Annotated in this window: 51 protein-coding genes, 2 tRNA genes and 1 pseudogene (2 of these 54 only partly in view); 40 read left to right on the top strand and 14 right to left on the bottom strand. The window is 61.5% G+C overall.

Annotated features, from left to right (window positions below; all coding sequences use genetic code 11):
* Window positions 1-103, top strand: the end of a protein-coding gene (orn, locus tag FBX99_RS05325) for an oligoribonuclease (protein ID WP_047227302.1). Its footprint begins 440 nt before the window's first position; 103 of the gene's 543 nt are visible here — the last part of the coding sequence; its start codon lies off the left edge, out of view; it ends in the stop codon at window positions 101-103.
* 143 nt (window positions 104-246) lie between these two features.
* The gene (locus FBX99_RS05320; protein ID WP_178111847.1) at window positions 247-861 is read left to right on the top strand and encodes a trimeric intracellular cation channel family protein; all 615 of its coding nucleotides are present in this window, start codon (window positions 247-249) and stop codon (window positions 859-861) included.
* Here FBX99_RS05320 and queG read toward each other — a convergent pair.
* Entirely contained in the window at window positions 843-1,922 is a 1,080-nt protein-coding gene (gene queG / locus FBX99_RS05315; RefSeq protein ID WP_144928391.1) for a tRNA epoxyqueuosine(34) reductase QueG, read from the bottom strand. The genes FBX99_RS05320 and queG overlap by 19 nt on opposite strands.
* Before the next feature lie 63 nt (window positions 1,923-1,985).
* On the opposite strand from queG, the gene FBX99_RS05310 reads away from it, so the two are divergent.
* From FBX99_RS05310 to FBX99_RS29495, 13 genes and pseudogenes are all read left to right on the top strand, one after another.
* Window positions 1,986-3,485, top strand: coding sequence for an NAD(P)H-hydrate dehydratase (locus tag FBX99_RS05310; RefSeq protein ID WP_145130841.1), 1,500 nt, complete (start codon window positions 1,986-1,988; stop codon window positions 3,483-3,485).
* Entirely contained in the window at window positions 3,473-3,940 is a 468-nt protein-coding gene (tsaE, locus tag FBX99_RS05305) for a tRNA (adenosine(37)-N6)-threonylcarbamoyltransferase complex ATPase subunit type 1 TsaE (RefSeq protein ID WP_047700359.1), read from the top strand. The genes FBX99_RS05310 and tsaE overlap by 13 nt, the downstream gene beginning before the upstream one ends.
* Before the next feature lie 3 nt (window positions 3,941-3,943).
* Window positions 3,944-5,374 carry an N-acetylmuramoyl-L-alanine amidase gene (locus tag FBX99_RS05300; RefSeq protein ID WP_144928395.1) on the top strand — a complete coding sequence of 477 codons (1,431 nt, stop codon included), beginning with the start codon at window positions 3,944-3,946 and terminating at the stop codon, window positions 5,372-5,374.
* Window positions 5,371-7,284, top strand: coding sequence for a DNA mismatch repair endonuclease MutL (gene mutL, locus FBX99_RS05295; protein WP_145130839.1), 1,914 nt, complete (start codon window positions 5,371-5,373; stop codon window positions 7,282-7,284). Before FBX99_RS05300 ends, mutL begins: the two co-directional genes overlap by 4 nt.
* On the top strand, window positions 7,284-8,255 hold the full coding sequence (miaA, locus tag FBX99_RS05290; RefSeq protein WP_144928399.1) for a tRNA (adenosine(37)-N6)-dimethylallyltransferase MiaA: 972 nt from the start codon (window positions 7,284-7,286) through the stop codon (window positions 8,253-8,255). The genes mutL and miaA overlap by 1 nt, the downstream gene beginning before the upstream one ends.
* Before the next feature lie 91 nt (window positions 8,256-8,346).
* Complete coding sequence (gene hfq / locus FBX99_RS05285; protein ID WP_144928401.1) at window positions 8,347-8,607, top strand: RNA chaperone Hfq; 261 nt, start codon at window positions 8,347-8,349, stop codon at window positions 8,605-8,607.
* Window positions 8,608-8,619: 12 nt separating this feature from the next.
* Complete coding sequence (gene hflX, locus FBX99_RS05280) at window positions 8,620-9,921, top strand: ribosome rescue GTPase HflX (RefSeq protein WP_144928403.1); 1,302 nt, start codon at window positions 8,620-8,622, stop codon at window positions 9,919-9,921.
* An 85-nt stretch (window positions 9,922-10,006) separates the two neighbouring features.
* A complete protein-coding gene (hflK, locus tag FBX99_RS05275) occupies window positions 10,007-11,176 on the top strand; it encodes an FtsH protease activity modulator HflK (protein WP_144928405.1) in 1,170 nt (389 codons plus the stop codon).
* Window positions 11,176-12,045 (top strand): protease modulator HflC, encoded by an 870-nt coding sequence (gene hflC, locus FBX99_RS05270; protein WP_144928407.1) that lies wholly within the window; start codon window positions 11,176-11,178, stop codon window positions 12,043-12,045. Before hflK ends, hflC begins: the two co-directional genes overlap by 1 nt.
* 313 nt (window positions 12,046-12,358) lie before the next feature.
* Complete coding sequence (locus FBX99_RS05265; RefSeq protein WP_144928409.1) at window positions 12,359-13,546, top strand: ATP phosphoribosyltransferase regulatory subunit; 1,188 nt, start codon at window positions 12,359-12,361, stop codon at window positions 13,544-13,546.
* A 54-nt stretch (window positions 13,547-13,600) separates the two neighbouring features.
* Window positions 13,601-14,893, top strand: a complete 1,293-nt coding sequence (locus FBX99_RS05260; protein ID WP_047700344.1) for an adenylosuccinate synthase — start codon at window positions 13,601-13,603, stop codon at window positions 14,891-14,893.
* A 34-nt stretch (window positions 14,894-14,927) separates the two neighbouring features.
* Window positions 14,928-16,070: pseudogene (locus FBX99_RS29500) on the top strand (methyl-accepting chemotaxis protein); the annotation flags it as partial.
* A gap of 21 nt (window positions 16,071-16,091) precedes the next feature.
* Window positions 16,092-16,976, top strand: coding sequence for a methyl-accepting chemotaxis protein (locus FBX99_RS29495; protein WP_371914581.1), 885 nt, complete (start codon window positions 16,092-16,094; stop codon window positions 16,974-16,976).
* A 168-nt stretch (window positions 16,977-17,144) separates the two neighbouring features.
* Here FBX99_RS29495 and FBX99_RS05250 read toward each other — a convergent pair.
* Together FBX99_RS05250 and FBX99_RS05245 are read right to left on the bottom strand one after the other, a co-directional pair.
* Window positions 17,145-17,231, bottom strand: a tRNA-Leu gene (locus tag FBX99_RS05250).
* A gap of 177 nt (window positions 17,232-17,408) precedes the next feature.
* A tRNA-Leu gene (locus tag FBX99_RS05245) sits at window positions 17,409-17,495 on the bottom strand.
* Window positions 17,496-17,721: 226 nt separating this feature from the next.
* Here FBX99_RS05245 and rnr point away from each other — a divergent pair.
* The 14 genes from rnr (at window position 17,722) to FBX99_RS05175 (ending at window position 36,541) form a co-directional block, all read left to right on the top strand.
* Window positions 17,722-20,340, top strand: coding sequence for a ribonuclease R (gene rnr, locus FBX99_RS05240; protein ID WP_144928413.1), 2,619 nt, complete (start codon window positions 17,722-17,724; stop codon window positions 20,338-20,340).
* On the top strand, window positions 20,337-21,101 hold the full coding sequence (gene rlmB, locus FBX99_RS05235) for a 23S rRNA (guanosine(2251)-2'-O)-methyltransferase RlmB (protein ID WP_144928415.1): 765 nt from the start codon (window positions 20,337-20,339) through the stop codon (window positions 21,099-21,101). Before rnr ends, rlmB begins: the two co-directional genes overlap by 4 nt.
* A 259-nt stretch (window positions 21,102-21,360) precedes the next feature.
* Window positions 21,361-21,789, top strand: a complete 429-nt coding sequence (rpsF, locus tag FBX99_RS05230) for a 30S ribosomal protein S6 (protein WP_144928417.1) — start codon at window positions 21,361-21,363, stop codon at window positions 21,787-21,789.
* Between the two features lie 28 nt (window positions 21,790-21,817).
* Window positions 21,818-22,048 (top strand): 30S ribosomal protein S18, encoded by a 231-nt coding sequence (gene rpsR / locus FBX99_RS05225; RefSeq protein WP_002551829.1) that lies wholly within the window; start codon window positions 21,818-21,820, stop codon window positions 22,046-22,048.
* A 36-nt stretch (window positions 22,049-22,084) separates the two neighbouring features.
* Window positions 22,085-22,978, top strand: coding sequence for a hypothetical protein (locus tag FBX99_RS05220; RefSeq protein ID WP_144928419.1), 894 nt, complete (start codon window positions 22,085-22,087; stop codon window positions 22,976-22,978).
* Window positions 22,979-22,996: 18 nt separating this feature from the next.
* Window positions 22,997-23,443, top strand: coding sequence for a 50S ribosomal protein L9 (gene rplI / locus FBX99_RS05215; protein WP_003186385.1), 447 nt, complete (start codon window positions 22,997-22,999; stop codon window positions 23,441-23,443).
* Window positions 23,444-23,579: 136 nt separating this feature from the next.
* Window positions 23,580-24,977: a replicative DNA helicase gene (gene dnaB / locus FBX99_RS05210; RefSeq protein ID WP_047700335.1), complete on the top strand. Its 1,398-nt coding sequence runs from the start codon at window positions 23,580-23,582 to the stop codon at window positions 24,975-24,977.
* 189 nt (window positions 24,978-25,166) lie between these two features.
* The gene (locus tag FBX99_RS05205) at window positions 25,167-27,467 is read left to right on the top strand and encodes a YgiQ family radical SAM protein (protein WP_145130837.1); all 2,301 of its coding nucleotides are present in this window, start codon (window positions 25,167-25,169) and stop codon (window positions 27,465-27,467) included.
* Between the two features lie 191 nt (window positions 27,468-27,658).
* Window positions 27,659-28,579: an NAD synthetase gene (locus FBX99_RS05200; RefSeq protein ID WP_144928423.1), complete on the top strand. Its 921-nt coding sequence runs from the start codon at window positions 27,659-27,661 to the stop codon at window positions 28,577-28,579.
* The gene (locus FBX99_RS05195) at window positions 28,576-29,037 is read left to right on the top strand and encodes a hypothetical protein (RefSeq protein WP_145130835.1); all 462 of its coding nucleotides are present in this window, start codon (window positions 28,576-28,578) and stop codon (window positions 29,035-29,037) included. The genes FBX99_RS05200 and FBX99_RS05195 overlap by 4 nt, the downstream gene beginning before the upstream one ends.
* Before the next feature lie 175 nt (window positions 29,038-29,212).
* Complete coding sequence (locus FBX99_RS05190) at window positions 29,213-32,506, top strand: DUF2126 domain-containing protein (protein ID WP_145130833.1); 3,294 nt, start codon at window positions 29,213-29,215, stop codon at window positions 32,504-32,506.
* 217 nt (window positions 32,507-32,723) lie between these two features.
* Complete coding sequence (locus tag FBX99_RS05185) at window positions 32,724-35,210, top strand: circularly permuted type 2 ATP-grasp protein (RefSeq protein ID WP_144928429.1); 2,487 nt, start codon at window positions 32,724-32,726, stop codon at window positions 35,208-35,210.
* Entirely contained in the window at window positions 35,210-36,100 is an 891-nt protein-coding gene (locus FBX99_RS05180) for a transglutaminase family protein (protein WP_144928431.1), read from the top strand. The genes FBX99_RS05185 and FBX99_RS05180 overlap by 1 nt, the downstream gene beginning before the upstream one ends.
* Before the next feature lie 63 nt (window positions 36,101-36,163).
* On the top strand, window positions 36,164-36,541 hold the full coding sequence (locus tag FBX99_RS05175) for an NUDIX domain-containing protein (RefSeq protein WP_144928434.1): 378 nt from the start codon (window positions 36,164-36,166) through the stop codon (window positions 36,539-36,541).
* 25 nt (window positions 36,542-36,566) lie between these two features.
* Here FBX99_RS05175 and FBX99_RS05170 read toward each other — a convergent pair whose 3' ends face one another.
* Complete coding sequence (locus FBX99_RS05170) at window positions 36,567-37,154, bottom strand: TIGR00730 family Rossman fold protein (protein WP_145130831.1); 588 nt, start codon at window positions 37,152-37,154, stop codon at window positions 36,567-36,569.
* 352 nt (window positions 37,155-37,506) lie between these two features.
* On the opposite strand from FBX99_RS05170, the gene azu reads away from it, so the two are divergent.
* Window positions 37,507-37,953: an azurin gene (gene azu, locus FBX99_RS05165; protein ID WP_144928567.1), complete on the top strand. Its 447-nt coding sequence runs from the start codon at window positions 37,507-37,509 to the stop codon at window positions 37,951-37,953.
* A gap of 164 nt (window positions 37,954-38,117) precedes the next feature.
* On the opposite strand, the gene nadE is transcribed toward azu, so the two are convergent.
* From nadE to FBX99_RS05150, 3 genes are all read right to left on the bottom strand, one after another.
* Window positions 38,118-38,945 carry an ammonia-dependent NAD(+) synthetase gene (gene nadE / locus FBX99_RS05160; RefSeq protein WP_144928438.1) on the bottom strand — a complete coding sequence of 276 codons (828 nt, stop codon included), beginning with the start codon at window positions 38,943-38,945 and terminating at the stop codon, window positions 38,118-38,120.
* 4 nt (window positions 38,946-38,949) lie between these two features.
* Window positions 38,950-40,176, bottom strand: a complete 1,227-nt coding sequence (gene pncB / locus FBX99_RS05155) for a nicotinate phosphoribosyltransferase (protein WP_144928440.1) — start codon at window positions 40,174-40,176, stop codon at window positions 38,950-38,952.
* 165 nt (window positions 40,177-40,341) lie between these two features.
* Entirely contained in the window at window positions 40,342-41,250 is a 909-nt protein-coding gene (locus tag FBX99_RS05150; protein ID WP_144928442.1) for a LysR family transcriptional regulator, read from the bottom strand.
* Between the two features lie 176 nt (window positions 41,251-41,426).
* On the opposite strand from FBX99_RS05150, the gene FBX99_RS05145 reads away from it, so the two are divergent.
* The 9 genes from FBX99_RS05145 to FBX99_RS05105 all read left to right on the top strand — a co-directional run bounded on the left by FBX99_RS05145 (window position 41,427) and on the right by FBX99_RS05105 (window position 51,463).
* Window positions 41,427-42,917, top strand: coding sequence for an aldehyde dehydrogenase family protein (locus FBX99_RS05145; RefSeq protein ID WP_145130829.1), 1,491 nt, complete (start codon window positions 41,427-41,429; stop codon window positions 42,915-42,917).
* A gap of 92 nt (window positions 42,918-43,009) precedes the next feature.
* Window positions 43,010-44,293, top strand: coding sequence for an FAD-binding oxidoreductase (locus FBX99_RS05140; RefSeq protein WP_145130828.1), 1,284 nt, complete (start codon window positions 43,010-43,012; stop codon window positions 44,291-44,293).
* 365 nt (window positions 44,294-44,658) lie between these two features.
* Complete coding sequence (locus tag FBX99_RS05135; RefSeq protein ID WP_047700307.1) at window positions 44,659-45,795, top strand: ABC transporter substrate-binding protein; 1,137 nt, start codon at window positions 44,659-44,661, stop codon at window positions 45,793-45,795.
* 252 nt (window positions 45,796-46,047) lie between these two features.
* Entirely contained in the window at window positions 46,048-46,962 is a 915-nt protein-coding gene (locus FBX99_RS05130) for a branched-chain amino acid ABC transporter permease LivH (protein WP_145130826.1), read from the top strand.
* Between the two features lie 2 nt (window positions 46,963-46,964).
* Window positions 46,965-48,269 (top strand): high-affinity branched-chain amino acid ABC transporter permease LivM, encoded by a 1,305-nt coding sequence (gene livM, locus FBX99_RS05125; protein ID WP_144928450.1) that lies wholly within the window; start codon window positions 46,965-46,967, stop codon window positions 48,267-48,269.
* The gene (locus tag FBX99_RS05120) at window positions 48,262-49,134 is read left to right on the top strand and encodes an ABC transporter ATP-binding protein (RefSeq protein ID WP_144928452.1); all 873 of its coding nucleotides are present in this window, start codon (window positions 48,262-48,264) and stop codon (window positions 49,132-49,134) included. Before livM ends, FBX99_RS05120 begins: the two co-directional genes overlap by 8 nt.
* On the top strand, window positions 49,131-49,847 hold the full coding sequence (locus tag FBX99_RS05115) for an ABC transporter ATP-binding protein (protein ID WP_041023532.1): 717 nt from the start codon (window positions 49,131-49,133) through the stop codon (window positions 49,845-49,847). Before FBX99_RS05120 ends, FBX99_RS05115 begins: the two co-directional genes overlap by 4 nt.
* A 678-nt stretch (window positions 49,848-50,525) precedes the next feature.
* Window positions 50,526-50,699, top strand: coding sequence for a hypothetical protein (locus tag FBX99_RS28850; RefSeq protein ID WP_178111839.1), 174 nt, complete (start codon window positions 50,526-50,528; stop codon window positions 50,697-50,699).
* On the top strand, window positions 50,699-51,463 hold the full coding sequence (locus FBX99_RS05105; protein WP_144928454.1) for an SDR family oxidoreductase: 765 nt from the start codon (window positions 50,699-50,701) through the stop codon (window positions 51,461-51,463). Before FBX99_RS28850 ends, FBX99_RS05105 begins: the two co-directional genes overlap by 1 nt.
* A gap of 26 nt (window positions 51,464-51,489) precedes the next feature.
* On the opposite strand, the gene FBX99_RS05100 is transcribed toward FBX99_RS05105, so the two are convergent.
* The 7 genes from FBX99_RS05100 to FBX99_RS05070 form a co-directional block, all read right to left on the bottom strand.
* The gene (locus FBX99_RS05100) at window positions 51,490-52,623 is read right to left on the bottom strand and encodes an AGE family epimerase/isomerase (protein WP_144928456.1); all 1,134 of its coding nucleotides are present in this window, start codon (window positions 52,621-52,623) and stop codon (window positions 51,490-51,492) included.
* Between the two features lie 180 nt (window positions 52,624-52,803).
* Entirely contained in the window at window positions 52,804-53,376 is a 573-nt protein-coding gene (locus FBX99_RS05095) for a HupE/UreJ family protein (RefSeq protein ID WP_144928458.1), read from the bottom strand.
* Window positions 53,377-53,407: 31 nt separating this feature from the next.
* Window positions 53,408-54,022: an urease accessory protein UreG gene (gene ureG, locus FBX99_RS05090; protein ID WP_144928460.1), complete on the bottom strand. Its 615-nt coding sequence runs from the start codon at window positions 54,020-54,022 to the stop codon at window positions 53,408-53,410.
* A gap of 10 nt (window positions 54,023-54,032) precedes the next feature.
* The gene (locus FBX99_RS05085; RefSeq protein WP_144928462.1) at window positions 54,033-54,707 is read right to left on the bottom strand and encodes an urease accessory protein UreF; all 675 of its coding nucleotides are present in this window, start codon (window positions 54,705-54,707) and stop codon (window positions 54,033-54,035) included.
* The gene (ureE, locus tag FBX99_RS05080) at window positions 54,704-55,204 is read right to left on the bottom strand and encodes an urease accessory protein UreE (RefSeq protein WP_144928464.1); all 501 of its coding nucleotides are present in this window, start codon (window positions 55,202-55,204) and stop codon (window positions 54,704-54,706) included. The genes FBX99_RS05085 and ureE overlap by 4 nt, the downstream gene beginning before the upstream one ends.
* Window positions 55,205-55,473: 269 nt before the next feature.
* Window positions 55,474-56,106: a TetR family transcriptional regulator gene (locus FBX99_RS05075; protein WP_144928466.1), complete on the bottom strand. Its 633-nt coding sequence runs from the start codon at window positions 56,104-56,106 to the stop codon at window positions 55,474-55,476.
* Window positions 56,107-56,260: 154 nt separating this feature from the next.
* Window positions 56,261-56,671, bottom strand: a complete 411-nt coding sequence (locus tag FBX99_RS05070; protein ID WP_145130824.1) for a hypothetical protein — start codon at window positions 56,669-56,671, stop codon at window positions 56,261-56,263.
* A gap of 363 nt (window positions 56,672-57,034) precedes the next feature.
* Between FBX99_RS05070 and FBX99_RS05065 the strand changes: the two genes are divergently transcribed.
* Window positions 57,035-57,109, top strand: partial view of an AsmA family protein gene (locus tag FBX99_RS05065; RefSeq protein WP_145130822.1) — the beginning only. The gene runs 2,001 nt beyond the window's last position; the window shows 75 of its 2,076 coding nt (coding positions 1-75); the start codon lies at window positions 57,035-57,037; its stop codon lies beyond the right edge, outside the window.

The following is a 57,109-nucleotide window of genomic DNA, read 5'->3' as shown; positions in this document are numbered from 1 at the left end:
GCGTGACAGCTTCCAGAAGGGTGGCAGCCACCTGGCCCTGGACGACATTCGCGAGTCCATTGCCGAGCTGCAGCATTACCGTAAGCATTTCATCAAGTTTTAAACAGTCATCACCGGTAAAAGAGCATTTTGTGGCGAGGGGATAAATCCCCTCGCCACAAGTTCTGCGCTTGCCGGGGCGATGACTGCCCTCTTTTGGTGCCTGCCCGAAATGGCTAGACTGCGCGCCTTCCTGCAAGGACCGCCATCATGTTGTTGATGCTCTATCTGATCGCCATCACCGCCGAAGCCATGACCGGCGCCCTGTCCGCCGGGCGGCGGGGCATGGATTGGTTCGGCGTGGTACTGATCGCCTGCGTCACGGCGCTGGGTGGCGGCTCGGTGCGCGACGTGTTGCTTGGGCATTACCCGCTCACCTGGGTCAAGCACCCGGAATACCTGGTGCTGACCACGGCGGCGGCAATGTTGACGGTGTTCCTGGCGCGCTGGATGCGTCATCTGCGCTCGATGTTCCTGGTGCTCGACGCCGTGGGCCTGGTGGCATTCACGCTGATCGGCTGCATGACGGCCCTGGAAATGGGGCATGGCATGTTGGTGGCGTCGGTCAGTGGCGTCATTACCGGCGTGTTTGGCGGTATTCTGCGCGACATCTTCTGTAACGATATTCCGCTGATCTTCCGGCGCGAGCTGTATGCCAGTGTCTCGTTTGCCGCCGCATGGTGTTATCTACTGTGCGTCTACCTGGCTTTGCCCAGTGAACAGGCTGTGCTCATCACCTTGTTCGGCGGTTTCCTGCTGCGGCTCCTGGCGATCCGCTTTCACTGGGAAATGCCGAAGTTCGTCTACAACGACGAGGTCTGACGCTGCGCGTGCTGGCGTAGCGCCCATTCCACATGCTCACGCACCAGCGCCGAGGAATGATCGCGGCGTGCCTCCAGTGCCTGAAGCACTGGAATCGTTGACGGTGCGTTGCCCAGGCCTACCGCCAGGTTGCGCAGCCAGCGCTCATAGCCGGCACGGCGCAGCGGTGAGCCTTCGGTGCTCTTGAGAAAGGTTTCCTCGTCCCACAGGAACAGCTCGGCCAGCCCGGCATTGTCCAGGTTGTGGCGTGGCTTGAAGTCATTTTCTCCGGATGGCCGGGCGAAACGGTTCCACGGGCAAACGATCTGACAGTCGTCGCAGCCGAACACCCGGTTGCCGATCAAGGGGCGCAGCTCTTCAGGAATCGCGCTTTTCAGCTCGATGGTCAGGTAGGAAATGCAGCGGCGGGCGTCCAGTACGTAGGGGCCGATGAAGGCATTGGTCGGACAGATGTCCAGGCATGCCGTGCATTTCCCACAGTGTTCGCTGGCGTGGGGCGGATCCACCGGCAGCGGCAGGTCGACAAACAGTTCGCTCAGGAAGAAATAACTGCCGGCCTTGCGGTTCAGTACCAGGGTGTTCTTGCCGATCCAGCCGAGGCCGGCCTGTTCGGCGATGGCTTTTTCCAGGACCGGTGCGCTGTCGACGAAGGCGCGGTAGCCGAAGGGGCCGATGACCGCCTGGATTTTTTCTGCCAATTGTTGCACGCGTTTACGGATCAATTTGTGGTAATCGCGGCCCAACGCATAACGCGAGACGTAGGCTTTTTCCGGTTGGCCGAGCATCTGCGCCATGTGCGTGTCGCCTGGCAGGTAGTCCATGCGCAGCGACACCACCCGCAGCGTGCCAGGCACCAGTTCGTCGGGATGCGAGCGCTTGCTGCCATGGGCGCCCATGTAATCCATTTCACCGTGGTAACCCGCATCGAGCCAGCGCTGCAGGTGTTGCTCATGCTCGCCAAGGTCCAGTCCGCTGATGCCGACTTGCTGGAAACCCAGCTCGCGGCCCCAGTCCTTGATGGATTGGGCGAGGGCGGGGAGATCGGTGGGAATGGCAGGCATGAGGCGAGAGAAACCGGAGCTGAGATGCGTATAATTCTGCCAGACATCGGAGCCTGAAGACGCATGCCGCACACTAAAGATGATTTTCCCGACGCACTGTACAGTGCCGCGCAGGTCCGGGCCCTTGATGCACAGCTGATTGCGGCAGGCACCACCGGCTTTGAATTGATGCAACGAGCGGCTCGCGCCACTTGGCGGGCCATCGTCCGACGCTGGCCTGATGCCAGTGAACTGACCGTGCTCGCCGGCCATGGCAACAACGCCGGCGACGGTTACCTGGTGGCTACCCTGGCCCGGCGTGCCGGTTGGTCAGTGCGGGTCCTGACGGTGGGCGAGCCCCGCCGTCTGCTGGGTGACGCCGCCAACGCCCATGCCGAGGCCGTCGCGGTTGGTGTACCGGTAGAACCCTGGTCGGATGAGTCGGAATTGCGCGGCGTGCTGCTGGATGCGTTGCTCGGGACCGGCTTGAGCGGCGAGGTGCGTGAGCCTTATGTCCGGGCCATCGATACGATCAACGTCAGTGGCCTCCCGGTCGCCGCGGTGGATATCCCCTCGGGGCTGTGTGCCGATACCGGACGGGTGCTGGGCACTGCGGTGAGCGCCGATCTGACCGTGACCTTCATTGGCCTGAAGCTGGGCTTGTTCACCGGCGATGCCGCGGACCGGGTCGGTGAGTTGGTCTTCAACGACCTCCACGCCGATCCTGACATCGTTGAAGCGGCGCCGGTCACTGCCCGATTGCTCTCACCCCATAATCTGCCGCGTCTGACGCCTCGCGCGCCTACTTCCCACAAAGGCTCGTTCGGGCATGTCCTGTTGATCGGTGGCGACCGTGGGTTTGGCGGCGCTATCCAGATGAGTGCCGAAAGCGCCCTGCGTTGCGGTGCGGGCATGGTCTCCATGGCAACCCGCAGCGAGCATGTCGGCGCTGCGCTGACCCGTTTGCCGGAGGTCATGGTGCAAGGCACTCATTCGGCGAACCAACTGATGGGGTTGCTCAAGCAGGCCGGTGTGCTGGTGGTCGGGCCCGGACTGGGCCAGGCTGCGTGGGGCCGCAGTCTGTTGTCGGCGGCGGCCAATGCGCCGTTGCCCCAGGTATGGGACGCCGATGCACTGAATCTGCTGAGTGTCGGTGCGGTCAGCCTGCCGGAGGGCTGTGTGATCACCCCGCATCCGGGCGAAGCTGCGCGGCTCCTGGATATCTCCACGGCCCAGGTGCAGGCGGATCGCCCGGCTGCCGCACAGGCTTTGAGCAAAAAATACACAGCTACGGTGATTCTCAAGGGCGCCGGCAGTCTGATTGCCAGCCCGGACGGTCGCCTGGCCGTTTGCAGTCAGGGTCATCCTGCCATGGCGACCGCTGGTCTGGGGGATGTGCTGGCCGGAGTGGTCGGTGCGTTGCTCGCCCAAGGGTTGGCGGGCTTCGAGGCCGCGTGCCTGGCGGTGTGGCTGCACGCCAATGCCGGCACGCAAGCCGGTCGGTCGGGCCGGGGGCTGGCGGCGACCGATCTGATTCCGGCCATTCGTCAGTTGTTGGAGGAGCAATCACCTTGTCTGAAGTAACCCTGTATATGGCTGACGAACAAGCCATGACGGCATTCGGTGCCCGTATCGCGCGTATCACGGCGGGCCACGGTCTGGTTTTCCTCGTCGGCGATCTCGGCGCGGGCAAGACCACCTTGTCCCGGGGCATCATTCGCGGCCTCGGGCACGTCGGCGCGGTAAAAAGCCCCACGTTCACCTTGGTCGAACCCTACGAGATCGGCGACATCCGTGCGTTTCATTTTGACCTGTATCGATTGGTAGACCCCGAGGAACTGGAGTTCCTCGGCATTCGCGATTATTTCGAGGATGACGCCTTGTGTCTGATCGAATGGCCCGATAAGGGTGCAGGCTTTTTGCCAAAGCCTGACCTGACCATTACCATTGGCGCGCAGAACGGCGGGCGTTCGCTGAAACTGACGCCGCAAGGCTCGCGTGGCGAGTCGTGGTGTGCCGCTTTGGCATTGGAAAACTAATTGATGATGGGGTTTGGTATGCGCTTTCGCGCGGTGGTTGCTGTCGTAGGACTGTTGCTTACGGCACTGGCCGTCGATGCTGTGGCTGAGACAAAGGTCAACAGCGTTCGCCTCTGGCGGGCGCCGGACAACACGCGGCTGGTGTTCGACCTTACCGGCCCTGTGCAACACAGCGTATTCACTCTGACCGCCCCGGATCGCCTGGTGATCGACATCAATGGCGCATCCCTTGGCGCGCCGTTGAACGTGGCGACCGCTAACACGCCGATTACCGCGATGCGTTCGGCCCAGCGTACGCCGACCGACTTGCGGGTGGTCATCGACCTGAAAAAAGCCGTGACCCCGAAAAGCTTCACCCTCGCCCCGAACGCCCAGTACGGCAACCGGCTGGTGGTGGACCTGTTCGACAACCCGGCCGACGCCGCGCCGCCTCCACCGGCGCCGACCAATGTCGCCACGGTGCCGGCGGTGCCGGTCACGCCGACCGAGCCTGCGATCAAGCTGCCACCGGCCCCGGCCGGCAAGCGCGACATCATCGTGGTGATCGACGCCGGTCACGGCGGCGAAGACCCGGGCGCGTCAGGCTCGCGGGGCCAGCGTGAAAAAGACGTGGTGCTGTCCATCGCCCGCGAGCTGCAACGCCAGGTCAATGGCATGAAAGGCTTCCGTGCCGAACTGACCCGTACCGGCGACTACTTCATCCCGTTGCGTGGCCGTACCGAAATCGCCCGCAAGAAAGGCGCTGACCTGTTCGTTTCCATCCACGCCGATGCGGCCCCTTCGGCGGCGGCTTTCGGCGCCTCGGTGTTTGCCCTGTCTGACCGTGGCGCTACTTCCGAGACCGCCCGTTGGCTGGCCGACAGCGAAAACCGTTCCGACCTGATCGGTGGTGCCGGCAATGTCAGCCTCGACGACAAGGACCGGATGCTGGCTGGCGTGTTGCTCGATCTGTCGATGACCGCCTCGCTGACCTCCAGCCTGAACGTCGGCCAGAAAGTCCTGAGCAACATTGGCCGTGTCACGCCACTGCACAAACAGCGTGTCGAGCAGGCCGGGTTCATGGTGCTAAAGTCCCCGGACATCCCATCGATCCTGGTGGAGACCGGCTTCATCTCCAACTCCAACGAAGCCTCCAAGCTGTCGTCGTCCAGCCATCAGCAAGCGCTGGCCCGTTCCATCAGCAGCGGCGTGCGCCAGTTCTTCCAGCAAAACCCGCCGCCGGGCACCTACATTGCCTGGCTGCGCGATTCCGGCAAGATCGCCCAGGGGCCACGGGACCATCGGGTCAGCGCCGGCGAAACCCTGGCGATGATCGCCGTGCGCTATCAGGTGTCGCCCGCGACCTTGCGCAGCGTCAACAACCTCAAGAGTGATGAGCTGAAGATCGGTCAGACCCTGACCATTCCCGGCAACGAAGTGGCGTCCAAGCAATGAGCGATGAAGTGATCGGCAGCAACGCGCGCATCGAACTGCTCAGCCCTCGGCTGGCGAACCAGATCGCCGCCGGTGAGGTGGTGGAGCGCCCGGCGTCGGTCATCAAGGAATTGCTGGAGAACAGCCTCGATTCCGGGGCCAAGCGCATTGACGTGGATGTCGAGCAGGGTGGCGTCAAGTTGTTGCGAGTGCGCGATGACGGTGGCGGTATTTCTGCCGACGACCTGCCGCTGGCCCTGGCGCGTCACGCCACCAGCAAGATCCGCGACCTGGAAGACCTCGAGCGGGTCATGAGCCTGGGGTTTCGTGGCGAAGCGCTGGCCTCCATCAGCTCGGTGTCGCGTCTGACGTTGACCTCGCGCACCCGCGATGCCGAGCAGGCCTGGCAGGTCGAGACCGAAGGTCGGGACATGGCGTCTCGCGTCCAGCCTGCGGCCCATCCGGTGGGCACTTCGGTGGAAGTGCGCGACCTGTTCTTCAATACCCCGGCCCGCCGCAAGTTCCTCAAGGCCGAAAAGACCGAATTCGATCATCTGCAGGAAGTCATCAAGCGCCTGGCCCTGGCGCGTTTTGACGTAGCGTTCCACTTGCGCCATAACGGCAAGACCATCCTCAGCCTGCACGAGGCCCGTGACGACGCGGCCCGTGCCCGCCGTGTGGGCGCGGTGTGTGGTGCGGGCTTCCTGGAGCAGGCATTGCCCATCGAGGTCGAGCGCAACGGCCTGCACCTGTGGGGGTGGGTCGGGTTGCCGACCTTTTCCCGCAGTCAGGCTGACCTGCAGTACTTCTACGTGAATGGTCGGGCGGTGCGCGACAAACTGGTGGCCCATGCGGTGCGCCAGGCCTATCGCGACGTGCTGTTCAACGGCCGGCATCCGACCTTCGTGCTGTTTTTCGAAGTCGACCCGTCGGTGGTGGACGTCAACGTGCACCCGACCAAACATGAAGTGCGCTTCCGCGACGGGCGCATGGTGCACGATTTCCTCTATGGCACCTTGCACCGCGCGTTGGGCGATGTGCGTCCGGAAGACCAGCTGGCGGCGCCGGCTGCGGTGGCCGGCATGGTCCGACCGACCGGGCTGGAAGCCGGCGAATTCGGGCCCCAAGGCGAGATGCGCCTGGCATCCAATACGTTGTTGGAGCAGCCCCAGGCCCAGCCGAGCTACAACGCACCGGGCAGCGGTGCAGGCAGCGGCTATCAGTACCAATACACGCCGCGCCCGCAATCGAACGTGCCAGCAGCCGAGGCCCAGGCTGCCTATCGCGAATTCTTCAAACCCTTGCCAGAAAGCGCAGCGCCCTCGTTGCCCGACGGCCAAGGTGACATTCCGCCGTTGGGTTACGCTCTGGCGCAACTCAAAGGCATCTATATCCTCTCGGAAAACGCCCAGGGCCTGGTCCTGGTGGACATGCACGCGGCCCACGAGCGGATCATGTACGAGCGGCTGAAGATCGCCATGGCCAGCGAAGGCCTGAGCGGCCAGCCGTTGCTGGTGCCTGAATCCCTGGCAGTCAGCCAGCGTGAAGCCGATTGCGCCGAAGAGCACGTGAGCTGGTTCCAGCGCCTGGGCTTCGAACTGCAACGGCTGGGCCCGGAAACCCTGGCGATCCGGCAGATCCCAGCCTTGCTCAAGCAGGCCGAGGCCAATCGACTGGTCAGCGATGTGCTGGCGGACCTGATGGAATACGGCACCAGCGACCGCATCCAGGCGCATCTGAACGAATTGCTCGGCACCATGGCCTGCCACGGTGCGATACGCGCCAACCGGCGCCTGGCCCTGCCGGAAATGAACGGTTTGCTGCGGGACATGGAAAACACCGAGCGCAGTGGCCAATGCAACCACGGCCGGCCGACCTGGACCCAACTGGGCCTGGATGATCTGGACAAACTGTTCCTGCGTGGTCGTTGATGAGCCAACTGCCCCCTGCGATTTTCCTGATGGGCCCGACCGCCGCCGGCAAGACCGACCTGGCCATCGAGCTGACCAAAGTCCTGCCCTGCGAGCTGATCAGCGTCGACTCGGCGCTGGTCTACCGGGGCATGGACATCGGCACGGCCAAACCTTCAAAAGCGCTGCTGGCGGAATTCCCCCATCGGCTGATCGACATCCTGGACCCGGCCGAGGCCTACTCGGCCGCGGATTTCCGCCGCGATGCCCTCCAGGCCATGGCCGACATCACCGCGCGGGGCAAGATCCCGCTGCTGGTGGGTGGGACGATGCTGTATTACAAGGCCTTGATCGATGGGTTGGCCGACATGCCGGCGGCCGATCCCGACGTGCGCGCGCAAATAGAAGCGGAGGCCGCGCGCCTGGGCTGGCAGGCCCTGCACGAGCAATTGGCGGTCATCGACCCGGAGTCGGCGGCGCGTATTCACCCCAACGATCCCCAGCGCCTGAGCCGCGCCCTGGAGGTTTATCGGGTCAGCGGCCAGAGTATGACGGCCCTGCGCCAGCGACAATCTGCGCAAAGTACTGAAGCAGCCGCTTCGGGACTGCAACAATTACCCTATACTGTCGCGAATCTGGCCATCGCCCCGGCGAACCGGCAAGTGCTGCATCGTCGAATTGAACAAAGATTCACATTAATGTTGGAACAGGGATTCATAGACGAGGTCGTAGCCCTGCGTGAGCGAAGTGACCTGCATGCCGGGTTGCCGTCTATACGTGCGGTGGGTTATCGACAAGTCTGGGATTACCTGGACGGCAAGCTGACGTCAGCCGAGATGCAGGAGCGTGGGATCATAGCCACGCGCCAGTTGGCGAAGCGCCAGTTCACCTGGTTGCGCAGCTGGACTGACCTGCATTGGCTCGACAGCCTTGATTGCGACAATCTGCCACGCGCCTTGAAATACCTGGGGACCGTCTCCATATTGAGCTGAGTCCTTGCAATTGCCGTCTATCCTTGGGGGTGTGACGGCCAGAGTCATCTGATTCCGATTTTTATTATTGATCCTTAAAGGAGTGCGGCACATGTCAAAAGGGCATTCGCTACAAGACCCTTACTTGAACACTTTACGTAAAGAGAAAGTCGGGGTGTCCATCTATCTGGTCAACGGGATCAAACTGCAAGGCACGATCGAGTCTTTCGACCAGTTCGTCATCCTTCTGAAAAACACCGTCAGCCAGATGGTCTACAAACACGCTATCTCGACAGTCGTGCCGGTCCGTCCAATTCGTCTGCCAAGCGCAACCGAATCCGAAAGCGGTGACGCTGAGCCGGGTAACGCCTGATAGGAGTCTCCTTTGTTCTTTGAGCGCCACGGTGGTGGTGAGCGGGCCATTCTCGTTCACCTGGATGGACAGGACCCTGAGGCGCGCGAAGACCCGCAGGAGTTTCAGGAGTTGGCACTTTCGGCCGGCGCCGAGACCGTCGCGTTTTTCAACGTGCCGCGTCATCGGCCAACCGCCAAATTCCTGATCGGCAGCGGCAAGGTCGAGGAACTGCGCGACCTGGTCAAGACCGAAGAAGCCGATCTGGTGATCTTCAATCACATCCTCACGCCCAGTCAGGAGCGTAACCTCGAACGCGTATTCGAGTGTCGCGTGATTGACCGTACGGGCCTGATTCTCGATATCTTCGCCCAGCGCGCCCGTACCCATGAAGGCAAGCTCCAGGTCGAACTGGCCCAGCTCGAGCACATGAGCACGCGGCTGGTGCGTGGCTGGACCCACCTTGAGCGGCAGAAGGGTGGTATCGGTCTGCGCGGTCCGGGTGAAACCCAGTTGGAAACCGACCGACGTCTGTTGCGGATTCGCTTGCGCCAGATCAAGGGGCGCCTGGAGAAGGTCCGCAGCCAGCGCGAGCAATCACGGCGCGGCCGCAAGCGTGCGGACATCCCGACGGTTTCCCTGGTGGGCTACACCAACGCCGGCAAATCGACGCTGTTCAATAACGTGACCCAGTCGGACGTCTATGCCGCCGACCAGTTGTTCGCCACACTCGACCCGACCCTGCGTCGGCTCGACCTGGACGACCTCGGGCCGATCGTGCTGGCCGACACCGTGGGTTTCATCCGCCACCTGCCGCATAAACTGGTCGAGGCTTTCCGGGCTACGCTCGAAGAGTCGAGCAACTCCGACCTGCTGCTGCATGTGATCGATGCCGCTGAGCCGGACCGTATGCTGCAGATCGAGCAGGTCATGGTGGTGCTCGGTGAGATCGGAGCCCAGGACTTGCCGATCCTGGAGGTATACAACAAACTCGATTTGCTCGAAGGCGTGGAGCCGCAGATCCAGCGCGATGCCGATGGCAAGCCGCAGCGGGTCTGGTTGTCGGCCCGGGACGGCACCGGTCTCGAACTGCTCCAGCAGGCGGTGGCGGAGTTATTGGGCAGCGATCTGTTTGTCGGTACCTTGAAGCTGCCGCAACGGTTCGCCCGCCTGCGTGCCCAGTTCTTCGAGCTGGGTGCGGTGCAGAAAGAAGAGCATGACGAAGAAGGCACTTGCCTGCTGGCGGTTCGCCTGCCGCGGTCGGAGCTGAATCGGCTGGTCAGTCGTGAAGGACTGAAACCGGTGGAATTCATCGAGCAACACACTTTGCAATAAAAGCCTGAGAAAGCTGTGTCAGGCATTCTGTAGCATTGGCCGGCGCGCCGTGGGTGCGTCTTTGCTTTATCAGATGGAGAGCGCTATGGCTTGGAATGAGCCGGGTGGCAACTCGAATAACCAGGATCCCTGGGGCGGCAAGCGTCGTAACAACGGCGACCGCAAGGGGCCACCGGATCTCGACGAGGCCTTCCGCAAGCTGCAGGAAAGCCTGAACGGTTTGTTCGGTGGTGGTAAGAAACGCGGTGATGACGGCAGTGGTCGTCCAGGCAAGGGCGGCGGTTTCGGCCTGCTCGGCATCGGCCTGGTCGTGCTCGCGGCTATCTGGTTGTACAGCGCGGTGTATGTCGTGGACGAGCAGGAGCAGGCCGTGGTGCTGCGTTTCGGCAAGTACTACGAAACCGTCGGCCCGGGCCTGAACATCTACTTCCCGCCAATCGATCAGAAGTACATGGAGAACGTCACGCGTGAGCGTGCCTATACCAAGCAGGGCCAGATGCTCACGGAAGACGAAAACATCGTCGAAGTGCCGCTGACCGTGCAGTACAAGATCACCAACCTGCAGGACTTCGTACTGAACGTCGACCAGCCGGAAGTCAGCCTGCAGCATGCCACCGAGAGTGCGTTGCGCCATGTGGTGGGTTCCACCGCCATGGACCAGGTGCTGACCGAGGGTCGTGAGCTGATGGCCAGCGAAATCAAGGAGCGCCTGCAGCGGTTCCTCGATACCTATCGCACCGGTATCACCGTCACTCAGGTCAACGTGCAGAGCGCCGCGGCGCCGCGTGAAGTCCAGGAAGCCTTCGACGACGTGATCCGTGCCCGTGAAGACGAGCAGCGTTCGCGCAACCAGGCCGAGACCTATGCCAACGGCGTCGTGCCGGAAGCCCGTGGTCAGGCCCAACGCATCATCGAGGATGCCAATGGTTACCGTGACGAAGTGGTCTCCCGTGCCAAGGGTGAGGCCGATCGCTTCACCAAGCTGGTGGCCGAGTATCGCAAGGCCCCAGAGGTGACCCGTGAGCGTCTGTACCTGGACACCATGCAGGAAGTCTTCAGCAATACCAGCAAGGTCCTCGTGACCGGCAACAAGAATGGCCAGAGCAATCTGCTGTACCTGCCGTTGGACAAGATGGTCGAAAGCGGTCGCAACACCAGCACGCCAGCGGCCAGCACGGCAGCCTCCAGCAATGAAGCGAATGCTCGCGCCGCGGTGGAGCAGCAACAGCAAGCACGTACCAGGGAGAGTCGCTGATGAGCAATAAATCGCTGATCGCCCTTATTGTTGGCGTCGTCGTGGCGATCGCTGCCTGGAATTGCTTCTACATCGTGTCCCAGACCGAGCGGGCAGTGTTGCTGCAGTTCGGTCGCGTGGTCGAGACGGATGTCCAACCGGGGCTGCATGTGAAAGTGCCGTATGTCAACAAGGTGCGCAAGTTCGATGCTCGCCTGATGACGCTGGATGCGCCGACGCAACGCTTCCTGACACTGGAAAAGAAAGCGGTCATGGTCGATGCGTACGCCAAGTGGCGCGTGAAGGATGCCGAGCGCTTCTACACGGCCACCTCGGGTCTCAAGCAGATCGCTGACGAACGCCTGTCCCGCCGCCTGGAGTCGGGTTTGCGTGACCAGTTCGGCAAGCGCACCCTGCATGAGGTGGTGTCCGGTGAGCGTGATGCGCTCATGGCCGACATTACCCGTTCGCTGAATGCCATGGCGGAAAAGGAACTGGGTATTGAAGTGGTCGATGTCCGGGTCAAGGCCATCGATCTGCCTAAGGAAGTGAACCGCAGCGTATTCGAGCGGATGAGCACCGAGCGTGAGCGTGAAGCCCGCGAGCATCGCGCCAAGGGTAACGAGCTGGCCGAAGGCATCCGTGCCGACGCCGATCGTCAACGTCGCGTATTGCTGGCCGAAGCCTATCGTGAGTCGGAAGAGGTTCGCGGTGATGGCGATGCCCAGGCCGCGGCGATCTATGCCAAGGCCTACGGCCAGGACCAGGAGTTCTACGCGTTCTACCGTAGCTTGCATGCCTACCGTGAAAGCTTCGCGCACAAATCCGACGTGTTGGTCCTGGACCCGAGCAGCGAGTTTTTCCGCTACCTGGAAAAGGCCAAGCCTTGATGCCACGTTGACCCGAGGCACTCCGCCCGGCGGCTAAAACGTCTGGCGGGGTGATCCTTTGGGAAAACGGGTGTATGATGCGGCAGCCGGGAAATTCCCGGCTTTTTTGCGTCTGCACGTTCGATTGCGGTTTTGGTTGCAGGCGTCGGGTTGAACGACTCGACAGGCTTTTCGAGGAAAGTGCTGGACGAGGCCGATTCCGGGCCATTCGTCACGTCGCCCTTGCGCGTTTTTTGCGTAGGGCATGGGCGCTTTCTGCTTCACTCAAGGCTTGCCCGAAGGCTGGCCGCCCGGACCATAGGGGAATGGCGTAATGGCAACGGTAGACCGCTGGCTGCTGCCAGATGGCATCGAAGAAGTACTGCCACCGGAAGCTGCGCGTATCGAAGTAGCGCGTCGGCAGGTGTTGGATCTGTTCCAGAGCTGGGGTTACGAGTTCGTCGTTACTCCGCATATCGAGTACCTGGAATCCCTGCTGACCGGCGCGGGCCAGGACCTGGACCTGCGCACCTTCAAGGTCGTCGATCCGCAGTCGGGCCGACAGATGGGTTTTCGAGCCGACATCACGCCCCAGGTAGCGCGTATCGACGCCCATACCCTGCGCCGTGAAGGCCCCAGTCGCCTGTGCTACGCCGGCAGTGTACTGCATGCCCAGCCCCGCGCCCTGTCGTCCTCGCGCAGCCCGATCCAGCTGGGTGCCGAATTGTATGGCGATGCCAGCCCGAGCAGCGACGTGGAAGTCATCAGCCTGATGCTGGCCATGCTGCAACTGGCTGATGTGCCGGATGTCCACATGGATCTGGGTCACGTCGGCATCTATCGCGGCCTGGCCCGTGCGGCCGGTCTGTCCGGTGAAGTGGAGCAGCGGTTGTTCGACGCCTTGCAGCGCAAGGCCATCGATGAGGTCATCAGCCTGACCGAAGGTTTGCCGGCCGATCTGTCCGACATGCTGCGGGCGCTGGTAGACCTGTGCGGCGGCCGTGAAGTGCTGGCGGCGGCGCGTGAGCGCCTGGCCCATGCGCCGGCGCCTGTATTGGCGGCGCTGGACGACCTGCTGGCGATCGCCGAGCGTCTGTCGGTGCGTTTCCCCGAGCTGCCGTTGTATTTCGACCTGGGTGAGTTGCGTGGCTACCACTACCACACCGGCGTGGTGTTCGCTGTGTTCGTGCCGGGCGTGGGCCAGTCCATCGCCCAGGGTGGCCGTTACGACGATATCGGCGCCGACTTCGGTCGCGCTCGTCCCGCGACCGGTTTCTCTACCGATCTGAAAACCCTGGTGACCCTGGGGCGTGCTGAAGTCGAGTTACCGTCCGGCGGTATCTGGATGCCTGACAGTACGGATGCGGCTCTTTGGCAGACGGTCTGCCAGTTGCGCAGTGAGGGTCAGCGTGTCGTCCAGGCGTTGCCTGGGCAGCCTTTGGCCGCCGCCCGTGAAGCGGACTGCGACCGGCAATTGATTCAGCACAACGGGCTTTGGCAGGTACTGCCGCTGGCTTCTTGAGTTTTCCTGCCGGCTGCGGCCGGCACCAAGTTTGCGCGAATGAGGACAAGTGTTATGGGTAAGAATGTCGTAGTCCTGGGCACCCAGTGGGGTGATGAGGGCAAAGGCAAGATCGTCGATCTGCTGACCGAACATGCTGCCGCCGTAGTGCGCTACCAGGGTGGCCACAACGCCGGTCACACCCTGGTGATCGACGGTGAGAAAACCGTCCTGCACCTGATTCCATCGGGCGTGCTGCGCGAAGGCGTGCAATGCCTGATCGGTAACGGTGTCGTGGTTGCCCCCGACGCCCTGCTGCGGGAAATCGTCAAGCTGGAAGAGAAGGGCGTACCGGTGCGCGAGCGCCTGCGTATCAGCCCGTCTTGCCCGCTGATCCTGTCCTACCACGTTGCGCTGGACCAAGCCCGTGAAAAGGCCCGTGGCGAGATGAAGATCGGCACCACCGGCCGCGGCATCGGCCCGGCCTACGAAGACAAGGTGGCCCGTCGTGGCCTGCGCATCGGTGATCTGTTCCACCGCGAGCGTTTTGCCGCCAAGCTGGGCGAGTTGCTGGACTACCACAACTTTGTCCTGGTCAATTACTACAAAGAACCGGCCATCGACTTCCAGAAGACCCTGGACGAGTGCATGGAATACGCCGAGCTGCTCAAGCCGATGATGCTCGATGTCACCGCCGAGCTGCATGAGCTGCGTCGCGCGGGCAAGGACATCATGTTCGAAGGCGCCCAGGGTTCGCTGCTGGATATTGACCACGGCACCTACCCGTACGTTACCAGCTCCAACACCACTGCCGGCGGCATCGCCACCGGTTCGGGCTTCGGTCCGATGTACGTGGACTACATCCTGGGTATCACCAAGGCCTACACCACTCGCGTGGGCTCGGGTCCGTTCCCGACCGAGTTGTTCGACGACGTCGGTGCCTTCCTGGCCAAGCGCGGCCACGAGTTCGGTGCCACCACCGGTCGTGCCCGTCGTTGCGGCTGGTTCGATGCCGTCATCCTGCGTCGCGCCATCGACGTCAACAGCATCTCGGGCCTGTGCCTGACCAAGCTGGACGTGCTGGACGGCCTGGAAACCATCAACATCTGCGTGGGCTACAAGAATCAGGACGGCGCGGTCATCGACGCACCGACCGACGCTGACAGCTACATCGGCCTGGAGCCGGTGTATGAGCAGATGCCAGGCTGGACCGAATCGACCGTGGGTGCCAAGACCCTGGAAGAGCTGCCTGCGGCGGCCCGCAACTACATCAAACGCCTCGAAGAACTGGTGGGCGCGCCTATCGACATTATTTCGACGGGGCCTGACCGCAACGAAACCATCGTTCTGCGCCACCCGTTTGGTTGATAAGTCGCTGATGTAAAAGACAAAGGACCCTCCTATGGGTCCTTTGTCGTTTCTGCCTGCCGACGGCACAACACTTGCTATGCAACTCCATTACTGGCACATCTTGACGAGTGCCACCAATTTAATGGCGTTCGTAGAGGGATTTCCCGTGTCGGCCGTTCTCTCCCTGTTACAAAGCCGTTTGCTACGGCCTGTGTTCGTTACCCTTGGTATCGCCCTTTTGGTGCAGGTGCTGGTGGCGGTTGCTCTGACCCGCAGCACGGTCACGGCGCTCGAAACCGACCTGGGCTCACGCCTGGGTGCTGACAGCCAGAAACTCTCCGGCGAGCTGGAGCAAGCTGGGCGGGAGGTCACCTCAAGCCTGGACAGTTTGTCCGCCAGTACCCGCCAGCGATTGAACGCGGGCTTATCCACGCGCCTGAAAGATGAGCAGTCGCAGCTGCGCACGACGCTGGAAAAAGCACTCAAGGACTCCGCCAATGATATGGCGCAGCTCCTGGCTTCCGTCGCTCCCCGCGCCATGTGGGACAGTGACATACCGACGCTTTCCGAGTTCGCCCGCCGGGCCCAGCGTAATCCCAATGTCTTGTTCGTCATCTACGATGATGCCAACGGTGAGCACCTGACCCGTTACCTGAACCGGGATAACGCGATCAACAAGGCCTTGCTGGAGAAGGGTAAGGGCGAGCGGGCACTGGACAAGGTGCTGGACGCTGCGAAGACCGATCCATCGGTGTACTACCTTGAGGCATCGATCAATCCCAATGGGGTGGAAATCGGCAAAGTATTGATGGGAGTCTCCACTGCTTCGGTGGAATCCGATCTGAAGGCGCTGGATCAGCGCTTTTCGGCATTGATCGCCAGCAGCGATCAACTGGTCGGTGACAGCCTCAAGGGGGCCGCCGCCGACAGTGCCGCTGCCATGCGCGGCCGCCTGCAGTCGGCACAGGCCACCGCCACGCAGATGCAGACCAACACTTCCGGCACGGTGCAGGAAGCGGCGAGTACCTTGCGCTGGCGCATCGGCCTCGGCCTCGCGCTGGTGGGCTTTGGCGTATTACTGCTGTTGGCCGTGGTGCTGGGGCGCCGGGTGGTCAATCGCTTGAAGCTGCTGATCGCAGCAATGAATGATCTGGCGGCAGGGGAGGGTGACCTGACCAAGCGTGTGCAGATCAACAGCAAGGATGAAATCGGCGACATGGCCTCGGCGGTCAATCGCTTTGTGGATAAGTTGCAACCCATCGTGCGAGAGGCGGGTGATGTCGCCCAGCGCACCGGTGTGGAAATCGGTGCAATGACTTTGCGCAACTCCGGCGCCGATGCGGCGGCCGGGATGCAGCGTGATGAGGTGGCCGAAAGTTTGCGTGCGTTGTCGCAGATGGCCGACGAAGCACAGTCGGAAAGCCAGGCGATGCAGGCGGCCCTGCAGCAGGTGGTCGAGATTCGCCAGGCCACAGACGAAAACACCCGGACTTCGGCCAAGGTCAGTGGCCTGATCGAGGCGCTGGCCGGGCAGGTGGACACCGGGGCGAAGGTGATCGAGCGGCTGGCGCAGCAGAGCGAGCAGATCGAAGTGGTGCTGACGGTCATTCACGGCATTGCCGAGCAGACCAATCTGCTGGCCCTGAACGCGGCCATCGAAGCGGCGCGGGCCGGGGAAACCGGGCGTGGCTTTGCAGTGGTGGCGGACGAAGTGCGGGCATTGGCCAGCAAGACCCAGAGTTCAACCGGTGACATCCAGGCCCACATCGTGGCATTGCAGCAGGGGGCCCGCGAGGCGGTGGCCGCGATCGGCCAGGCCGGGCGTCAGGCCAGCGAGGGCCTGTTGGTGTTGCGTGACAGTGCTCGCTTGCAGCAGTCGGTACAGGCTTCCGTGGAGCAGGTGCACGCGGCGATTGGCCTGGCGACTCAGGCAGCGGCCCATCAGGCTCAGGGGGCGCAGGCAGTGCGTGGACGGGTGGAGACTATTCATGCCCAGGCCGAAAAGGCGGCCCAGGCCGTGGTCGAGACGACGGCAAGCGGCAAGGTGCTGGACAGCTTGGCGGCGCAGTTGAAGGCGAGCCTGGGGCAGTTCAGGGCCTGATGCGTGGCCGGCCTATATCCGGGCCACTTGTGGGAGCGAACCTGTTCGCGATGGCGGCCCGACGGCCGCCTCATCCCCTGCGGCATCAGGAATTCCCCAGCCCAGAAACGCAAAAACCCGCTTTCGCGGGTTTCTGTGAGATTCAAGACCAGGTCTTGAAGCTTGAATTGGTGCCCAGAAGAAGACTCGAACTTCCACGACCTTGCGGTCACCAGCACCTGAAGCTGGCGTGTCTACCAATTTCACCATCTGGGCAGCATCTTCAGCGTTGCCGCTGTCGATGTGGCGCACTATACGGAGCGCGTTTTAATCTGTAAACCCCTGTTTTTGTTTTAATAATTGTGAAAGTGGATTTCAGTGGGGTAGAAATGCAAAAACCCGCTTTTGCGGGTTTTTAGGGAGCTTGCAGATCGTTGATCTGTTGCTCGAAATTGGTGCCCAGAAGAAGACTCGAACTTCCACGACCTTGCGGTCACCAGCACCTGAAGCTGGCGTGTCTACCAATTTCACCATCTGGGCAGTATCGGCAACGTGTGTACGTCGTCGATGGCGCGCACTATACGGAGCGTGTTTTTAACTGTAAACCCCTCTTGATAAAAAAAACGGGAAATTTCACGAGCGGTGCCTTCCCTGCTTGAAGACAGGGGTAAAAGACCTTTAGAAAGGGCTTCGGATGCCTGAAATTTCCCGTTTCATTACGCCTATGCCAAACTAACCCGCATATAGACAAGGTGAAAACTCTCTAATGGCCGATTGGCAGTCCCTCGATCCCGAGGCCGCTCGTGAAGCGGAAAAATATGAAAACCCTATTCCCAGCCGCGAACTGATCCTGGCGCATCTCGCCGACCGGGGTTCGCCTGCCAGCCGTGAAGAGCTGGTCGAAGAGTTCGGGCTGACGACCGAAGATCAACTCGAAGCCCTGCGCCGCCGCCTGCGTGCCATGGAGCGCGATGCTCAACTGATCTATACCCGGCGCGGAACCTATGCGCCGGTGGACAAGCTCGATCTGATCCTGGGCCGTATCGCCGGTCACCGCGATGGCTTCGGGTTCCTGATTCCCGATGACGGCAGTGACGACCTGTTCATGAGCCCGGCGCAGATGCGCCTGGTGTTCGACGGTGACCGGGCGCTGGCCCGTGTGTCTGGTCTGGATCGACGCGGTCGCCGTGAAGGCGTGATCGTCGAAGTGGTGTCCCGTGCCCACGAAAGCATCGTCGGCCGCTACTTTGAAGAGGGCGGCATCGGCTTTGTCGTCGCGGACAACCCGAAGATCCAGCAGGAAGTGCTGGTGACCCCGGGCCGCAACGCCAACGCCAAGGTCGGTCAGTTCGTCGAGGTGAAAATCACCCACTGGCCAACCCCGCGCTTCCAGCCGCAAGGCGATGTGGTGGAAGTGGTCGGCAACTACATGGCGCCGGGCATGGAAATCGACGTTGCCCTGCGTACCTATGACATTCCCCACGTCTGGCCTGAGGCGGTCCTGAAAGAAGCCGCCAAACTCAAGCCGGAAGTCGAAGAAAAGGACAAAGAAAAGCGCATCGACCTGCGTCACTTGCCGTTCGTCACCATCGACGGTGAGGATGCGCGGGACTTCGACGACGCGGTCTACTGCGAAGCCCGGCCGGGCAAGCTGCGCCTGTTCTCCGGCGGCTGGAAGTTGTACGTGGCGATTGCCGACGTCTCCAGCTACGTGAAGCTCGGTTCGGCACTGGATGCCGAAGCCCAGGTGCGCGGTAACTCGGTGTACTTCCCCGAGCGCGTCGTGCCGATGTTGCCTGAAGAGCTGTCCAACGGCTTGTGCTCGCTCAATCCCCATGTCGATCGCCTGGCCATGGTCTGCGAGATGACCATCTCCAAGTCCGGCGAGATGACCGACTACTGCTTCTACGAAGCGGTGATTCATTCTCACGCCCGTCTGACCTACAACAAGGTCAGCGCCATGCTCGAGACGCCGAAGCTGGCCGAATCGCGCAAGCTGCGTGGTGAATACAACGAGGTGCTGCCGGACCTCAAGCAGCTTTATGCGTTGTACAAGGTGCTGCTGGCGGCTCGTCATGTCCGTGGGGCGATTGATTTCGAGACCCAGGAAACACGGATCATCTTCGGTTCCGAGCGCAAGATTGCCGAAATCCGTCCGACCGTGCGCAACGATGCGCATAAATTGATCGAGGAATGCATGCTGGCGGCCAACGTGGCTACCGCCGAATTCCTGAAGAAGCATGAGATCCCTGCGCTGTATCGGGTCCACGACGGCCCGCCGCCAGAGCGCCTGGAAAAACTGCGCGCCTTCCTCGGTGAGCTCGGCCTGTCCCTGCACAAGGGCAAGGAAGGTCCATCGCCGAAGGATTACCAGGCGTTACTGGCCAACATCAAGGATCGTCCGGATTTCCACCTGATCCAGACCGTCATGCTGCGCTCCTTGAGTCAGGCGGTGTACAGCGCCGATAACCAGGGCCACTTCGGCCTGAATTACGAGGCCTATACCCACTTCACCTCGCCGATCCGTCGCTACCCTGACCTGCTCACGCACCGGGCCATCCGCAGCGTGATCCATTCGAAGATGAACACACCGCACGTCAGGCGTGCCGGTGCGATGACCATTCCGAAGGCGCGCATCTATCCGTACGACGAGGCGGCCCTGGAGCAGTTGGGCGAGCAGTGCTCGATGAGCGAGCGTCGCGCCGACGAAGCGACCCGCGACGTGGTGAACTGGCTCAAGTGCGAGTACATGAAGGATCGCGTGGGCGAGTCGTTCCCGGGCGTGATCACCGCCGTGACCGGTTTCGGCCTGTTTGTCGAACTGACCGATATCTATGTCGAGGGTCTGGTGCATGTCACCGCGCTGCCGGGTGACTACTACCACTTCGACCCTGTGCACCACCGCCTGGCGGGTGAGCGCACCGGGCGCAGCTTCCGTCTTGGCGATACCGTCGAAGTGCGGGTGATGCGCGTCGATCTCGACGAGCGCAAGATCGACTTCGAGATGGCGGAAAAAACCATCGATGCACCGATCGGACGCAAGAAGCGTGGCACCGAGACATCTGCGCCTGCGGCCAAGACCGCTGCCGAGCCGGCCTCGACCAAGTCCAGCCGTCGCGCCCCGGCCAAGGAAAAAGCCAGCGATGCCTATCGCCCGAGCGATGCCGCGGCGAAAAATGCCGAAGTGCGCAAGAGTCGCGAAATGAAGCAGGCGTTGCTGGCCGAAGCCAAGAAAGGTGGCAAAGCCGCGTCGGGAGGAAAGACCGGGCGGTCGGCTCCCGAAAGCGCAAGCAGCAAACCGAGCAAACACCGTAAGGGGCCGTCGAAAGCGGGCTCGGCCCCGGCTAAAAGTGGCGGAGCCCGTAAACCCAAGGCCAAGTCATGAGTCAGCTAGAAAAAATCTACGGCGTGCATGCCGTGGAAGCGCTGTTGCGTCATCACCCCAAGCGGGTCAAACAGATCTGGCTGGCTGAAAGCCGCAGTGAGCCACGGGTCCAGACCCTGGTCGAACTGGCCAACGAAAATCGCGTAGCGGTCGGCCAGGCCGAACGGCGCGAAATGGACGCCTGGGTCGAAGGTGTGCACCAGGGTGTCGTGGCCGAGGTCAGCCCGAGTCAGGTCTGGGGCGAGGCGATGCTCGAGGAACTGCTCGATCGTACCGAAGGCGCGCCTTTGTTGCTGGTGCTGGACGGCGTGACCGATCCTCATAACCTCGGCGCCTGCCTGCGTTCGGCGGATGCGGCCGGGGCATTGGCGGTGATCGTTCCCAAGGACAAGTCGGCAACCTTGACGCCGGCCGTACGAAAAGTCGCCTGCGGCGCCGCGGAAGTGATTCCGTTGGTGGCCGTGACCAACCTCGCGCGCACCCTGGAAAAACTCCAGCAGCGCGGCTTGTGGGTGGTCGGCACGGCGGGCGAGGCCGAACAGGACCTGTATCAGCAGGACCTGACCGGCCCGACGATCCTGATCATGGGTGCCGAAGGCAAAGGCATGCGTCGCCTGACCCGCGAACATTGCGACTACCTGGTCAAGCTGCCGATGGCCGGCAGCGTCAGCAGCCTCAACGTCTCGGTCGCGACCGGTGTGTGTCTGTTCGAGGCGCTGCGCCAGCGTAGCGTCAAGGCGGCTGCTTCGCGCAAGCTATAAGCTTCAAGCTTCAAGCTTCAAGCTTCAAGCTTCAAGCTTCAAGCAGCGAGTTGGAAGCATTGCGCTTCTGTCTTGCCGCTTGTCGCTCGTGGCTTGCGTCTGTTCAATTGCCTTGCACCTGCCTCGACCCTTCTCTACAATTGCGCCCCTTGCTGTGATGGCAGGCACTTATGTGTCTAGCGTCCACAAGTCCATAAGTGTCATTCACTCCTTGTCTGACCGTTTTCAAGCGGCAGGCTACAACCCGTAAGGAGCATTCATGCGTCATTACGAAATCATCTTTTTGGTCCACCCGGATCAAAGCGAGCAAGTCGGCGGCATGGTTGAGCGTTACACCAAGCTGATCGAAGAAGACGGCGGCAAAATCCACCGCCTGGAAGACTGGGGCCGTCGTCAACTGGCCTATGCAATCAACAATGTTCACAAGGCTCACTACGTGATGCTGAACGTTGAGTGCACCGGCAAGGCCCTGGCCGAGCTGGAAGACAACTTCCGCTACAACGATGCAGTGATCCGTAACCTGGTCATCCGTCGCGAAGAAGCCATCACCGGCCAATCCGAGATGCTCAAGGCTGAAGAAAACCGCAGTGAGCGCCGTGAGCGTCGCGACCGTCCTGAGCACTCTGACAGCGCCGATGGCGATGACAGCGATAGCGACAGCGACAACAGCGATAACGCTGACGAGTAATCCACGGACCTTTTAAGGAGCCAATCACATGGCACGTTTCTTCCGTCGTCGTAAATTCTGCCGCTTCACCGCTGAAGACGTGAAAGAGATCGATTACAAAGATCTCAACACTCTGAAAGCCTACGTATCCGAGACCGGCAAAATTGTTCCAAGCCGCATCACCGGTACCAAAGCTCGTTATCAGCGTCAGCTGGCCACCGCTATCAAGCGCGCCCGCTTCCTGGCCCTGTTGGCCTACACCGACAGCCACGGCCGCTGAGACCGGGCAGTCGACAAGTAGCAAAGGATTGAATGCATGCGCGCCATAGCTGAGTTCATCATGCGCGGCCGTATGCAGGCCACTCTGGTAGTGGCTGGATGTGCGGCATTGCCGTTGTTGTATTGGTTGGGTGCTGCCGCCGGGAGTCTCGTACTCCTGCGGCGCGGATTGAGGGACGCCTCGAGCGTTCTTGCTCTGGGACTGCTGCCGGCCTTGCTCTGGTGGTTGTACGCCGCGGACCCGCGGGCACTGATGGTGCTTCTGGGGTCCTCGGCGCTGGCGTTGGTGTTGCGCGCCAGCGAATCCTGGAACCGCGTGCTGCTGGTCAGCATAGCGATAGGGGTGGTGTTTTCAGTGGTGCTCGGGGTGGCTTTCGCGCCCCAGATCGAGATGCTGTCGCAGGCTTTGGTAAAAATCCTGCCCGAGGCCCTCGGTGATCTCTACCGGCAGATGTCGGCAGAGGAGCAGGCGCGTTTTGCGTCCCTGATCGCACCGGTCCTGACCGGCCTGATTGCGGCCTTGTTGCAAATCGTCAGTGTGCTGAGCCTGATTGTCGGGCGCTACTGGCAGGCGTTGTTGTACAACCCGGGTGGTTTTGGTCGCGAGTTTCGCGCCATCCGGTTCCCGCTTGGGCTGGCGATGTTGCTGCTGGCGGGCATGCTTCTGGGGCCGAACTTCGGTCCGCAGATGGCCATGCTCACGCCGTTGTGCAGCGTACCGCTGGTCTTCGCGGCCCTGGCCCTGATTCACGGGCTGGTGGCGCAAAAGCGACTGGCCAGGTTCTGGCTGGTGGGGTTGTACGTCACGTTGTTGCTGTTCATGCAGCTGATCTATCCGTTGCTGGTGGTCCTGGCCATCGTCGACAGCCTGATTGATTTTCGCGGTCGTATGGCGTCGAAAGACGCCGACAGCGCGAACGGTGAAGGTTAAAAGTTAGAGGATTTTCACATGCAACTGATCCTTCTGGAAAAAATCGCCAACCTGGGCAACCTGGGCGACAAAGTAAACGTTAAGGCCGGTTACGGCCGTAACTACCTGCTGCCTTTCGGCAAGGCTACCGCTGCGACCGCCGCCAACCTGGCTGCGTTCGAAGAGCGTCGCGCCGAGCTGGAAAAAGCCGCCGCAGACCGTAAGGCATCGGCTGAAAGCCGTGCTGCCCAACTGGCCGAGCTGGAAGTGACCATCACTGCCACCGCTGGCGACGAAGGCAAGCTGTTCGGTTCGATCGGTACCCACGACATCGCTGACGCACTGACCGCCTCCGGCGTTGAAGTTGCGAAGAGCGAAGTTCGTCTGCCGAACGGCACCATCCGCAACGTAGGCGAATTCGACGTAGCCGTGCACCTGCACGCTGAAGTTGAAGCCACCGTACGCGTTGTCGTGGTAGCAGCCTAAGCAATAGCTGTCGGCTGGCACCCTTGGGTGCTAGCCGGTAACATCGGGCACGATCCTGTTTACAGGTCGTGCCCTTTGTCTTTCTGCAATTCCTGATTTTCATAACCCCTTGGGGTTCCCAAAGAATCAAGTGGCCATGAACGAAATCACCGCTCCCGAGCAATACGATCTGCAAACCGCCGCCCTGAAGGTGCCGCCACATTCCATCGAGGCCGAACAGGCCGTGCTCGGTGGCCTGATGCTGGACAACAACGCCTGGGAACGCGTGCTCGATCAAGTCTCCGATGGCGATTTCTACCGGCATGACCACCGCCTGATCTTCCGTGCGATCGCCAAGCTGGCCGATCAGAACATGCCGATCGACGTGGTCACTCTGGCCGAACAGTTGGACAAGGAAGGTCAGACTTCCCAGGTCGGTGGCCTCGGCTACTTGGGCGAACTGGCGAAAAACACGCCGTCTGTCGCCAACATCAAGGCCTATGCGCAAATTGTCCGCCAGCGGGCGACGTTGCGTCAGTTGATCGGTATCAGCAACGAAATCGCCGATAGCGCCTTCAACCCTGAAGGCCGCACCGCCGAAGAGATCCTCGATGAAGCCGAACGGCAGATCTTCCAGATCGCCGAAGCCCGGCCGAAGACTGGCGGCCCGGTGGGGGTCAACGAGTTGCTGACCAAAGCCATCGACCGTATCGACACCCTGTTCAACACCGACAATGCCATCACCGGCTTGTCGACCGGCTACACCGACCTCGACGAGAAGACCAGCGGCCTGCAACCGGCCGACCTGATCATCGTTGCCGGCCGTCCTTCCATGGGTAAGACTACCTTTGCGATGAACCTGGTGGAAAACGCTGTGCTGCGCAGCGACAAGGCGGTTCTGGTGTACTCCCTCGAGATGCCAGGCGAATCGCTGATCATGCGTATGCTCTCGTCCTTGGGGCGCATCGACCAGACCAAGGTCCGTTCCGGCCAACTGGAAGATGACGACTGGCCGCGCCTCACCTCGGCGGTCAACCTGCTCAACGACCGCAAGCTGTTCATCGATGACACCGCCGGCATCAGCCCGTCGGAAATGCGCGCCCGGACCCGCCGCCTGGTGCGTGAGCACGGTGATATTGCGCTGATCATGATCGACTACCTGCAGCTGATGCAGATCCCGGGCTCCAGTGGTGACAACCGGACCAACGAGATTTCCGAAATCTCCCGGTCCCTCAAGGCCCTGGCCAAGGAATTCAACTGCCCGGTGGTGGCCTTGTCCCAGCTGAACCGCTCCCTGGAACAACGTCCCAACAAGCGCCCGGTGAACTCCGACTTGCGGGAATCCGGAGCGATCGAGCAGGACGCCGACGTCATCATGTTCGTGTACCGCGACGAGGTGTATCACCCCGAGACGGAACACAAGGGCATCGCCGAAATCATCATCGGCAAGCAGCGGAACGGCCCGATCGGCTTTATCCGCCTGGCATTCATCGGCAAGTACACGCGGTTCGAGAACCTGGCGCCGGGTAGCTACAATTTCGATGACGACGAATAACCTGTGGGAGCGGGCTTGCTCGCGAAGGCGGCGTGCCAGAAACCTCAGTGTCGACTGACATACCGCCTTCGCGAGCAAGCCCGCTCCCACAGAGGCGCTGCCGATTTCCGACCATAGCCGTCGGACTTGATCATTTTTTGTGCTATATTCCGCCCCCGCGATTTTTCATCTTTTATACCGGTCATCGACATGCAAGCAGCCAAGCCGTTATTTGACTATCCCAAGTACTGGGCCGAATGTTTCGGCCCGGCGCCGTTCCTGCCCATGAGCAGGGAGGAGATGGATCAGCTCGGCTGGGATTCGTGCGACATCATCATCGTGACCGGCGATGCCTACGTCGATCACCCGTCGTTCGGCATGGCCATCATCGGCCGGTTGCTGGAAGCCCAGGGTTTTCGCGTCGGGATCATTGCCCAGCCGAACTGGCAGTCCAAAGACGATTTCATGAAGCTCGGCGAGCCGAACCTGTTCTTCGGTGTCGCGGCCGGCAACATGGACTCGATGATCAACCGCTACACCGCCGACAAGAAAATCCGTTCCGATGATGCTTATACGCCGGGTGGCCTGGCGGGCAAGCGGCCGGACCGTGCGAGCCTGGTCTACAGCCAGCGCTGCAAGGAAGCCTACAAGCACGTGCCCATCGTGCTCGGCGGCATCGAAGCGTCCCTGCGTCGCATCGCCCATTACGATTACTGGCAGGACCGGGTGCGCAATTCGATCCTGATCGACGCCAGCGCCGACATCCTGCTCTACGGCAACGCCGAGCGGGCGATTGTCGAGGTCGCCCAGCGCCTGTCCTACGGCCACAAGATCGAAGACATCACCGATGTACGCGGCACCGCGTTCATCCGTCGCGACACGCCGCAAGGCTGGTACGAGGTGGACTCCACCCGCATCGACCGTCCGGGCAAGATCGACAAGATCATCAACCCATACGTGAACACCCAGGACACCGCCGCCTGCGCCATCGAGCAGGAAAAAGGCCCGGTTGAAGACCCGAGCGAAGCCAAGGTCGTGCAGATCCTGGCGAGCCCGAAAATGACCCGCGACAAGACCGTGATCCGCCTGCCGTCGGTGGAAAAGGTCCGTAACGACCCCGTGCTCTATGCCCACGCCAACCGCGTGCTGCACCTGGAAACCAACCCGGGTAACGCCCGGGCGCTGGTACAGAAGCACGGTGAGGTCGATGTCTGGTTCAACCCGCCGCCCATTCCGATGACCACCGAAGAAATGGACTACGTGTTTGGCATGCCTTACGCACGTGTTCCGCACCCGGCGTATGGCAAGGAAAAGATTCCGGCTTACGAGATGATCCGTTTCTCGGTGAATATCATGCGCGGTTGCTTCGGCGGCTGTACGTTCTGCTCCATCACCGAGCACGAAGGCCGGATCATCCAGAACCGTTCCGAAGAGTCGATCATCCGCGAGATCGAAGAGATCCGCGACAAGGTGCCGGGTTTCACCGGGGTGATTTCCGACCTCGGCGGCCCGACCGCGAACATGTACCGCATCGCCTGCAAGAGCCCGGAGATCGAATCCGCGTGCCGCAAGCCGTCCTGCGTGTTCCCCGGCATCTGTCCGAACCTGAACACCGACCATTCCTCGCTGATCCAGCTGTACCGCAGCGCCCGCGCGTTGCCTGGGGTGAAGAAGATTCTGATCGCTTCCGGCCTGCGCTACGACCTGGCCGTCGAGTCTCCGGAGTACGTCAAGGAGCTGGTGACACACCACGTCGGTGGCTACCTGAAGATCGCGCCTGAGCATACCGAGGAAGGTCCGCTCAACCAGATGATGAAGCCGGGTATCGGTACCTATGACCGGTTCAAGCGGATGTTCGAGAAGTTCAGCAAGGAAGCCGGGAAAGAGCAGTACCTGATTCCGTACTTCATCGCCGCCCACCCGGGCACCACCGACGAAGACATGATGAACCTGGCGCTGTGGCTCAAGGGCAACGGGTTCCGTGCCGACCAGGTGCAGGCGTTCTACCCGTCGCCGATGGCCAGTGCCACCGCGATGTACCACTCGGGCAAGAACCCGCTGCGCAAGGTCACCTACAAGAGCGACGGGGTGACCATCGTCAAGAGCGAAGAACAGCGCCGCCTGCACAAGGCCTTCCTGCGCTATCACGACCCCAAGGGCTGGCCGATGCTGCGTGAGGCGTTGACCCGCATGGGCCGTGCCGACCTGATCGGGCCGGGCAAGCATCAGCTGATCCCGCTGCACCAGCCGTCAACCGACAGCTACCAGAGCGCCCGTCGCAAGAACTCGACACCGGCCGGCAGCCATAAGGTGGGCAAGGACACCACCCGGATCCTGACCCAGCACACCGGCCTGCCGCCACGTGCCAGCGACGGCGGCAATTCGTGGGACAAGCGCGAGCAGGCCAAGGCCGCTGCGTTCGCCCGCAACCAGAAGGCGGCCAAGGAACGCAAGGAGGCTGCCAAAGGCAAAGGGCCAAAGCCGGCGCGCAAGCCGGTCGTGCCGCGCTGATCGGCCAAACCCTGCCGCAAGCGCCAGCCTAAGTGCTGGCGTTTTGCTTTCTAGCGGCAGTGCTACTCCTTTGCTATCGTGGCGCCGGCCCCATGCCCCGGGCGATGAGGCCGCTGATGCCCTTGTGGCGAGGGGCTTTATCCCCTCGCCACAGTGCCAACGACCTGACTTATAGACCCCAAGGATGACCCATGAGCACCCCGTTACCCGGCATTGGCATGGACAACAGCCCCTCCCAGTTCATGGCTCGCCAACGCATCGAAAGCCAGATCAACCTGCCACGGCTGTTCGCCGCCATTGACGCCGACCCCGGCATTGTCGGTGCTGGCGTGGTGTATATCGATGCGGAGTTCAACGTGGTGACCCTGCGGGAATTCAAGCCGATCTGCAGCATCAAGCCCAAGCGGATCATTTTGCGCGAGGCGCAGAAGTACATCGCGCCGGCTCAGTTTGCCCAACAGGTACAGGACAATCCTCGGGAGTCGCGTTTGGTCGGGGAGGCAATTAACACCAGTTTATCGTGTGCCGGAGCCGTTATCGGTTGGGTCGTGGTACTTAGCGGTTCTGTTGCCGTCCCGTTTTCAGCAGGCGCCAGTAGTGTGATAGCTGCTCTCGGCTATACGGCTGCCGTCGCCAGTACTGCTCAGTGTTTTGCGAGCGGCTATCGCGTAAGCAATGAAATAAGCAATCCTGTCCGAAATGATCAGCTCGACAGTGAAGAGTGGTATCAGTACACGATGATTGCGCTGGACGCCGCGTCCCTGGTGGGGGTGGGTGCGTCTTCGCTGACGACTCTCAAGCTGGTCAGATTGAATAAAGCTACGACAGGTAAAAGTGTGCGGGAGGTGCTCAGGGGGCTCAATCGACAAGAGCGGGCCAAATTGACCAAGGAGTTGTTGAGTATCAATGACCCTCGTTTGACTTCAAAACTGCTCAAGCTGAAGCAGTTGTCCGGTGAACTCCCCAAACGCTTCACATCGACTCAGCTCAAGCATGCAACGGTCACGCAGATACGGGACGCTTTGGGGGCTGCTATCGGCCTCACCGGAAGCGCAATTTCCGGAAATGTCCGCACCATTGCCGTAGGCCTGTATGAAGAGATTGACCAATGAAGGATCAACCCAATATCCGCAGTTTTCTATTCAGATATTTTCCCGTTTTCATCGGGGCGATATTGGCATCGATCTTTGCTTTGGCTTGTGCGATTCCGCTGTTCTTTGACAGCTATTTTCGCAACCTTTCCCTGGCCGAAGGTGCGAAGTGGTCTTTCCTGAGTGGGATTGCCCTCACCCTTGTCATCGTGCATTGCAATTTCATGATTGCGCGCGGACGTCCTCGCTGGGTGGTGCCATTGGTAATAGTGCTGGGGCTTTGCTTTTTATGCGTACTGCCTACGATTGAATATCGTCCCAACAGACTGATCTACAGTTTAAGTCTGCTATTTTCATTGCTTGCTCTGCTCCTTCTCAACAGCAAACGCCACCGTGAAATGCGCAGCAAGCTGGTCGAAATTCGCCATCAGCGTGAACGTCTCTTCCAGGCGATAAAGGCCTCACGCCCGCGTCGCTGAGTCGATTCGCTACGATCCCCGCCACATTTATGTGCACCTCTGTGCACGGGAAGTCGGGCATCGTTCCGTTTTAGTGCTCTACTGCCTTGAGTAGACGAAGAAAGTGTCCGGCCAGCCTGCATGGCATAAGTCTTGCGCCGCTTTCTATTCCGCCCAGGTTTGCAGGAGGCACGCCGTGTCGATCCATGTCGCATTGCATCACGTCACGCATTACCGCTACGACCGTGCCGTCGAGCTCGGCCCGCAGATCGTTCGCCTGCGCCCCGCGCCTCATAGCCGTACGCGGATTCTTTCCTATGCGCTGAAGGTTTCGCCTGAGCAGCACTTCATCAACTGGCAGCAGGATCCCCAGGGCAATTACCTGGCGCGCCTGGTGTTCCCCGAGAAAACCGAAGAGCTGCGGATCGAGGTCGATCTGCTGGCGGAAATGGCGGTGTTCAATCCGTTCGACTTTTTCCTCGAACCCTACGCCGAAAAGATTCCGTTCGCCTACGGGGCGGATGAGAAACACGAGCTGATGCCGTACCTGGAGACGTTGCCGCTCACCCCGAAATTCAAGGCTTACCTGGATGGCATCGACCGCACGCCGTTGGCGACGGTGGATTTCCTGGTGGCGCTCAACCAGCGCCTGCACGACGACATCAGCTATCTGATCCGCATGGAGCCCGGTGTCCAGACCCCGGAACACACGCTGGAACAGGCGTCCGGTTCCTGCCGCGACTCGGCCTGGCTGCTGGTGCAACTGTTACGTCACCTGGGCCTGGCCGCGCGGTTCGTCTCCGGCTACCTGATCCAATTGACCGCCGATGTGAAAAGCCTCGACGGCCCGTCCGGTACCGAAGTGGATTTCACCGACCTGCACGCCTGGTGCGAGGTCTACCTGCCTGGCGCCGGTTGGATCGGCCTGGATGCGACGTCCGGCCTGTTTGCCGGCGAAGGGCATATTCCGCTGGCTTGCAGCCCCGATCCTTCATCGGCGGCGCCGATCACCGGCCTGGTAGAGCCTTGCGAGTGCGAATTCAGCCATGAAATGTCCGTGGAGCGGGTCTGGGAAGCGCCGCGGGTGACCAAGCCCTACACCGAAGAGCAATGGCTGGCGATCCAGGCGTTGGGCCGGCAAATCGACGCTGACCTGCTGCAAGGCGATGTGCGGCTGACCATGGGCGGCGAGCCGACCTTCGTTTCCATCGATGACCCGGACGGCGCCGAGTGGAACACCGCGGCGCTCGGCCCGGACAAGCGCCGACTCTCCGTCGAGCTGTTCCAGCGCCTGCGCAAGCACTACGCGCCCCAGGGGCTGGTGCACTTCGGCCAGGGCAAGTGGTACCCCGGCGAACAACTACCGCGCTGGTCCCTCAACTGCTACTGGCGACGTGACGGCGTGCCGATCTGGCACAACAGTGCCTTGATCGCGGACGAACAACGAGACTACGGCGCCGATGGCGAGATGGCCGGGCGTTTTCTGACCAGCGTCGCTGAGCGTTTGAACATTCCCCCGCGCTTCGTGTTTCCGGCCTACGAAGACAACTTCTATTACCTCTGGCGCGAAGGCGCGTTGCCCTCGAATGTCAGCGCCCAGGACCCACGCCTGGACGATGCCATGGAGCGGGCGCGCTTGCGCAAGGTCTTCAGCCAGGGCCTGAACAAAGTCATCGGCCAGGTCCTGCCACTGGCCCGTACCGCCAAGGGCGATCAATGGCAGAGCGGTCGCTGGTATCTGCGGGACAACCACTGCCGGTTGGTGCCGGGGGATTCGCCCCTGGGCTATCGCTTGCCGCTGGCGTCCCAGCCGTGGGTGACGGCAGCCGAATATCCATTCATCCACCCCACCGATCCGAACCAGGATTTACCCGGGTTGCCCGACGCCGAACAACTGGCCCGTCACGGCGAGGCGTTGGTCGAAGAGGATCGCGTACCGGAAATCGACGTGTCCGCCGACTGGCTGACCCGCACCGCCTTCTGCGCTGAGGCCCGCGAGGGGCGGCTGTATCTGTTCATGCCGCCCCTGGAACGCGTCGAAGATTACCTTGAACTGGTCAGCGCCATCGAGGCCACCGCCGAGGAGCTGCAATGCCCGGTGTTGTTGGAAGGCTATGAGCCGCCGAGCGATCCACGCCTGGGCAACTTTCGCATCACGCCCGATCCGGGGGTGATTGAAGTGAATGTGCAACCTTCGGCGTCTTGGGATGAATTGGTCGAGCGCACCGAATTCCTCTACGAGCAGGCCCGGCAAACCCGGCTGACTACCGAGAAGTTCATGATCGACGGCCGGCACACCGGCACGGGCGGCGGTAACCATTTCGTCCTCGGCGGTGCGACACCGGCTGACTCACCGTTTCTGCGTCGCCCCGATCTGCTGCGCAGCCTGATCAGCTACTGGCATAACCATCCGTCGCTGTCCTACCTGTTTTCCGGATTGTTCATCGGCCCGACGTCCCAGGCACCCCGGGTGGACGAAGCGCGTAACGATGCGCTGTACGAACTGGAAATCGCCTTTGCGCAAATGCCGGAGCCCGGCGAGGAATGCCCGCCCTGGCTGGTCGACCGGTTGTTGCGCAACCTGCTGATCGACGTGACCGGCAACACCCACCGCGCTGAATTCTGCATCGACAAGCTGTATTCGCCGGACGGCGCGACAGGGCGTCTTGGCCTGCTGGAACTGCGTGCCTTTGAAATGCCTCCCCACGCCCGCATGAGCCTGGCTCAGCAATTACTGTTGCGAGCGCTGGTGGCGCGGTTCTGGCGCGACCCCTATGCGCCGGCCAAACTGGCGCGTTGGGGCACCGAACTGCATGACCGGTTCCTGTTGCCCCACTTCATTGAACAGGACTTCGCCGACGTCATCGAAGAACTGAACGCCGCCGGTTACCCGCTGCGGGCTGAGTGGTTCGCCGCGCATATGGAGTTCCGCTTTCCGAAAGTGGGCGACTATGCGGCAGGCGGTATCGAGTTGCAGTTGCGCCAGGCCCTGGAACCCTGGCATGTACTGGGCGAGGAGGGCTCAGTCGGTGGCACCGTGCGTTATGTGGATTCATCCCTGGAGCGCTTGCAGGTCAAGCTCAATGGCCTGGCCCCGCAACGGTATCTGCTGACGTGCAACGGTGTGCCGGTGCCGTTGCAACCCACTGGCCGGGTCGGGGAATTCGTCGCCGGGGTACGTTTCCGTGCCTGGCAGCCGGCCAGTTGCCTGCAGCCCACCATTGCGGTCCACGCGCCGCTGGTTTTCGATCTGCTCGACACCTGGATGCAGCGTTCCGTGGGCGGCTGTCAGTACCATGTGGCTCACCCGGGCGGGCGCAATTATGAGAGCCTGCCGGTGAACGCCAATGAGGCGGAGAGCCGGCGGATGGCGCGGTTCTTCCGTCTGGGGCATACACCTGGAAAACTGCCGATACCCAGTCTGGCGGTGGATGACGAGTTTCCTCTGACGCTCGATCTGCGGCGTTTTTCAGGGGTGAAAAACATGTAATCACATCCTGTGGCGAGGGGATTTATCCCCGCTGGGCCCGCGTAGCGGCCCCCAAAATAAGACAATGGGTTATTTCGGGGTGATTGATGCGTTTGGTATGGGGCTGCTATGCAGCCCAGCGGGGCCACATCAGGTTGCAGTCTGCACAGATTGTATCTATTCGCGCATCATGCCCTTGCGCTAGTCTCACCTTTCACTGCCGCCTGCCGAGCTTTCCATGCCTGACCTGCTTGACCGTTACCCGCTGACAACGGGCACTTATCACGAATTGCTGGACGACCATGGTGCGGTGCGTCCGCACTGGCGGCGGCTGTTCGACCAGTTGCAGCGCAGCACGCCGGCCCAACTGATGCAGCGTCAGGCGTTGCTGGCGCGGCAGATCCAGGAAAACGGCGTCACCTATAACGTCTATGCCGATCCGAAGGGCGCCGACCGGCCATGGGAGCTGGACCTGCTGCCCCATGTCATCGATGCGCAGGAATGGAAGCAGCTGTCGGCCGGTATTGCCCAACGTGCACGGTTGCTCAACGCGGTGCTGGCTGACCTCTACGGGCCGCAACGGTTGATCAGCGAAGGCCTGCTGCCGGCGGAACTGGTGTTCGGGCACAACAACTTCCTCTGGCCTTGCCAGGGCATCAGCCCTCCGGAAGGGATTTTCCTGCATTTGTATGCCGTGGACCTGGCGCGCACGCCCGATGGGCGCTGGTGGGTCACGGCGGATCGGACCCAGGCACCCTCCGGGGCCGGTTATGCGCTGGAAAACCGCATGATCGTCTCCCGCGCCTTTCCCGATCTGTACCGCGACTTGAAGGTCCAGCATCTGTCCGGTTTCTTCCGCACCTTACAGGAAACCCTTGCCCGCCAAGCCCCCAGCGAGGGTGAGCCGCCCCTGGTGGTGCTGTTGACGCCGGGGCGCTTCAACGAAAGCTATTTCGAACACCTGTACCTGGCGCGCCAGCTTGGCTATCCGCTGGTAGAGGGGGGCGACCTGACCGTTCGCGACGCCACGGTCTACCTCAAGACCCTCAGCGGGTTGCGTCGGGTCCATGCGATCATGCGTCGGCTCGACGATGACTTTTGCGATCCGCTGGAGTTGCGTACCGATTCGGCCCTGGGGGTGCCGGGGCTGCTCGAGGCGGTACGCCAGGGGCGGGTGCTGGTGGGCAACGCCTTGGGTAGCGGCGTGCTGGAATCGCCAGGCCTGTTGGGGTTCCTGCCGAAGATCTGCCAGTTCCTGTTCGGCGAAGACCTGCTGCTGCCTTCCATCGCCACTTGGTGGTGCGGCGAGCCGCCGGTGCTGGCCCAGGCCCTGGAAAAGCTGCCTCAGCTGTTGATCAGGCCGGCCTTCCCTTCCCAGAGCTTCAAGCCGGCGTTCGGCCGTGACCTGAGCGAGGAGCAGCGCGACCGTCTGGCGGCGCGGATCCAGGCACGGCCTTACGCCTACGTGGCTCAGGAGTTGGCGCAGTTGTCCCAGGCCCCGGTCTGGCAGGCCGAGGACGGCCTGTTGCAGCCGCGGGCCATCGGCATGCGTGTGTACGCGGTGTCCGGTAAGGACGATTATCGGGTGCTGCCGGGCGGCTTGACCCGCGTGGCGGCCGAGGCCGATGCCGAAGTGGTGTCGATGCAACGTGGCGGCGCGAGCAAGGACACTTGGGTGCTGGGAGAGCTGGCGCCTGGCAGCGAACAGTGGAAGGCCCAGCGCACCGTGGGCGTTCATGACCTGGTTCGACGGGATCCGTACCTGCCGTCCCGGGTGGTGGAGAACCTGTTCTGGTTTGGTCGTTATTGCGAACGTTGCGATGACAGTGCGCGGCTGCTGCGGATCATGCTGGCGCGTTATGTCGATGGCGATGATCCGCAGGCATTGCAATCGGCGGTGTCCCTGGGTGAGAGCCTGATGCTGCTGCCCGAAGAGGGCGAACTGCCTGAGCGTCTGCTGGCGGCATTGCTGGGCGACGATTGGTCGTTCAGCCTGCGCTCCAACCTGCAGCGCCTGCAGTGGGCGGCCTCGCAGGTGCGTGGCAAGTTGTCCCGGGAGAACTGGCAGGCGCTGGTGGAGTTGCAGCGCGAGGCCCTGGAGCTGGAAACCGGCGAAGCGGATTTCGGCGAGCTGCTGGATTTCCTCAACCGATTGGTGATGTCTCTGGCGGCGCTTTCCGGATTCGCCCTGGACGACATGACCCGCGACGAGGGCTGGCGCTTCCTGATGATCGGTCGGCGCCTGGAACGCCTGCAGTTTCTCAGCAGCAGCCTGGCCGCGTTCCTGCGGGGGGAGGCGGTGTTCGATCAGGCCGGGCTGGAATGGCTGCTGGAGCTGGGTAACAGCAGCATCACCTACCGCTCGCGTTACCTGGCGGTCGCCCAGTTGATCCCGGTGCTCGACCTGTTGCTGCTGGACGAGCAGAACCCCCATGCAGTGCTCTTCCAGTTGAAACTGGTGGCCCGTACCCTCAAGCGCCTGAACGATGACTTTGGCGCGCCGAGGGAAACCGCGTTGCCGGAGTTGGTGACGCGCCTGTCGCGCTTTGACCTGCGATGCCTGGAAAATCCGTTGTTCGGCGAAGCCAGCCTGCGCGCCGCGCTCGATGGCCTGGCCGACCTGTTGCAGGAAGTGGCCGATGTCAGCGGCCAGGTGTCGGATCGCCTGGCCCTGCGTCATTTTGCCCACGTCGATGACGTCAGCCAACGCACGGTGTCCGTATGATGAGCGCCCGCTACCAGATTCTCCACGACACCCATTACCACTATGACAGCCCGGTATCCCTGGCCCAGCAGCTTGCCCACCTGTGGCCGCGGCCCTGTGAGTGGCAGCGTTGCACCGACCAGCAGTTGGTGATCAGCCCCGAGCCGACGACCCGTCGGGATGAGCTGGATGTCTTCGGTAATCCACTGACCCGCCTGGCTTTCGAACGGCCCCATGATGAGTTGCTGGTCAATGCCCGCCTGAGTATCGAAGTGCTGGCTCGCCCTGAACCTGATTTCAACCTGTCGCCAGCCTGGGAGTCGACCTGCCAGGCGCTGACCTACAGCAGCCGGCCGCTGTCCGAGGCATTGCTGGACGCGTGTCGCTATCGTTTCGAGTCTCCTTATGTGCACCTCAAGCGCAGCTTCGTCGAATTTTCCGAAAGCTGCTTTGCGCCGGGACGCCCATTGATGTGGTGTGTCCGGGCGCTGATGGAGAAGATTTTCGACGAGTTTACGTTCGATGCCGAAGCGACGCAGGTGGCGACGCCGTTGGTGGAGGTGCTGGAACGGCGGCGGGGCGTATGCCAGGACTTTGCCCATCTGATGCTGGCCTGCATACGTTCCCGTGGGCTGGCGGCGCGTTACGTCAGCGGTTACCTGCTGACCCAGCCACCGCCCGGCCAGCCCCGGTTGATTGGCGCCGATGCGTCCCACGCCTGGATCTCGGTGTTCTGCCCGGCACTGGGCTGGGTGGATTTCGACCCGACCAACAACGTACAGCCAGCCCTGGAGCACATCACCCTGGCCTGGGGCCGGGATTTTTCCGATGTGTCGCCGTTACGCGGGGTGATCCTGGGGGGCGGTAATCACGATCCCGAGGTTCGGGTGACCGTGATGCCGCTGGAGTGATTCAGGGTTTGGCCTGAGGGACGGCTGTGGGTTCATAGGCGCTGTGTTTCATTGGAGGGTGATATGTTCCCGGTTTCCATCAAAGGCGTGCTGCAATCCCCCGAAGGCCTGGTCGTGCTCATGCTCAACGAGCGGGACGAGTGGGAATTGCCCGGCGGACGAATCGAATTGGGCGAAACGGCAGCGCAATGCCTGGCCCGGGAAATCACCGAGGAACTCGCGGTGGAGGTGAGCGTGGGGGAGCCGCTGGATTCCTACCTGTTCGAAGTCATCCCTGGCAAACATGTGTTCATATCCACTTACCGCTGCCAGTTGGTGGGCGGCTTCGTGCCGACGGTGAGCCATGAACACAAGGAGATCGGGCTCTTCGAGCCAGGCCGCTTACCGGCCAAGCTGCCGGAAGGTTATCGCGCCTCGATTGCCAAGGCCCTGCAAGCGTGAGGGCCCAGAGCCCTCACGCCGCTTCTCATGGGGATTTTTGCTCGGCCCATTTGGGCTGTACCGAGGGTTGCCATTCATCCAGCGCATCGAGCAGGTCATGGGCTGACGCGCTCACTTGCAGCATGTCGCGATGGGCTGCGCGGACAAAACCTTCGTCGACGATATGGTCGAGGAAACCGGTGAGTTTGCTGTAGAAACCATTCACTTCCAGCAGGCCCAGCGGTTTGCCGTGGTAGCCGAGCTGGCCCCAGGTCCAGACTTCGAACAATTCTTCCAGGGTGCCGAGGCCACCGGGCAGGGCGATGAAGGCGTCGCTGAGTTCGGCCATGCGCGCCTTGCGGGCATGCATGCCGTCCACCACTTCCAGGCGGGTCAGGCCGCTATGGCCGATCTCCTTGTCTTTCAGGCTTTGCGGAATGATGCCGATGACTTCGCCCCCGGCCGCCAGGGCCGCGTCGGCAACGATGCCCATCAGGCCGACGGCGCCGCCGCCATAGACCAGGGTGAGCTTGCGTTCGGCCAATGCTCGTCCCAGCGCTTGCGCCGCTTCACGGTAAGCGGGGTTGGCGCCGATGCTGGCGCCGCAAAATACACACACAGACGCGATGGCCATGCTTTTCTCCAGAGTCGGTAACCGCTGCAGAGTAAAGCCTGGCCGCTGTCGTGTGCAAAGGGCGCGCAGGCATCAGACCTCTCGCGCAGGTTTTTCGTAGGTACCGCTGGCGCCGCAGGCGTAGGCGGCGAGCAGGCTGCACAACAGGCTGTTGAGGTTCATGACTGGCACTCCATTGGGTTGATGGGGCCGATCATAGGCGGACCTTGTGCCTCTGGCCGGTTGATTGTGTCCATCAGGCTGATAGCCTTAAGTTGTATACACTTTTTGATTCAGGTCATAGGAACTTGTCTGAAATTAGGGCAGTCTTCCCCTTTGAAGGGATTTTCTAACCATGCCTTGGAGATTCATGATGTTTGCCAAACTTGTAGCAGTATCCCTGTTGACACTGGCTAGCAGCCAACTGATGGCAGCGGAGTGCAAGACCACCATCGACTCGACCGATCAGATGACCTTCAGTACCAAGGCCATCGAGATCGATAAGAGCTGCAAGACTTTTACCGTTGAGCTGACTCATTCGGGCACCTCGCAGAAGAGCGTCATGGGCCATAACTGGGTGCTGAGCAAAGAGGCTGACATGCAGCCGATCGCGACCGATGGCCTGACCGCTGGTATCGACAAGAACTACCTGAAGGAAGGTGATGAGCGCGTCATTGCCCACACCAAAATCATCGGTGCTGGTGAGAAAGACTCGGTGACCTTTGACGTGTCGAAGCTCAATGCCGCTGAGAAGTACGGCTTCTTCTGCTCGTTCCCGGGCCATATCTCGATGATGAAAGGCACCGTGACCCTGAAGTAATCTTCAGGCATAAAAAGCGCCCGTTGCAAGGGCGCTTTTTTGTGTCCGGCAAATCACCGAGTCATCGTTCTTCGCGAGCAAGCCCGCTCCCACACTGGTGTTTGACGCAGATCCTTTGTGGGAGCGGGCTTGCTCGCGAAGACGTCAGTCCAGCCGCCTTAGAATCAAGGGGCGTACGGCAACACTCGCTTGTGCTCGGTCTTGCGATAGGTCTCGCAGATGATCCGGGCGGCTTCTTCGCGAATGGTCTGGCCGTGCAAGAAGGCATCGATTTCCCCATAGGTCACCCCATGAGCGGCTTCGTCGGGCTTGCCCGGGGACAGGTCCTCGAGGTCGGCGGTGGGGACTTTTTCCACCAGCGATTCCGGGGCTCCGAAGTCGCGGGCGATGGCCCGGACCTGATTTTTCACCAGGCCGCTCAGGGGCGCCAGGTCACAGGCGCCGTCACCGAACTTGGTGAAGAAACCCATCACGGCTTCAGCTGCGTGGTCGGTACCGACCACCAGGCCTTGCTCGGCACCGGCGATGGCATATTGCGCCACCATGCGCATCCGCGCCTTGGAGTTGCCCAGCACGAAATCCCGCGCGCCTGGCGTCTTGCCTTCGAATGCCAGGACTTCCTTGGCCAAGGCCTTGACCGCCGGGCCGATGTTGACGGTGTGGCGTTCGTCCGGTGTGATGAAGTCCACGCAGGCCTGTGCTTCGTGCTCATCGAACTGGGTTTCGTACGGCAGGCGCACGGCGATGAACTTGTAGGCCGGGTTACCGGTTTTCTCCCGCAACTCGCGCATGGCGCGCTGGGCCAGCAGGCCGGCCGTCAACGAATCGACTCCGCCACTGATCCCCAGCACCAGGCTCTTGAGCCCGGAGTTGACGAGACAGTCCTGGATGAAGCTGACCCGGCGAGCGATTTCGGCCTTGAGAGCGGCGTCATCGGCAAACGGTGGCTGGACCTTGAGCTGTTCAGCAATCTCACGCTGTACGGCTTGCATGAATTCACTCCTTGCTTGATATGTCAGAAAGGGCGGCAGGTACTTGGAAAACATGTCGCATGTAGGCGACGAAATTCGGATCCTTGCAGTGGGTCTTGCCGGGCTCGTCTGAAATCTTGGCGACGGGCTGCCCGTCACAGCTGATCATTTTAAGCACGATGCTCATGGGTTCGACGCCCGGGATGTCGCAGGTCAGGTTGGTGCCAATACCGAAGCTGACATTAATGCGACCACGCAATGCACGGAAAATCTCCAGGCATTTGGGCAAGGTCAGACTGTCGGAGAACACCAGGGTCTTGCTCATCGGATCGATCCCCAGCTTGTGATAGTGGGCGATGGCTTTCTCGGCCCAGGCCACCGGGTCACCCGAATCATGGCGCAGACCATCGAACAGCTTGGCGAAGAACAGATCGAAGTCGGTCAGGAAGGCATCCATGGTGATGCAGTCGGTCAGCGCGATCCCCAGCAGGCCGCGGTACTCGCGCACCCAGCAGTCGAGGGCGGCGATCTGGCTGTCGATCAGCCGCGGGCCCAGTTGCTGATGGGCCATGATCCACTCATGGGCCATGGTGCCCAAGGGTTTCATGTCCAGCTCCCGGGACAGGTGCACATTGCTGGTGCCGACGAAGCGCCCGGGGAAATCGTGCTTGAGCACGTTTACCACTTCTTCCTGGGTGCGGTAGGAAAACCGCCGACGGGTACCGAAGTCCGCCACTTGCAAGTCGGACAATTCCTCGCGGCTGGCGTTGGCGGTCAGCCAGTCGAACTTGCGATACAACTGCTCCCGTGCCTGCTCCAGGATGACCTCACGGTAGCGATAGCGATTGCGCACTTCGCTGACGATGGCCAGCAGCGGCACTTCGAACAGGATCACATGCAGCCACGGCCCGCGCAGGCGGATGAACAGCTCGCCATTTTCGATGCCGGTGTACACGTAGCGCAGGTTGAAACGAAACAGGCCCAAAAAGCGCAGGAAATCCGGTTTCAGGAAGCTGATGCGCTCCAGGAAACCCAGCTGATCGGCGCTCAGGTTGAGCTCGGCCAGGCGCTCGATCTGGAAGCGGATCTCCGCCAGATAGGGGCGCAGGTCTTCGCTGTTGCGGCAACGAAACTCCCATTCGACTTCGACGTTGGGGTAGTTGTGCAGGACCGCCTGCATCATCGTCAACTTGTAGAAGTCGGTGTCGAGCAGGTTCTGCACGATGCGATCGGCAAACACACTCTCGCTCATGAGGGATATCTCCAGACAGTTCGCTGCAGCGGGCAGCGTCGGACAGCGGTTTGTGGTGCTAGTGGCGCATACCCCTTGGGGTGATTGCCAGTGTTTTTTGGTCGCAGCGTTCCTGATGGCAGGAGTTTTACCTGTGACAAGAGCATTCTTCTGTGGCGGTAGCTCTTACTGTGGTGCATCAGGATTAGCCATCTGCTCCAACATCCACTCCACAAACAGTTTCACCTTGGGCACCTCTGCCGCGTGTTCAGGATAAGCCATGTAATAGGCATTGGTACTGGGCATGGCGTGCTGCCACGCAATGACCAGTTTGCCATCTGCCAGTTCTTCTTCCACCAGGAAACGCGGCAACAGGGCGACGCCGCAGCCGACCTGGGCGGCACGGATGCACATGTAGAACGTTTCGAAGCGAGGTCCGTGGTAGCTGTGTTCGGTATGCAAACCCTGGTCGGCGAACCAGTCATGCCATGCCTGGGGGCGTGATGCGTTCTGCAACAGCACCAGGTCGGCCAGTTGCGTCGGGTCGGTAAAGGGGGTCTCCGGCAGGCAGCCCGGCGCGCAGACCGGCACCAATTCTTCGCCGAACAGTTCCAGGGATTCGGTGCCAGGCCGAGAGCCCTGGCCGAAGTAGAACGCCATGTCGCTGCGCCCTTGCAGCAAGTCGTCAGGCTCCTGTTCGCTGCACAGGTCCAGATGGATCTTCGGATGCCGCAGGCGCCAGCCTTTGAGGCGCGGCACCAGCCAGCGTGCACCGAAGGTCGGTGGGGTAGAGACGCGCAGGACTTCGGTGTCGCCACCGTAGGAGCGCAGGTAGTGGGTGGACATTTCGACCTGGGAGAGGATTTTCCGGACTTCACCCAGGTATAAGTCGCCGGCCGGCGTCAACTGCAAGCGCCGACGCACGCGGCGGAACAGCAAGTGCTGCAACAGCTCCTCGAGCTGCGCGACCTGCTTGCTGACGGCGCTCTGGGTCAGGTGCAACTCTTCGGCCGCACGGGTGAAGCTCAGGTGGCGGGTCACCGCTTCGAAACATTGCAGTGCCGTAATCGATGGTAAATAGCGTTTATTGAGCATCCTGAGGCCTATTTGCGGTGACTCGTCATATCCGTTCATGGGGCAGCATGAATAAACGGAATGATATCTCGCTTAAAGGTCGTTTGTTGGCAAGACTCGGGCCAGCTACAACTACAGTCCTGATCAGCCGTGTTCGTCCGGCTGCCGATTTTCGTCTTTCGCTTGAGGAATTGACCATGGTTGCTGCATTGCTTGATCGTCTGGGTGTCGACCCGGCCCTGTACCAGAACGGCACACAGCCGGTGCACTCGCCCATCGACGGCAGTCGTATCGGCGCGGTGAACTGGGAAGGCGCCGCCGAAGTCGAGCAGCAGGTCAGCCGCGCCCAGCGTGCCTTCGATCTGTGGCGCCAGGTCCCGGCCCCGCGTCGCGGCGAGCTGGTGCGTCAGTTTGGCGACCTGCTGCGTGAATACAAGGCCGATCTCGGCGAGCTGGTGTCGTGGGAAGCCGGCAAGATTACCCAGGAAGGTCTGGGTGAAGTGCAGGAGATGATCGACATCTGCGATTTCGCCGTCGGCCTGTCCCGTCAACTGTACGGCCTGACCATTGCCTCCGAGCGTCCGGGCCACCATATGCGTGAAACCTGGCACCCGCTGGGCGTGGTCGGGGTGATCAGTGCGTTCAACTTCCCTGTCGCGGTCTGGGCCTGGAACACCGCGCTGGCCCTGGTGTGCGGCGATTCGGTGATCTGGAAGCCTTCGGAAAAGACCCCGCTCACCGCCCTGGCGTGCCAGGCGCTGTTCGAGCGGGCGTTGAAGAATTTCGGCGACGCGCCTGAGTATCTGTGCCAAGTGATCATCGGCGGTCGCGATGCCGGTGAAGCCTTGGTGGATGACCCGCGCGTAGCGTTGATCAGCGCCACCGGCAGCACCCGCATGGGCCGGGAAGTGGCGCCGAAAGTCGCCGCGCGCTTTGCCCGCAGCATCCTCGAACTGGGTGGCAACAACGCGATGATCCTGGCGCCGAGTGCCGACCTGGACATGGCCGTGCGCGCCATCCTGTTCAGCGCCGTCGGTACCGCTGGCCAGCGTTGCACCACCCTGCGCCGCCTGATCGCCCATGAGTCTGTGAAAGAAGAAATCGTCACCCGTCTCAAGGCTGCCTATTCGAAAATACGCATCGGTCATCCGCTGGAAGGCAACCTGGTAGGGCCGTTGATCGACAAGCACAGCTTCGACAACATGCAGGACGCCCTCGAACAGGCCTTGAGCGAAGGCGGTCGCGTATTCGGCGGCCAGCGTCAGCTCGAAGACCAGTTCCCGAACGCCTACTACGTGTCGCCGGCCATCGTCGAGATGCCGGAGCAGAGCGACGTGGTCCGCCACGAGACCTTCGCACCGATCCTGTATGTGGTCGGCTACAAGGACTTCGCAGAAGCCCTGCACCTGAACAACGCCGTGCCGCAAGGCCTGTCTTCCTGCATCTTCACCACCGATGTGCGTGAGGCCGAGCAGTTCATGTCTGCGGTGGGCAGTGACTGCGGCATCGCCAACGTCAACATCGGCCCGAGCGGCGCGGAAATCGGCGGCGCTTTCGGTGGCGAAAAAGAAACCGGCGGCGGACGCGAATCCGGCTCCGACTCGTGGCGCGCCTACATGCGTCGCCAGACCAACACCGTGAACTACTCACTGGAGTTGCCGTTGGCCCAGGGGATTACCTTTGATTAAGCAGCTTCAAGCCACAAGCTCCAAGCTGCAAGCGATCCCTGCTTGCAGCTTGAGGCTTGAAGCTTGCAGCTGCTCCTGACCAGGAGCTGGCAATGCCGTTACGCGAAGAATGTCTGTGGGAAAAACTGACGCCGCAAAGGCCTGAAAACCTAGCGCTCACGGGTGAAGTCACGGTAGACGTCTGCGTGATCGGCGCTGGCTTCACCGGGTTGTCGGCGGCGGTGCATTTGCTGGAGCAAGGCAAGCGCGTCGCGGTGCTGGAGGCCCATCGAACCGGACATGGCGGCTCGGGGCGCAATGTCGGGCTGGTGAACGCGGGCTTGTGGATCCCACCGGACGAGATAGAGGCCGGTTTCGGCGAAGCTGTCGGCAGCCAGCTCAACCGCATGCTGGGCGCGGCACCGGCGCTGGTGTTCAGTCTCGTCGACAAATACAACATCGATTGCCAGTTACGCCGCGAAGGCACGCTGCACATGGCCCATAACGCCCGGGGCGAGGCAGACCTGCGCAGCCGCGAAGAACAATGGAAGCGCCGCGGCGCGCCGGTGGAGCTGCTCACCGGCCAGGCCTGTGTCGAAGCTACGGGCACGTCGAAAATCGCCGCGGCCTTGCTGGACCGACGCGCCGGCACGCTCAATCCGATGGCCTATGTCAGCGGATTGGCCAAGGCAGCGTCGGACCTGTGTGGACAGCTTTTTGACCACTCCCCCGTGACACGCCTGGAACGCCAGGGGCAGCGCTGGTCGGTACAGACGGCCCAGGGTTCGGTACTGGCCGAGCAGGTGGTCATCGCCTCCAATGCCTACACCGAAGGTGAATGGACTGAACTGCGGCGCAATTTCTTCCCCGGCTATTACTACCAGGTAGCGTCCGTCCCGTTGTCCGGCGAGGCGGCGCAACGCATCCTGCCGGGCGGCCAGGGGTCGTGGGATACGCGTCAGGTATTGAGCAGCATTCGCCGCGACAAGGATGGTCGCCTGTTGCTCGGCAGCCTGGGCAATGGCAACCGCAAGCCCATCTGGTTCCTCAAGGCCTGGGCGGACCGGGTGCAGCAGCACTACTTCCCGTATCTCAAGTCTGTGGAGTGGGAGTCCACCTGGACCGGCTGCATTGCCTTCACTCCGGACCATCTGATGCGCCTGTTCGAGCCGGCGCCTGGATTGGTGGCGGTCACCGGTTACAACGGAAGGGGCGTGACCACCGGGACGGTGGTGGGCAAGGCCTTTGCCGATTACCTGTGCCATGGCGACGCGAAAGCGTTACCGATTCCCTTTGCGCCGATGCAGCCAGTGGCCGGGGCGGGCGTACGCAGTTGCCTGTATGAGGCGGGATTCTCGCTGTATCACGCGGGCCAGTGCCTGCGCATCGTCATTTGAGTGTTGAAAAGTGTTGCCGGAACCGGCGTTTTCCGGCGTAGGGTCTAGCCTCTTATGGTGCGGGTTGTAGCAGTTGTGCACCGGCAGTGTGCAGTTCGGTGACGCAGGTTGTTACAGGCTGGTTGCACGCCGTTTCGTGCGATGGTTGCAATGATGGCTCAAGGAAGGTTGTACTGATTTAAGCGACGGGTTGCACCTTGTGCGGTTTAGACGGTTGCACGCCCTATGAAAAAGGGCCCGAAACAGTCGAAATAACAATAAAGCAGCGACTTTTTTCAGAATAAAAAACCGCTGGCACGGCCCTTGCTCTGAGCTTTTCAGTGAAGTCGCAGTGCCAACTAAAAAAAACCTTGGAGCACCACCTCATGTCCCAGACGTTTTACAAGAAAGGCTTTCTGGCCCTTGCCGTTACAGCGGCAATGGGTGTTTCCGCGTTTGCCCATGCAGACTTCAAGATCGGTGTAGCGGGTCCCATGACTGGCGCCAACGCAGCATTCGGCGAGCAGTACATGAAAGGGGCGCAGGCGGCAGCGGACGAAATCAACGCCAAGGGCGGCGTGAACGGCGAGAAGATCGTCCTGGTGAAAGGCGACGACGCGTGCGAGCCGAAGCAGGCCGTGGCCGTGGCCAACCGCTTTGTCGACCAGGACAAGGTGAACGCCGTGGTCGGTCACTTCTGTTCTTCGTCGACCATCCCGGCCTCCGAAGTCTATGGTGACGCCGACATCATGGCCATCACCCCGGGTTCCACCAACCCGGCTGTCACCGAGCGTGGCTTGAACGCGATGTTCCGTATGTGCGGTCGTGACGACCAGCAGGGCGTTGTCGCCGGGGACTACATCGTCGACGTGCTCAAGGGCAAGAAAGTCGTGGTACTGCATGACAAGGACACCTACGGCCAAGGCCTGGCGGATGCCACCAAGGCCCAGTTGGCCAAGCGCGGCGTGACCCCAGTGCTGTACGAAGGCCTGACCCGCGGCGAGAAAGACTTCAGCGCCGTGGTCACCAAGATCCGTGCGGCCGGTGCCGACGTGGTCTATTTCGGTGGCCTGCACCCGGAAGCCGGCCCGCTGGTTCGCCAACTGCGTGAACAAGGCCTCAAGGACGTGAAATTCATGTCCGACGACGGCATCGTGACCGACGAACTGGTGACCACCGCCGGCGGCGCGCAATACGTCGATGGCGTGTACATGACTTTCGGTGCCGACCCACGCCTGCTGCCAGACAGCAAGTCGGTGGTAGACGCATTCCGTGCCAAGGGCACCGAGCCGGAAGGCTACACCCTGTATGCCTACGCTTCCGTCCAGACCCTGGCTGCCGCTTTCAATGGTGCCAAGTCGAACAAGACCGACGCCGCGGCCGAATGGCTCAAGGCCAACCCGGTCCAGACCGTGATGGGCAAGAAGGAGTGGGACAAGAAGGGCGACCTGAAAATCTCCGACTACGTGGTCTACCAGTGGGACAAGGACGGCAAATACCATCAGTTGGAAAAACAGAAGTGATTTGAAGGGATAACGGCTTGTGGCGAGGCAGCTGGCTCCCGCTGGGGCGCTTGGCGGCCCTGAAAACAGGACTGCTGCGCAGTCCAGCGGGAGCAAGCTCCCTCGCCACGCAACCCGTGATCATCCTTCCCGGGCCAAGACCCACCTGTCTTTTCTCCCGAAAGCTGTGCGCCCACCGTGTGGCCTCGGCGGCTGAACCCCGGTCCGTCGCTGCGGTGTGCGTGCAGTCTTTCAAATGCGTGAGATTGCGTTATGGATGGTATTTTCCTGCAGCAACTGATCAATGGCCTGACCCTCGGGTCGGTCTATGGTCTGATCGCCATCGGCTACACAATGGTCTACGGCATCATCGGCATGATCAACTTCGCCCACGGCGAGGTTTACATGATTTCCGCGTACCTCGCGGCAATCAGTCTGGCTCTGCTGGCTTACTTCGGTATTGAATCCTTTCCGCTAATGATCCTCGGCACCCTCGTGTTCACGGTCGTGGTCACCGGGGTCTATGGCTGGGTCATCGAACGCGTCGCCTACAAACCGTTGCGAAACTCCACCCGCCTGGCACCGCTGATCAGTGCCATCGGCATTTCGCTGATCCTGCAGAACTATGCACAGATCAGCCAGGGCGCCCGCCAACAGGGTGTGCCGACACTGCTTGAAGGCGCCATGCGCGTCGAAATCGGCACTGGCTTCGTCCAGCTCACCTACACCAAGATCTTCATCCTGGTCGCCGCATTCGCCGGGATGGCCTTGCTGACCTACATCATCAAGTACACCAAGCTGGGGCGCATGTGCCGTGCCACCCAGCAGGATCGCAAGATGGCCTCGATCCTGGGGATCAACACCGACCGGGTGATTTCCTATGTGTTCATCATCGGCGCGGCCATGGCGGCCCTGGCCGGTGTGCTGATCACCATGAACTACGGCACGTTCGACTTCTATGCCGGCTTCATTATCGGCATCAAGGCGTTCACCGCGGCGGTCCTCGGTGGCATCGGCTCCCTGCCTGGGGCGATGCTCGGCGGGATCATCCTCGGGATCTCCGAGTCGCTGTTCTCCGGTCTGATCAACTCCGACTACAAAGACGTGTTCAGTTTCTCGCTGCTGGTGATGATTCTGATTTTCCGTCCCCAAGGCCTGCTGGGTCGCCCACTCGTGGCGAAGGTATAAGTATGTCTGCTGCCAATAAACCGATTGATATCAAACAGAGCGTCATCGACGCGATCCTGGCGGGCCTGATTTCGCTGATCGTGTTCGGGCCGATTGTCGGCGTAGTGCTCGAAGGCTACAGCTTCAACCTGCAACCGGCCCGTGTCGGCTGGCTGGTGGGGGTCGTGATGATCGGGCGTTTCGCCTTGAGCCTGTTCCTGCAAACGCCCAAGGGCCTGAAGGTACTCCAGGGTTTCGAAAGCCCCGGTTCCGGCGTGCACGTCCTGCCACCGGACTACAAGTCGCGCCTGCGCTGGATCATCCCGGCGTTGATCGTGATTGCCATCGTCTTTCCGTTTTTCGCCAACAAGTACGTGCTCACGGTGGTCATCCTCGGGCTGATCTACGTGTTGCTCGGCCTGGGCCTGAACATCGTGGTCGGCCTGGCGGGCCTGCTCGACCTGGGTTACGTGGCGTTCTACGCCATCGGCGCCTATGGCCTGGCGCTGGGTTACCAGTACCTGGGTCTGGGTTTCTGGACCGTACTGCCGCTGGCGGCGATCGCGGCGGCGATGGCGGGTTGCATATTGGGTTTCCCCGTGTTGCGAATGCACGGTGACTACCTGGCGATCGTGACCCTGGGCTTCGGTGAAATCATCCGGCTGGTGCTCAATAACTGGCTGTCATTCACTGGCGGGCCGAACGGCATGCCCGTGCCGTCGCCGACCTTTCTCGGCCTGGAGTTCGGCCGCAAGGCCAAGGAAGGAGGGGTGCCGTTCCACGAGTTCTTCGGCATCGACTACAACCCGAACCTGAAATTCCTGTTCATCTACATCGTGTTGTTCATCGTTGTGCTGCTGGTGCTCTACATCAAGCACAGGCTGACCCGCATGCCGGTCGGACGCGCCTGGGAAGCCCTGCGCGAAGACGAGATCGCCTGCCGTTCCATGGGCCTGAACCACGTGCTGGTCAAGCTTTCGGCGTTCACCCTCGGTGCTTCCACGGCCGGTCTGGCCGGAGTGTTCTTCGCCAGCTACCAGGGGTTCGTCAACCCGTCGTCGTTCACGTTCTTCGAGTCGGCGCTGATCCTGGCGATCGTGGTCCTGGGCGGCATGGGCTCGACCGTGGGCGTGGTGATCGCGGCATTCGTGCTCACCGTGGCGCCGGAACTGCTGCGCAGTTTCTCCGAATACCGCGTGCTGCTGTTCGGCGTATTGATGGTGTTGATGATGATCTGGCGACCTCGCGGCCTGATCCGCATCAGCCGTACCGGTGTGACGCCGCGTAAAGGTGCCATAGCGCATGACGGAGGGCAGCGCCATGAGTGAAGTCGTACTTCAAGTCGAAAACCTGATGATGCAATTCGGTGGCATCAAGGCCCTCAGCGACGTCAGCCTGCAGGTCAAGCGCAACTCGATCTTCGCCCTGATCGGCCCCAATGGCGCGGGCAAGACCACGGTGTTCAACTGCCTGACCGGTTTCTACAAGGCCTCGGGTGGCAAGATCGAGCTCAACGTGCGCGGCGAGCGAACCAACGTCATCAAGCTGCTGGGCGAAGCGTTTCGTCCCAGCGATTTCGTCTCGCCGAAATCCTTTGCCAGCCGGCTGTATTACAAGATGTTCGGCGGTACCCACCTGGTGAACCGTGCCGGCCTGGCGCGGACCTTCCAGAACATCCGCCTGTTCCGGGAAATGTCGGTGTTGGAAAACCTGCTGGTGGCCCAGCACATGTGGGTCAACCGCAGCCTGGTGGCCGGCATCCTCAACACCAAGGGCTATCGCAAGGCTGAAAGCGACGCGCTGGACCACGCCTTCTACTGGCTCGAAGTCGTGGACCTGGTGGATTGTGCCAACCGCCTGGCGGGTGAGCTTTCCTATGGTCAACAGCGCCGCCTGGAAATTGCCCGGGCCATGTGCACCCGTCCACAGGTCATCTGCCTCGACGAACCGGCCGCCGGCCTCAACCCTCAGGAAACCGAAGCGCTGAGCGCGATGATCCGGCTGCTGCGCGACGAGCACGATCTGACCGTGGTGCTGATCGAACACGACATGGGCATGGTAATGAGCATTTCCGACCACATCGTGGTGCTGGACCACGGCAACGTGATCGCCGAAGGCGGTCCGGAGGCGATTCGCAACGATCCGAAGGTGATCGCGGCCTACCTGGGTGCCGATGAAGAGGAACTGGTATGAGCGGACCGATCCTCGAACTCAAGGAACTGGACGTGTTCTACGGGCCGATCCAGGCGCTGAAGAAAGTCTCGATGCAGATTGGTGAAGGCGAGACCGTGAGCCTGATCGGCTCCAACGGTGCCGGCAAGTCTACGCTGCTGATGTCGATCTTCGGCCAGCCGCGCGCGGCCAGTGGGCAGATCATCTACCAGGGTGTGGACATTACCCACAAGTCATCCCACTACATCGCGTCCAACGGCATTGCGCAGTCGCCGGAAGGGCGGCGGGTGTTCCCCGACATGACCGTCGAGGAGAACCTGCTGATGGGCACCATCCCCATCGGTGACAAATATGCCAGCGAAGACATGCAGCGCATGTTCGAACTGTTTCCGCGGCTCAAGGAGCGGCGCAACCAACGGGCCATGACCATGTCCGGTGGCGAGCAGCAAATGCTCGCCATTGCCCGGGCGTTGATGAGCCGGCCGAAGTTGTTGCTGCTCGATGAGCCGAGCCTGGGGCTGGCGCCGATCGTGGTGAAACAGATCTTCGCCACCTTGCGGGAACTGGCGTCCACCGGGATGACCATCTTCCTGGTGGAACAGAACGCCAACCACGCCCTCAGGTTGTCGGATCGGGCCTACGTGATGGTCAACGGCGAAATCCGCCTGACCGGCACCGGCAAGGAGCTGCTCGCCAACGAAGAAGTGCGCAACGCGTATCTGGGCGGGCACTGACGACACTGATGCGGCAAAAAAAACCGGCGAGTGATCGCCGGTTTTTTTATCTCTTCAGAACACCGCCCAACCCTGTGGGGGAGCCTGCTCGCGATAGCGATAGACCTGTCGACATCCATGGCCTGACCCACCGCTATCGCGAGCAAGCTCTCTCCCACAGGGGAAATTGATATGGGCGGAATAATTGTGGACAACAATCCACAGCCCTTGCCAAACCGCGACATAAAGTCGCCGCAAACAGTTGTTTTGCCACGGTTTTGAGTTGTCCCCGTTTGCTGTGGAGCCGGCTGTGGGTAACGTGGGAATAGCTGGCTGGACGCCTTTGAATACGTGGCTTGCAGGGCTGTGATCGTTTTTTGAACAGGCATTTTCTGGCGTGCATGAATGCAGGCTGTCAACCCTTTTCCGAACGCTGGAACAGTCTTCGGAATCTGTGGGCAAGCCTGTGGATAAGTCTGTGACTAAACTCTGGAAAGACCGCTCCGAGGGCCGTGGTTGCTAGCTCCGAGCCATCGTCCCTTTCACCTTCGGCTTATAGCAGAGAATCTGTTCTGCACAACCTCATATGCAGGGTCAAGGGAAAAAAGTTTCCTCAAACCTCGCAAAGCCTTAAGCGCGGCGGCTTGCAGCGTTTTCAGTTGCCCCCGATTACTGTGGACGTGCCTGTGGATAAGGTGCGTGCAACAGGCTGCATCCCTTGTCCTGCAAGGGATGGCGCCGTTTGATCGTTTTATGATCAGTCTGGCCTGGGTCAACATCCGTGGCGGGCAGTTGCCGCTCGCTGCCGGGCCGGGCATGCTGTGGGGCGATCCCGTTCAATGGCTGCCTCAAGCCCAATCAAGGAGAACATGATGTCCAATACCCTGTTTATCACCGGGGCGACGTCCGGATTCGGTGAAGCCTGTGCCCGTCGTTTTGCCGAGGCCGGTTGGAAACTTGTGCTGACCGGGCGCCGTGAAGAGCGCCTCAATGCCCTCTGCGCCGAGCTGTCGAAACAGACCGAAGTCCATGGCCTGGTATTGGATGTGCGCGACCGCAAGGCCATGGAGGAGGCCATCGCCAATCTGCCGCCGTCCTTTGCCACACTGCGTGGCTTGATCAACAACGCCGGATTGGCCCTGGGGGTCGATCCGGCACCCAAGTGCGACCTCGATGACTGGGACACGATGGTCGACACCAACGTCAAGGGGCTGCTCTACAGCACGCGCCTGCTGCTGCCGCGCCTGATTGCCCATGGCCGCGGCGCGGGGATCATCAACCTGGGTTCCATCGCCGGCAATTACCCGTATCCCGGTAGCCACGTGTATGGCGCGAGCAAGGCGTTCGTCAAACAGTTCTCGCTGAACCTGCGTTGCGATCTGCAAGGTACCGGCGTACGGGTCAGCAACATCGAGCCCGGCTTATGTGAGAGCGAGTTCTCGCTGGTGCGTTTCGGCGGTGATCAGGAGCGCTACAACGCGACCTATGCCGGGGCCGAGCCGATCCAGCCGCAGGACATTGCCGAAACGATCTACTGGGTGCTCAACACGCCAGCGCACATCAACATCAACAGCCTGGAGCTGATGCCGGTGAGCCAGACCTGGGCCGGGTTTGCCATTGAACGCAACAAGACCTGACGGCAATCCCCTCGACACAAACAGCGTCAGCCCAGGTAATCGGCCAATCCGCGGTAGCAGGTCATCAGGTGATACGGGGTAGTCGAGGGCATGTCCCGACGACTGACGAGGCCATCGGCATCCAGGCATTCGTTCCACCCCTTGGCATGCAGGAAATGCTGTTGCAGAGCCTGTAGCTGACGCAGCAACACGTCCTGGCTTCCCGGGCGCAGGGTGAGAGCACGCAGGTACTCGGCCTGGGCCCAGATGCGCTGGGTGGCGTCACGTGCGACAGCCTCCGGCATCGGGTTCAGCATGGCGCACACCGCACCGGACTGCGGGTCCACGCCTTGTCGCTCGGTATAGCCAAAGCTCTGCTGCAGGGCCATGCGCAACTTGCCGTCTTGCAGCAGGGGCGACGAGGCCAGCAGGAAATACCACTCGAACTGGTGTCCCGGCTCGAACCAGTTATCCACAGCCTTGAGCGGTTTCTCCATCATCACGCCCAGCTTCGGCTCAATGAAGCGCTTGGACATCCCGTCACACAGACTCAACAATGCCTGGCGAACGTTGGCGTCCTCACGGACCGAGAGGGTGGCGAGGAAGGCTTCGGCCAGGTGCATCAAGGGGTTTTGCAGCGGACCGGATCCGAGCGTTGACCAATCGCGCTTGAGGCTGGCCTCGTAGAGACCGTCGCCGGTGGCAAAGCGCCGGGCAATGACTTCCAGGGCGGCGTTGAGCACCGATTCCACCAGCGGTTCGCGAACCTTGCCCCAGTAATGGGCGCAGGCGAACAGGATGAAGGCATGGGTATAAAGATCCTTGCCGGTGTCCAGCGGGGCGCCTTGCGGGTCGATGCTGTAGAACCAGCCGCCGTGTTCGCCATCGTGAAAGTGTCGCTGTAGCGAGCGGAACAGCGCCGCGGCCCGTTCTTCGGCCCCTGCCACTTCGCCGATCAGGCTGGCGAACACGTACAGCTGTCTTGCGCAGGCCATCGCGCGGTAGCGTTGGGGTGGCAACGGCGTGTGGGTGGCATCCAGGGATTCGTAGGGCAATGCCAGTTCGGCATTCCAACCCGGGCCTTGCCACATGGGCACGATCACCTCGTGAAAGTGCTGGCGCGCTGTTGCGAACAGGGCAATCAACTCAGGCGAAGGAGCGGGGCGGGAAGCATCGGGCATGGGCGGACGTCGTCACGGCAGGGGGCGATTGCGCGACATGGTAGCAGAGTGGCAGGGGCGAGAGATGCAGTGCCTTCAAGGGCCCCTTCGCGGGCAAGCCCGCTCCCACAGGACCGGTGTATGCCGATCAAGTTGTGGGAGCGGGCTTGCTCGCGAAGGCAGCCTTGACGGCGCTGCCAATCAACCTGCCAACAACCAGACCCCGACCCCCGCCGAAGCCGCCCCCGCCAGCCGCACCAAAGGCGCAGCCGCTCGCGGCAATACGCGAACCAGGGCAAAGCCTGCGCCATGCAGCGCCGCCGTTGCCGCGACGAATCCGGCCGCATACGCCCAAGGGCTCGACATGTCCGGCAGCTCCAGTCCATGGGCCACGCCATGGAACAACGCAAACAATGCCGTTGCGGCAACCGCCAGGCTCAATGGCGGACGCACGGCCAGCGCCACCGCCAAGCCCAGAGCCAGCACCGAGGCGGCGATCCCGCTTTCCAATGCCGGCAACTGCAGCCCTGCGAAACCGAACAAACCGCCGATCAGCATCGTGCCGATGAAGGTGCAGGGCAACGCCCAGCGTGCGGAGCCTTGTTGTTGCGCTGCCCACAAGCCGACCGCAAGCATGGCGAGCAGGTGATCCAGGCCGCCGATGGGGTGCCCGAGGCCGGCGATCAGACCATTGTCACCATGGCCGGGATGGGCGAAGGCCAGGGGCGGGACCAGCAGCAGGACGAGGGTGCCGAGAATGCGTTTGGGGGTCATGAAAAAGCTTCCTTGTTGAGAATTCGAAAAGTCAGGCAGCAGTCAGCAGGCCCTGGCGCTCGATGAAAGCGATGATTTCGTCCAGGCCCTGGCCGGTTTTCTGGTTGCTGAAGACGAATGGCTTGCCGTTGCGCATCCGCCGGGTGTCGCTGTCCATCATCTCCAGCGAGGCGCCTACCAGCGGTGCCAGGTCGATTTTATTGATCACCAGCAAGTCGGACTTACAGATGCCCGGTCCACCTTTGCGTGGCAACTTGTCCCCGGCCGATACGTCGATCACGTATAGGGTCAGATCCGACAGTTCCGGGCTGAAGGTCGCCGAGAGGTTGTCGCCGCCGGACTCCACCAGGATCAGATCCAGCCCCGGGAAGCGGCGGTTCAACTGGTCCACCGCTTCGAGATTGATCGAGGCGTCTTCGCGAATGGCCGTGTGGGGGCAGCCGCCGGTTTCGACACCAATGATCCGCTCCGGCGCGAGGGCTTCGTTGCGGACCAGGAAGTCGGCGTCTTCACGGGTGTAGATATCGTTGGTGACCACCGCCAGGTTGTAGCGCTCGCGCAGGGCCAGGCACAGGGCCAGGGTCAGGGCGGTCTTGCCGGAGCCCACCGGGCCGCCGATGCCGACGCGCAGGGGTTGTGCATTCATTGTTGGTCTCCTAGGAACGGAACAGACGGCTGTACTGGCGCTCATGGGCCATACACGCCAGGGACAGGCCAAACGCGGCGCTGCCGTAATGCTCGGGGTCAATGTTCGAAGCGTTGTGCTGGGCCTGTTGCAGCAACGGCATCAGCTCGCTGGTCAGGCGCTGGGCGGCTTGCTGGCCGAGGGGAAGGGTTTTCATCAGCACCGCCAGTTGGTTTTCCAACCAGCTCCACAGCCACGCGGCGAGCGCGTCCTGGGGAATGATGTCCCAGGCGCGGGCGGCCAGGGCCCAGCCCAGGGCCAGGTGGGGTTCGCTGCGTTGTTCGAGAAAGCGCCGGGCGGCCCCGTCGAGTTCCGGCAGGCCGCCGAGCAGTTGCTGCAGTGAATAGCCCATCTGCCGGCTTTCCTGATACAGCTCGCGGGTTTCCCGGCTGGCGCGGTGTGCTTCGCAGTGTTGCCCCAAGGCGTTCCAATCATCGGCCGCGGCGGCGGTGCAATGAGCGAGCAACAGGGGCGCTTCGAAGCGTGCCAGGTTCAGCAGCAATTGATCGCCAATCCATCGGTGCGCGTCGTCGGCTGTCTTGATCAGGCCGTTATCCACCGCCATCTCCAGCCCTTGGGAATAGCTGTAGCCGCCGATGGGCAACTGCGGGCTGGCCAGACGCAACAGCGCCCAGGCCGGGTTCATGTGCGCACGCCGAATTGATGCAGACGCGGTGCGTAGTTGAAGTCTTCCTCGCCTTGCCGCGAATGGTGATGGCCGCCGCCATAGGCGCCGTGTTCCGGTTGGAAGGGGGCTTCGATAGCGGCGACGCTGGCGCCCAGTTGTTCGAGCATCGCCTTGAGCACGTAATCGTCCAGCAAGCGCAACCAGCCATCGCCCACTTGCAGGGCCACATGGCGATTGCCAAGGTGGTACGCCGCACGCGTCAGCTCGAAGCCATTGGCGCAGGTGACGTGCAGCAATTGTTCGGGACGGGCGCAGACCCGTACGATACGGCCGTCTTCGGCCTGGAGGCATTCGCCGTCATGGAGCGGCGGCTGGCCCCGCTCCAAAAACAATCCCACGTCCTCGCCCTCGGCACTGAAACAGCGCAGGCGACTTTTGCTGCGGGCATCGAAAGTCAGATGAAGCTCCGCATCCCAGCGGGGTTGAGTGTCGATTCTGCGATGAATCACCAGCATCGGAGTGCTTCCAGCAATGAACGGTGCTGTGTTTAGAGCAAGTGGCTTGCCAATTGAATATGGCGTAGGAAATGGGCGTGGGACGCTGGAGCGGGCTTTCCACGCAGGATGTATTTCGTTCCGGGTTGGTGCGCGCTGTGAGGTTTTTGCACTGTTTTGTGGCGCGCGGCGAACCTGTGGGAGCGGGCTTGCTCGCGAAGGCGGTGGATCAGTGGAAATCCATGTATTTGATCCACCGTCTTCGCGAGCAAGCCCGCTCCCACAGGAGGTTATTCAGTGCTGCCCAAGCCTTGCCAATGCTTGAGGCCGATAAAGATAAACCGCAGTTGCTGGGTGATCTTCGCCTGGGGCGTGAGGTGGTCGGGGGGCGCTTTGGTGGGAGGGTCGATGATGTCGGGCAGGGTGGCGAACACGCTTTTGACGATGAGGTCGGCCATCACGCTCAGCCCGGCAAGATCCAGATGCTGCAGTTTCGGCATCAACGCCAGGTCGGCGGCCAGGTCCGAGCTGATGGCTTCACGCAGTTGTGCAATGGCCTGCCGTACCGGCAGGGAGCCGCCGTACTGTTCGCGAGCAAGAAACAGGAACTGCGATCGGTTGGCTTGCACCACGTCGAGGAAGATCCGTACCGACGCATCAATGATGCCGCCCATGACGAATTCGTTGTGACGCACCAGCCGGATGGTTTCGCGGAAGGTCTGGCCCACTTCGCTGACCAGCGCCAGGCCCAATTGATCCATATCGTCGAAGTGCCGGTAGAAACCGGTGGGTACAATGCCCGCCGTTTTGGCCACTTCGCGCAGGCTCAGGCTGCCGAACCCCCGGCCGCACTCCATCAAATGACGGGCCGCGTCCATCAGGGCAATTCGGGTCTGTTGTTTCTGTTCGGCGCGGGGCAACATCGCAGGCCTGACTTCCGAGTCATGGGAGCGAGGCACTTTAGCAAATCGGCTTTGCCGACGTCGAACGGTAGAGGGGATTACGCGGGGGAAGCGAGGCCTGAAAAGTCAAAAGCCCGATTGCAGGAAATCGGGCTTTTTCACGGCCACCATGGGCTCAGCTCACTTTGCCGTTGCGTTCGTTGAGGCGTTCACTACCACCTTCGGCGAGTTGGCCTTGAGGGGTGTTGTTGTAGCCGTCTTCGGCGAGCTGGCCCTGAGGGGTGTTGTTGTAGCCGTCTTCGGCGAGCTGGCCCTGAGGGGTGTTGTTGTAGCCGTCTTCGGCGAGCTGGCCCTGAGGGGTGTTGTTATAGCCGTCTTCGGCGAGTTGGCCCTGAGGGGTGTTGTTGTAGCCATCTTCAGCGAGTTGGCCTTGACGGGTTTGGTTAAAGCCGTCTTCGGCAACAGTCTGGCTATACACGGAGTGGCTGTCCTTGACCTGTGGTGTAGCCTGTTCGGAAGCTGGCAGGGCGAAAGCAGTGGAGGCCAGCAGTGAAAGGGACAGGCTCATCAGTAATTGGCGTTTCATGGTCGTTGCTCCTCGGGAGGGCTAAAAAGTGGGTACGAGGGCAATGCTACTCTCGATAAGTCGATATAAAAGTTCATAAACGCAATGGTAATAATCAACGGAATTGATTGTTCTGTGGAAAGGCTCTAGAACGGGCGTTTCCGGGGGGCGGTTTTGCACCACGGTGGGTATTTGGTACCCACTTTCGCCACGCGAGTGTGCGCTGGCGGTAACAGCTGGCTGGCGGATCGGTCAGGTTTTTCACCCCAGGTGGTAAACCTGTTGGGCGTTCCGTCAGTCTCACTCATATAACGAGCCGACTACAGGTTCGGTTTTTTCAGGTGTTGCGGTACGGACGCCGATTTGTCATCAGGAGCCTTGTGCATGACACGCACTTCAAAAATCCTTGCCTGGAGCTTGGCCTGCCTTGCTGTCTTGCTGGCCGTGTTGGTGCTGGTC

It is taken from the genome of Pseudomonas sp. SJZ074, from assembly GCF_007828215.1.
Classification (GTDB): domain Bacteria; phylum Pseudomonadota; class Gammaproteobacteria; order Pseudomonadales; family Pseudomonadaceae; genus Aquipseudomonas.
Note: the sequence above shows the minus strand (reverse complement) of the source record. Positions and strands in the feature narration are given on the sequence as shown.

What these genes read in the sequence shown, in the direction of transcription:
- queG (WP_144928391.1), bottom strand. Translation starts at nt 1,922, where the DNA reads ATGCCTGCCATTCCCACCGATCTCCCCGCCCTCGCCCAATCCATCAAG.
- dnaB (WP_047700335.1), top strand. Translation starts at nt 23,580, where the DNA reads ATGAACGAAATCACCGCTCCCGAGCAATACGATCTGCAAACCGCCGCC.
- livM (WP_144928450.1), top strand. Translation starts at nt 46,965, where the DNA reads ATGTCTGCTGCCAATAAACCGATTGATATCAAACAGAGCGTCATCGAC.
- rpsR (WP_002551829.1), top strand. Translation starts at nt 21,818, where the DNA reads ATGGCACGTTTCTTCCGTCGTCGTAAATTCTGCCGCTTCACCGCTGAA.
- rlmB (WP_144928415.1), top strand. Translation starts at nt 20,337, where the DNA reads ATGAGTCAGCTAGAAAAAATCTACGGCGTGCATGCCGTGGAAGCGCTG.
- FBX99_RS05120 (WP_144928452.1), top strand. Translation starts at nt 48,262, where the DNA reads ATGAGTGAAGTCGTACTTCAAGTCGAAAACCTGATGATGCAATTCGGT.
- hflC (WP_144928407.1), top strand. Translation starts at nt 11,176, where the DNA reads ATGAGCAATAAATCGCTGATCGCCCTTATTGTTGGCGTCGTCGTGGCG.
- FBX99_RS05185 (WP_144928429.1), top strand. Translation starts at nt 32,724, where the DNA reads ATGCCTGACCTGCTTGACCGTTACCCGCTGACAACGGGCACTTATCAC.
- FBX99_RS05135 (WP_047700307.1), top strand. Translation starts at nt 44,659, where the DNA reads ATGTCCCAGACGTTTTACAAGAAAGGCTTTCTGGCCCTTGCCGTTACA.
- FBX99_RS05260 (WP_047700344.1), top strand. Translation starts at nt 13,601, where the DNA reads ATGGGTAAGAATGTCGTAGTCCTGGGCACCCAGTGGGGTGATGAGGGC.
- rplI (WP_003186385.1), top strand. Translation starts at nt 22,997, where the DNA reads ATGCAACTGATCCTTCTGGAAAAAATCGCCAACCTGGGCAACCTGGGC.
- FBX99_RS05170 (WP_145130831.1), bottom strand. Translation starts at nt 37,154, where the DNA reads ATGGCCATCGCGTCTGTGTGTGTATTTTGCGGCGCCAGCATCGGCGCC.
- FBX99_RS05070 (WP_145130824.1), bottom strand. Translation starts at nt 56,671, where the DNA reads ATGAAACGCCAATTACTGATGAGCCTGTCCCTTTCACTGCTGGCCTCC.
- hflK (WP_144928405.1), top strand. Translation starts at nt 10,007, where the DNA reads ATGGCTTGGAATGAGCCGGGTGGCAACTCGAATAACCAGGATCCCTGG.
- FBX99_RS05195 (WP_145130835.1), top strand. Translation starts at nt 28,576, where the DNA reads ATGAAGGATCAACCCAATATCCGCAGTTTTCTATTCAGATATTTTCCC.
- FBX99_RS05220 (WP_144928419.1), top strand. Translation starts at nt 22,085, where the DNA reads ATGCGCGCCATAGCTGAGTTCATCATGCGCGGCCGTATGCAGGCCACT.
- FBX99_RS05105 (WP_144928454.1), top strand. Translation starts at nt 50,699, where the DNA reads ATGTCCAATACCCTGTTTATCACCGGGGCGACGTCCGGATTCGGTGAA.
- FBX99_RS05085 (WP_144928462.1), bottom strand. Translation starts at nt 54,707, where the DNA reads ATGAACCCGGCCTGGGCGCTGTTGCGTCTGGCCAGCCCGCAGTTGCCC.
- FBX99_RS05300 (WP_144928395.1), top strand. Translation starts at nt 3,944, where the DNA reads ATGATGGGGTTTGGTATGCGCTTTCGCGCGGTGGTTGCTGTCGTAGGA.
- FBX99_RS05100 (WP_144928456.1), bottom strand. Translation starts at nt 52,623, where the DNA reads ATGCCCGATGCTTCCCGCCCCGCTCCTTCGCCTGAGTTGATTGCCCTG.
- FBX99_RS05205 (WP_145130837.1), top strand. Translation starts at nt 25,167, where the DNA reads ATGCAAGCAGCCAAGCCGTTATTTGACTATCCCAAGTACTGGGCCGAA.
- FBX99_RS05140 (WP_145130828.1), top strand. Translation starts at nt 43,010, where the DNA reads ATGCCGTTACGCGAAGAATGTCTGTGGGAAAAACTGACGCCGCAAAGG.
- nadE (WP_144928438.1), bottom strand. Translation starts at nt 38,945, where the DNA reads ATGCAAGCCGTACAGCGTGAGATTGCTGAACAGCTCAAGGTCCAGCCA.
- ureE (WP_144928464.1), bottom strand. Translation starts at nt 55,204, where the DNA reads ATGCTGGTGATTCATCGCAGAATCGACACTCAACCCCGCTGGGATGCG.
- FBX99_RS05095 (WP_144928458.1), bottom strand. Translation starts at nt 53,376, where the DNA reads ATGACCCCCAAACGCATTCTCGGCACCCTCGTCCTGCTGCTGGTCCCG.
- miaA (WP_144928399.1), top strand. Translation starts at nt 7,284, where the DNA reads ATGAGCCAACTGCCCCCTGCGATTTTCCTGATGGGCCCGACCGCCGCC.
- rnr (WP_144928413.1), top strand. Translation starts at nt 17,722, where the DNA reads ATGGCCGATTGGCAGTCCCTCGATCCCGAGGCCGCTCGTGAAGCGGAA.
- rpsF (WP_144928417.1), top strand. Translation starts at nt 21,361, where the DNA reads ATGCGTCATTACGAAATCATCTTTTTGGTCCACCCGGATCAAAGCGAG.
- hfq (WP_144928401.1), top strand. Translation starts at nt 8,347, where the DNA reads ATGTCAAAAGGGCATTCGCTACAAGACCCTTACTTGAACACTTTACGT.
- FBX99_RS05150 (WP_144928442.1), bottom strand. Translation starts at nt 41,250, where the DNA reads ATGCTCAATAAACGCTATTTACCATCGATTACGGCACTGCAATGTTTC.
- FBX99_RS05115 (WP_041023532.1), top strand. Translation starts at nt 49,131, where the DNA reads ATGAGCGGACCGATCCTCGAACTCAAGGAACTGGACGTGTTCTACGGG.
- FBX99_RS05145 (WP_145130829.1), top strand. Translation starts at nt 41,427, where the DNA reads ATGGTTGCTGCATTGCTTGATCGTCTGGGTGTCGACCCGGCCCTGTAC.
- FBX99_RS05075 (WP_144928466.1), bottom strand. Translation starts at nt 56,106, where the DNA reads ATGTTGCCCCGCGCCGAACAGAAACAACAGACCCGAATTGCCCTGATG.
- azu (WP_144928567.1), top strand. Translation starts at nt 37,507, where the DNA reads ATGTTTGCCAAACTTGTAGCAGTATCCCTGTTGACACTGGCTAGCAGC.
- FBX99_RS05310 (WP_145130841.1), top strand. Translation starts at nt 1,986, where the DNA reads ATGCCGCACACTAAAGATGATTTTCCCGACGCACTGTACAGTGCCGCG.
- pncB (WP_144928440.1), bottom strand. Translation starts at nt 40,176, where the DNA reads ATGAGCGAGAGTGTGTTTGCCGATCGCATCGTGCAGAACCTGCTCGAC.
- ureG (WP_144928460.1), bottom strand. Translation starts at nt 54,022, where the DNA reads ATGAATGCACAACCCCTGCGCGTCGGCATCGGCGGCCCGGTGGGCTCC.
- FBX99_RS05265 (WP_144928409.1), top strand. Translation starts at nt 12,359, where the DNA reads ATGGCAACGGTAGACCGCTGGCTGCTGCCAGATGGCATCGAAGAAGTA.
- mutL (WP_145130839.1), top strand. Translation starts at nt 5,371, where the DNA reads ATGAGCGATGAAGTGATCGGCAGCAACGCGCGCATCGAACTGCTCAGC.
- FBX99_RS05130 (WP_145130826.1), top strand. Translation starts at nt 46,048, where the DNA reads ATGGATGGTATTTTCCTGCAGCAACTGATCAATGGCCTGACCCTCGGG.
- FBX99_RS05180 (WP_144928431.1), top strand. Translation starts at nt 35,210, where the DNA reads ATGAGCGCCCGCTACCAGATTCTCCACGACACCCATTACCACTATGAC.
- FBX99_RS29495 (WP_371914581.1), top strand. Translation starts at nt 16,092, where the DNA reads ATGGCCTCGGCGGTCAATCGCTTTGTGGATAAGTTGCAACCCATCGTG.
- FBX99_RS05200 (WP_144928423.1), top strand. Translation starts at nt 27,659, where the DNA reads ATGAGCACCCCGTTACCCGGCATTGGCATGGACAACAGCCCCTCCCAG.
- FBX99_RS05175 (WP_144928434.1), top strand. Translation starts at nt 36,164, where the DNA reads ATGTTCCCGGTTTCCATCAAAGGCGTGCTGCAATCCCCCGAAGGCCTG.